This is a genomic window from Microcoleus sp. Pol7_A1 (assembly GCF_036701085.1).
Classification (GTDB): domain Bacteria; phylum Cyanobacteriota; class Cyanobacteriia; order Cyanobacteriales; family Microcoleaceae; genus Microcoleus; species Microcoleus asticus.
The window spans coordinates 1-57,671 of record NZ_JAUBQD010000040.1 but is presented as its reverse complement, the minus strand read 5'-3'; the positions used below and the strand labels follow the sequence as shown (position 1 = coordinate 57,671).

The window sequence follows — 57,671 nt, the reverse complement described above, 5'->3', positions numbered from 1 at the left end:
CACTTGTCCAAGCTAAACAAAGTGGCAGAATGTGGCGTAGTCTTGTGCCTTACTTCAGGTTAATGACTGCTCGATCTTTAGATACTTAATTAAGTTTACCTGATTTCTTCTGTCTCTGTTCTAGCTGTCAGACCCTAATTACCCTGTTGTTTTAAGTACCTCTAAAGAATTGTTTGTAGATTCTCCTGAAGGCGGAGGATAGCAGCAACCGAGGGAAATAACATCAAAGTCTACAGAGTTATTGGGGAATCTCAAGCCAGAATTAAAAGCACTCTATTTGCGCCTTATAGCACATACATTCGGCTTACGCACTTGCCAAAGTTGAACAAAGTTGCAGTAGGTCGCCTACTCTTGTGCCTTACTTCAGGTTAATGACCTATTGAGCTTTGATTATTAATTAGGTTTACCTAATTTTTTCTTTCTCTGCTCTATCTGTCACACCCTAATTACCATGTGGTAATACGCTTCTTTGTAGATGGCACAAAGGATACCCGAAATTTTCGCAGTTTGAGACATTTGTGTTGCTTGTAGGTCATTGGGTATACCCAGACTGACCAATTTTCATTTTACCTTATCAAACTTATTTAAGAAATCTCATGGTTAACTTACTCAGACCGCCCAGTGTTTCTTCAAGTTCTCGCTTCGGTACTGTAACCGGTTTGTGGAGAGAACAGTCTCCTTACGACAGGAGGGCGCTTAAGACTGGTATCGTCCATTTCGGGCCCGGTCGTTTTTTTAGGGGCCACCTCGCCTGCATAATACATAACTATCTTGCACAGAAGGATTCCCAAGAGCAGAGATGGGGGATTTGTGGGGTTAGCCTCAAGAGTCAACAGACAATTACTAGGTTGAAACCGCAGAGATTCCTTTACACTTTGACCAAACACTCTAGTTGCGCTCAAAATCGTGAGGAAGCGGAAGTTATAGGTTCTATCAGGGAAATCGTTAATGGTAGAGAGAAGTGCGAGTATGTGCTTGAAAAGATGGCGTCTCCCTCTGTGCATCTGGTGACTCTGACAATTACTCAAGGAGGCTACCATCTAGACAAGAATTTTAACCTCGACACAGCGAATGAAGACATCGCGCACGATCTGCGAAATCCTTCCACTCCAACAACTGCAATTGGCTTTATAGTAGAGGCGCTACGCCGACGACGCGATCGCTCAATGACCCCGTTCACCACTCTTTCTTGCGACAACCTCCCAAGAAACGGGGATATCCTGCAAAAAGCAGTGCTAGCTTACGCTCACTCGATCGATCCTCAGCTTGCAGAATACATTAGGGATAGCGCGGTGTTCCCTAATTCAGTGGTAGACAGGATTGTGCCTCAAGAACAGGAATCCGACTATAACTACCCCAACCGACTGTTGCAAGTTCGCGATCGCGCACCCATTGTAACCGAACCATTTTGGCAGTTTGTCGTGGAAGACAACTTCACAGGCGATCGCCCCAAGTGGGAAGATACGGGCGTGATTATGACTAGCGACATCACTCCCTTCCTGTATATGAAGTCGAGATTCTTGAATGCAGTACACTCCTTCATAGCCTGTTTAGCTGTTAGAGCAGGTATAGAGTATATGCACGAGGCGATCGCCCTACCGGAATTCCAGTTGTTTACTCGGCTTCTCATGGACGATATCGCGGCAGCAACACCAGTGCCTCGCGAGATGTGCGAACAATATATGGAGCAGGTGTTACTAAGGCTGAGTAACGAAGATCTTCCCGATACTACTGAGAGAATCTCTTCAGAAACCTGTAGGAAAATAGGCAAGTATATATTTCCGATACTTCAGGATGCTTATAGCCTAAAGGTCAGCATGAAGCGGATTATACTTCCCGTTGCGGCGTGGCTGCTTGCAGTCAGAGAAGAGGCGTGCGAGTCTGGTCAGCCCTATCATGCCAAGGATACCGAAAGCGCAATTACAGCGATTCAAGAAGGCGCAGTAATTAGCGCGATTCTGGGATTGGAGAATTGCGAACACACAGAGGTCGTAGATAATGAATGCCAACAAGCTTTGCGAGATATCCAGACCCACGGACTATTGACTACGCTTAAGAATTACAGTGAGGGAGGCCTTTTAAATGAAACCGCTTTATCAGCATCCTAAAATGGTGCTTTTCGATCATGACGGAACTGTCGTTGATAGTGAAACCATAGCACTTGAGAGCGCATGGAGGCTGACAAATGAAGTGGCTCGTGAGTTCCCTGGCGCTCAATACTATGAGCTTGAGGACTTTGTTAAAAGCTTCGCCGGGAAACCCTACAGGGAAATACTCAAAAAGCTCTACCCAGACTCATTAACCAGTCTTAATGAGCGCGATATTGACAGGCTAGTGGCTGAAGAAGAAAAGAGAGCTATTCAACGGCTGACTATAGAGGCAAAAGCGACAGAAGGAACGCCCGAAGTGCTGTCTTACCTGCGCGACGAAGGATTTGAATATGCGCTAGTAAGTAACAGCAGCTTACAGCGGCTGAGTGCTTGCCTTACTTCTGCAGCCCTGACCGACTATTTCCCCAGCGAGCATATATTTAGCGCTCACGACTCTCTTCCCGTTCCCCGGCCCAAGCCGCTTCCTGACATCTACCTCTATGCAGTCAAGTGTCTGGATGCCGAAATTTCCGATTGCGTGGTAGTTGAAGATTCTCTCAGTGGGATCAGGGCTGCCGTTGCTGCTGGAATTGGACAGATTATCGGTTATGTAGGGGGAACTCATATCAGCGAGGATGAACGAAAAAGCCGTGCAGATGGTCTTCAGTCGGCTGGTGCGCTGCAAGTTATCGATCGGATGCACGATCTTATCGACATATTATCAGCAACTCCACTGTAAGGACACGGGGCATCAGGCGATCGCTTGATGCCCTTAATTAGGATGGTGAAAAATGGCGTTGCTGAATATCAAGAATTCTCAGCCATCGAACGCTTCACCTTATGAATCCACCCTTGGCTCAGACTCAACACCTGCGAATAAGACAAGTCCGTATCTAACACCAAATCCAACACAAACGGCTTAACTAAACGCCGAAACCATCGATGAAATAGCCTTAGAATCGTCAACCGCAAAAAAAACTCAACCACCAACAACTCGGCAACCCCTGAAAAGTTAGACATTCTCAAGAATAGCTTGGGCGACAACTTCGTCGGTGATCAGTCCCGTAATTAACTTCCCATGCAGAGCCGCCAAAATTGACTCCACTTTTTTCACACCTCCTGCTACACCAATAATCAGCCGTTGAGCAGGTTGTTCGAGCGGTACACCGGCAACTCGGCTGTTAGTTACACATTGAATCAAGACTCCTTGACGATCGTATGCCCAACCTGCAATCTCCCCAACAGCCCCCAGTTCCATTAATTGGCTCACTTCATCGTCGTTGATAAAGCCGTCTTGATGTAACGGTGCATTCCAGTCAATTGGGCTAATCCCGACAAACGTTGCTTTTGCTTGCTCTGCAAGGGTTTTTACGGTGATAAACGATCGCTGAGTCTGCAAGAGTTCTCGTTCTTCAATACTCGTGGCTACAACCGGAGTAGGCACTGGATACGCCTGGGAACCAATGCGATCGGACAAGTGCATCACCACTTCATAACGACCCGCACGCCCATAGTGAGACATATTCCCAACAATTGAGACAATCTTATGCTGAGGTTGGTGCATGGATGGGATTTGTTCCACCATCGATCGCAAAGTACGACCCGTGGAAAAGGCCAGGATTGTTGGAGTTTTAGCAACAAGATACGTCTCTAAGTGATTGGCAGCACATACAGCAAGTCCGTTCAAGGTATCGCCGCTCCCTGCATCGCTTGGAACCACTTCACAAAGCGATAGTTCAAATTTGTCTCTGAGTGATTCAGCTAGAGCAATACACTCACGCAGGGGATAATCGAGCCGAAATTTGATCGGTTTTTCACTCACCGCTAGTGCGACCAAACGCTGTGCAGCCTGCCGGGACAGGTTCAGCTTTGCCGCAATCTCTTCCTGTGTGTTCCCAGCAATGTAGTAGAGCCAAGCAGCGTGAGCTGCCTGGTCTAACTTGCGAGTCCGAAGGGGCAAGCCAGCTTTGCTGGCATCGCGCCGCTCTAAGAAGGCTTCTTTCATATTCCACTTATAGGAAGGTTGCATCCCCCTAAGGAGTAGATCTCTATAATTGAGTATCTGCTCAAAGAGGGATTTTTTGCTCAACTCGCTTTCTATACATTATTACATAATACGTTAAGGAAAGTGGTCTTAAAAAACTCCAAGGCAGCAAAACATTGCAGCACCAATCCTGGGTGACAACATTGCTAACTTAGTAATAAGCTGGCACACATTTAAGAAAGCAATATGCACTCATGGGAAAAAGGTTAAAGGCGAAGGGGAAAAGGTTTTCTCTTTTACCTTTCACCCTGTTCATTTTCCCTTAAATCGATTAGTTCAATATGTAACTTAGATGCACAACAACTTACCATTTTTCCTAGAGTCCGCCAGTCATATCCAAGTTAAACCCCGTAATGTAGCTTGCCTCCTCGCTCATGAGAAATGCTACACCGTTAGCAACTTCTTCAAGGCTCCCCAAACGCCGCATCGGTACTGAATTAATCATTTGCTGCTCTACCACTTTAGGATCGGCATCAAAATACTGTGAGCCTACACCCGCCTGCAATTGTGTCTGCCGCGTCCACATCACGCCGGGACCAATCAGCGCAGGCGAGACGGCATTCACCCGAATGTGGTAGGGGGCCAAGTCTTTTGCTGCTGTCTGAGTTATCCCAATTACGGCAAACTTCGAGGCTGAGTAGGCGAGCATATTTGGAGGACCAACCACTCCTGCATGGCTTGCCATATTGACGATCGCTCCTCCACCAGATTTGCGTAGGTGTTGTGCCGCCGCTTTGAGGATGTGAAAAACTCCGACAACATTGATATCAATGACCTTTTTAAAATCCTCCTCAGGATACTCGTCGGTTTTGGCAAACACTCCTTGATAACCCGCATTGTTAAAAACATAATCGAGCCGCCCAAATTGCTCTACAGCACCAGAAAAGGCTTGAGCAACGTCATCAGAATTGGTGACATTGCAGCAAAAGGTAGCAACTGGAATTTTATAGGCTTCTAATTCGCGAGCAACCTCTGCCATCTTCGCTTCGTTTAAGTCTAGGATTACTACACCTGCACCATCTGCGGCAAAACGCTGTGCAGTAGCCCGACCAATATCACCAGCACCGCCCGTAATCAGAATCGTTTTACCAGCAAAGTCATAGCTTGCTCTACCTGTCATATCTTTAACCTCTTGTGAATATATGTTGCAAATACTCTTGAAGTGTTCAGTATTTAAGGTTACTTAGTATAATTCAATTATTGAGCAATCGCTCAATATTAGGCATAAACTCAACAATTTAATCATCGGATTTTTTTAATATCAAAGGAGTTATGCGATGCGTATCCCCCGCTTCGCTAAATTGCTGGTTGCATTCCTCGTTGGAGTCGTGCTTGTGCAACTGCTGTATGCCTGTGCGACAGGTTCGCAAGCAGCAGGGAAAACAAGACTGACGATCGCTACTGTCAATAATGGCGATATGGTCGTCATGCAAGGGCTTTCAAGCAAGTTTGAACAAGCCAACCCAGACATTCAACTGAGGTGGGTTGTCCTAGAAGAAAACGTGTTGCGCCAACGCACAACCACAGACGTTGCTAGCCAGGGCGGACAATTTGATGTCCTGACAATCGGGTCTTATGAAACGCCGATTTGGGCGAGACGAGATTGGTTAAGACCTTTAGATCTACCTGCAAGTTACGACGTAAATGACCTGATAAAACCCATCAGAGAAGGGCTTTCCAACAACGGCAAACTTTATGCTGTGCCGTTCTATGGGGAAAGTTCCATGCTGTATTACCGAAAAGACTTGTTTGAAAAAGCAGGGATTACGGTTCCCGAACAGCCAACCTATTCCCAACTCACAGAATGGGCGAGTAAGGTTCACGATCCGGCTAATGGAGTGTACGGTGTTTGTCTGCGTGGAAAACCCGGTTGGGGCGAAAACATGGGATTTTTGTCCACATTGGTCAACACGTTTGGCGGACAGTGGTTTGACATGAAGTGGCAACCCACTATAAATACTCCAGCCTGGAAAGAAGCGATCGCTTTCTATGTCGATTTGCTCAACAAATATGGCCCGCCGGGTGCCAGTTCCAATGGATTCAATGAGAATCTAGCGCTATTCTCGACGGGTAAGTGCGGGATGTGGGTAGATGCAACCGTTGCAGCAGGACTGTTATCCAATCCAAAAGAATCTCAAGTTTATGACAAAGTTAGCTTTGCCCGTGCACCAATTGAAAAATATCCAAACGGCTCGAATTGGATCTGGGCTTGGGCATTAGCGGTTCCAAAAACCTCAAAATCACCCGAAGCGGCTCAAAGGTTCATTGCCTGGGCAACCTCAAAAGAATACATCCAATTAGTGGCCGATCAAAATGGCTGGGTTGCTGTACCACCAGGTACGCGGACTTCCACCTATAACAATCCCAACTATAAAAAAGCCGCACCGTTTGCTTCGATCGTACTCAGGTCGATCGAATCTGCTGATATTACCCGTCCAGCCGCAAACCCAACCCCTTACAAGGGCATTCAATATGTGGATATTCCAGAATTTCAGGCGATCGGTTCTTCGGTTGGACAAACGATGGCAGCAGCGCTGACGAATCGCCTTTCAGTCGATCGGGCGTTGCAACAATCGCAGAATTCAACTGAACGGTTTATGAAACACACCGGATATATCGAGTAAAAAGAGGGGTTCGGGCGTGTTTTCAAACCTTTCGATCCCCCCCAGCCCCCCTTAAAAAGGGGGGAGAATGAGCGTCAAAGTCCCCCTTTTTAAGGGGGATTTAGGGGGATCTAAATTTGACGGGGAAGGCAAGAAAAAACGCAAATGCTCGCCCATAAAACTTTCACAATCTAAAATCCCAAATCAAAAATTCTATTAAGCTATGTCTTCTTCAGTAGCTGTAAAACATCACCGCGAAACGCCACCCGCCCAGCAACGAAGCAAGCGACAGGCATCAACATTACCCCTGGTTGCGCCTTCCGTCATTGCCTTGCTGCTGTGGATGATTGTGCCCCTAGTGATGACGGTTTGGTTTTCCTTTCAGCGGTATAACCTGCTCAATCCAGATGCGCGCAAATTCATCGGGATTGAAAATTTCACGTTCATCTTGAGCGATCCAGCTTTATGGACTTCGATCGGCATCACAATAATTCTGGTCGTGTCTGTTCTGGCGATCACGATCGGTCTAGGCACACTTCTGGCTATTCTGTTTGACCAAGACTTTTACGGTCAGGGAATTGCGCGGGTACTGGCAATTTCTCCCTTTTTCGTCATGCCCACAGTCAGCGCCTTAGTCTGGAAAAATATGCTGATGCATCCAGTGAATGGGCTGTTTGCTCAATTCACAAGAGGTTTGGGTTTGGGGGCGATCGATTGGTTTGCAGATTTTCCACTGCTTGCCATCATTATCATTGTTTCGTGGGAATGGCTTCCTTTTGCCCTGCTGATTTTGCTGACAGCAATTCAGTCGTTAGATCATGACCAGCTAGAAGCAGCCCGGATGGATGGAGCAAATGCTCTAGCCTTATTCCGTTTCGTCATGCTACCGCATCTGAGCCGCGCTATTGCCGTAGTCGCCATGATCGAGACGATTTTCTTTTTGACTATCTTTGCAGAAATCTTTGTTACCACAGGTGGCGGACCCGGAGTGGCAACCACTAACCTTGCCTATTACATCTTCCTGAGAGCATTGCTGGAATTTGATGTCGGCGGTGCCTCAGCGGGTGGATTAATCGCGGTAATTCTTGCCAACATCGCGGCAATTTTTCTGATGCGTAGTGTTGCTCGTAATTTGGATACCTAAAATGGCACAAAAAACTTCTCGCCGTTTGCTATTTACCTTGCTCGGCTGGTTTGTCGCTTGCAGCTTGTTTTTCCCAATTTTCTGGATGTTTCTCACCAGTTTCAAAACAGAGGTGGCGGCCGTTGCAACTCCCCCTCAGTTATTTTTCCAGCCGACATTAGAAAATTATGTAGCGATCCAAGATCGGGCAAACTATTTCAACTATGCGCTCAACAGTGTGGCGGTTTCGCTCGGATCGACCCTACTCGCGCTGCTGCTTGCCGTACCTGCCGCTTATGCCATGTCTTTTTTCCCAACCAAACGTACTAAGAGTACCTTGCTGTGGATGCTGTCCACTAGAATGCTGCCACCGGTTGGCGTTCTGGTGCCGATCTACATCTTGTGTCGCAACGCTGGTTTGTTGGATACCCGCATCGGTTTGATTATTATTTACACCCTGATCAATTTGCCAATTGTTGTCTGGATGATTTACAGCTTTTTCAAAGAGGTACCCAAAGATATCCTAGAAGCCGATCGCATGGATGGGGCAAACACACAGCAAGAACTTATTCATGTGTTGATGCCACTGGCATTACCTGGAATTGCTTCCACCGCATTGCTTTCGATCATTTTGTCCTGGAATGAAGCCTTTTGGAGCCTCAACCTAACAACGGCTAATGCCGCTCCTTTAACCGCATTTATTGCCTCATTTTCCAGTCCTCAAGGATTGTTTTGGGCAAAACTTTCGGCAGCATCAACTCTGGCGATCGCACCCATTTTAATCTTCGGTTGGTTGAGCCAACGGCAATTAGTACGCGGTCTCACGTTTGGTGCAGTGAAATAATCATTTGATTTTTAATGATTTAATAGGAGTTTTTCATGTCCACAGTTGCTTTAAGAGATATTCACAAAACATATGCCGATACAGAGATCATTAAAGGCGTCGATCTTGATGTTGGCGATCGCGAATTTGTTGTATTCGTTGGTCCATCCGGTTGCGGAAAATCAACCTTGTTACGCATGATTGCCGGACTAGAGGAAATTACCTCCGGCAAGTTGATGATTGATGGCGAGGTAGTGAATGATGTGCCTCCAGATAAACGCGGGTTGGCAATGGTATTTCAAACCTACGCCTTGTATCCTCACATGACCGTAGCGGAGAATATGGCGTTTAGCCTCCGCCTTGCAGGTGTTCCAAAAGCCCAGCGTTATGAAAGGGCGCGTGAAGTCGCTCATGTCCTCCAACTGGAACCGCTGTTAAACCGCAAGCCCAAAGAGTTATCCGGTGGACAGCGCCAACGAGTAGCAATTGGTCGTGCCCTGGTTCGCAATCCCAAAGTGTTTTTGTTTGACGAACCACTGTCAAACCTGGATGCCTCCTTGCGCGTGCAAATGCGGATCGAACTGGCCAGCTTGCATGACAGCCTGCAAGCCACCATGATTTACGTGACACACGATCAGGTTGAGGCAATGACGCTTGCCACCAAGATTGTGGTGTTGCAGGGCGGCATTGTAGAACAAGTGGGTTCGCCGTTGGATCTCTACCACCATCCCCGGAATCTATTCGTCGCCGGATTTATTGGTTCACCTAAAATGAACTTTATCTCGGTTACAGTAACAGCCGTCAATGATTCTGGTATAAGTGTCAAACTTCCTGGTGATGCCAGTGTGACTGTTCCAGTGAAGCCTGGAAAGCTGTCGGTTGGAGACAGTGCAACATTGGGAATTCGCCCCGAACACCTGCGACTCGATCGCAATAGCGCAACAGTAAACGGCGAAGTGTTAGTTGTAGAAAGACTGGGCGGACAAACCTATCTCTATGTCAAGATTGCAGGTGGAGACACCCTAATCGTGGAAACAGATGGAGATAATTCCAGCCAGTTGCGCGATCTTGTTCCTGTCCACATTAGCGGCGATCTTTGTCATCTGTTTGACTTACAGGGTGAAGCCGTTTCAAAAACTCATCGTCACCACCTAGCCGTTAGTAAATAAATGAACAGCAATACCAGCACCGGCTCAACAATGAAGCTCAATGAAGCATCTCTGTTTCGTTTACCTGGAAACGTGCGCGTACCGAATTACGATCGCCATCAAATTACTAATGGCATTGTGCATATTGGGGTTGGTGGATTTCATCGATCGCACCAAGCGCTTTATCTCGACGATTATTTCCATCAGAATCCTGGTAGTGATTGGGGAATCTGTGGTGTTGGATTGCTCGACTTTGACTATGACAGACGGATGCGGGATGCGCTTCAATCCCAAGATTGTTTGTATAGCTTAGTTGAGCGATCGCAAGAAGGCGATCGGGCTCGAATCATCGGTTCAATCACTCGATACCTGTTTGCACCAGACAATCGTCAAGCAGTTATTGAAGCATTAGCCGATCCCAAATGCCGAATTGTTACTCTAACGGTCACTGAAAGCGGCTACTACTACATTGAAGGAAGTGGCAATTTCGATGTAAACCACCCGACGATGCAGCACGATTTGCAACATCCCCACCAACCACTTGGGACATACGGTTTTTTGACAGCCGCACTCGAAAAGCGGCGTAAACAGGGGTTGGCACCCTTTACAGTCTTGTCCTGCGACAATATCCAGGGCAACGGCAACATGGTGCGGAAAATGCTAACGACATTTGCCGAAATGCGCGATCCAGAGTTAGGACGTTGGATTGCTGAACAGGTTGCGTTTCCCAACTGCATGGTCGATCGCATTACTCCGCTGACAACCCCAGCAGATATCAAAATGGTCGCGGAACAGTTTGGTATTGATGATGCATTTCCATGCGTCGCGGAGCCTTTCATTCAGTGGGTAATCGAAGATACATTTTGTGCAGGCAGACCCGATTGGGAATCCGTTGGCGTACAGATGACTAACGATGTTCATCCCTACGAGATGATGAAAATTCGGCTGCTCAATGCCAGTCATATGTTGATTGGCTATCTCGGCTCTCTGGCAGGTTATACCTACGTTTATGAAGTCATGGCCGATCCCTTGTTTGAGCAAGCAGTCGCTAACCTGATGGATGAGGTGACACCAACGCTCCAACCTGTTCCTGGGATTGATTTAGACGATTATAAAAAGACTCTAATTGAACGGTTTTCCAATCCCAAAATTCGCGATCAGCTTCCGCGCCTGTGCCTGAATGGATCGGCCAAAATTCCTAAGTTTGTTTTGGGATCGATCCGCGATAAATTACAACTTGGAGGTGCGATCGATTACCTAAGTTTGACGATCGCTGCTTGGTGTCAATACCTCAGTAGTCAGGATAAACAAGGGCAACCTATTCGCATTGATGACCCCTTAGCTGATATCCTCACTCAACAAGCCCGCTCAGGTAAAACAGATCCCAGACCCTTGCTCAGCCTGGTTGAGATTTTTGGAGATTTAGTACAGTCGCCACGTTTCGTCGAGACTGTTGCTGACAAGTTGAGCAGTTTGCATGAGTTTGGTGCTAAAGGAACGCTTGTCAGATCCTCGCAGGCACAGTAATGGCATTATCAACTTAAGCTGCGATTTTTAGCTTTATAGCTGTTGGCAGTTTCATTAGGACATAGACTATACAGTAGTAGTCTCCCCGCAACCTGTCATGGCAAAACCTTACAGTTATCACTTCCGCCAGAAAGCGATTCAAGCAATTGAAGTCGATAGTATCCAGAAAAGCCTGTGTCAGTAATTCAGGTCAACGGAATTGATTTGTACTACAACATTCAAGGTTCCAGCGAAAACGAGTCATTACTGCTGATAGCGGGGTTTGACAGTGACAGTTCAATTTGGGCTGCAATGATGCGATCGCTAGTTAAGCAGTATCAGGTGCTTCGCTTTGATAACCGAGGATCTGGGCAAAGTGAAGCGCCAGACAGTCCTTACAGCATCAAACAAATGGCGGCTGATGCAGCCGCGCTGTTGGATTACTTGAGCATTTCTCAAGTCCATGTGGTAGGTCATTCAATGGGTGGACAGATTGCTCAAGAACTGGCTTTGGCATATCCAGAAAAAATCCAAAGTTTGATACTTCTCTCATCTTTGGCAAAGGGAGATGAAAAATTTAATTCACTCATCAATTTGTTTGGCGACTTGACACAGAAATTAGAGGGAACGCTTTATCAGAGGGTTATCTTGCCTTGGCTGTTTACCGATGCGTTTTACTCGATTCCAGGGGTAATGGAACAACTCCTCATCTGGATTGAGAATCAACCATTTGGGCCGACACCTCATGGACTGTATCACCAAAGCCGAGCTATTCTTGGCAGTGATACCAGCGATCGGCTTGCAAACATTCATTGCCCTACGCTGGTTATGGTTGGCAAAGAAGACCTTCTTACTCCGGTCAGATTTTCGGAGCAACTAGCTCAAGGTATTCCCAATGCTGAACTAGCTATCATCGAGCAAGGCGGTCACGCCTTTGTAGTAGAGTTGGCGGATACTGTAGCGAAGGTCATGCTTGATTTTCTGGCGAAGCACAGACAACGCATCCTGTAATCCACACAGGAATAACTACTGCTCAGTTGCTTGAAGCGGATGGTGCCCAAATTGTCTATCTGCCCCCCAATTCGCCTGAGTTCAACCGCATTCAATGCTCGGCTTGGTTGAAAAGTCGAATTCGCAAACAGCTACGCCACTCCCATACTTTGCGCGATGCGATGGAAGCCGTTCTTAAGAGAGTGTCCTAATCTCTATGGCGACGGTTATATTTGGCAACAAATCTAATTTTGAATTCTTAACTTTTAAGTATTTGAGGATAACCTAATGTTGCTTGGCATAGATTTAGGAACAGGCTCTGCTAAGGCATTGCTCCTAGCGACAGACGGAACCACTATAGGTGAAGCATCAAGCTCTTATCCTGTTCGTGCACCCCACCCCGGATGGGCTGAGTCGGAACCAGAAGATTGGTGGTTAGCTGTTGCAAAGGCTGTTAGGAAGGCTGTAGGAAATCACGCCGATCGGGTACAGGCGATCGCACTTTCAGGGCAAATGCACGGTGTTGTCCTAGCTTCGGAGTCGGGTCAGCCACTGCGTCCTGCTATCCTCTGGGCAGATACTCGCTCTAGTGCCACGCTTAACACTTATCATTCGCTCGATACCGCTATTCTAGAGCGATTGGGCAACCCGATTACGGCTGGAATGGCGGGCCCGAGTTTGTTGTGGCTGCGAGAACACGAGGCTACTGTCTACAGCGAAGCGCGTTGGGCACTCCAGCCAAAAGATTGGCTGCGGTTACGGATGACTGGAGAAGTCGCAACCGAACCATCTGATGCTAGCGGTACTTTGCTTTACGATGTTGTGTCGGATAACTGGGCTGGGGAAGCAATCTCAGCGCTGAATCTACGCGGTGATTGGTTACCAAAAATTATCCCCTCTAGTGCGATCGCCGGCTACCTAACAACTATTGCTTCAGAGCATCTTGGCTTACCTGTTGGCTTACCAGTTATCGCTGGTGCTGCGGATACCGCAGCGGCGGCACTTGGTAACGGACTACTAGAGCCTGGATTAGTTCAACTGACCGTCGGCACAGGCGCTCAAATCATTACACCTCGATCGCAACCAATTATCGATCGTCATGGTCGTACACATCTCTATCGAACCGCCGTACCTAACCAGTGGTACGCCCTTGCAGCAATGCAAAATGCTGGGTTAGCGCTTGAATGGGTGCGAGGTATCCTCGGCTTGAGCTGGCAGGAAGTCTATACTAAAGCGTTTTCTGTTCCCCCAGGATGTGAAGGGTTGACATTTTTGCCCTACCTCACAGGTGAGCGAACTCCACACCTTGACCCCTATGTACGCGGGGCATGGGTGGGGCTGGGACTTCATCACACACAGGGGCACTTGATGCGGGCAGCTTTAGAGGGAGTTGCTTTTGCCTTGCGACAAGGTTTTGAGGCACTTGAGGCAACAGGTTTTAAAGCGACAGAACTGCGTTTAGCAGGCGGTGGAACGGCAGAAATGCCTTGGAAACAATTACTGACTGATGTATTGAGAATACCCCTCTATGCAACTACAGTTGCTGCTGCTTCCGCGCGTGGTGCAGCTCTACTGGCGGGTATAGGAATTGGCATATACGCAGATGCTAATGACACCATCAAACTGGCAGCCACACCAACGCTTGCTGCAACTCCGCAATCTGTTGATCCCACCCTAGAAGAGGCTTGGATGCGATATCAAGCGCTTTATCCACAACTTAAAAAAACTTGATAGGAGTTATGCCTCAAGGAGGACGTGCTAGAAGCTATATACAAATTATTCTTAAGCTAAGACTGCTTAATATCAGTCAAATAAAATAACTAATTTTACTACAATAAGAGGTAGATATTACATGAACATATTAGCTGGAATTAAGCTCCCAAAATCAGCCGAGAGTTCGGATGTATATATACGGTGTAATGAATCTGCATCTATAAACTACCAGGAAGATGACAAAAAAGTTGTTTTATCTCAGGGTGGTGTTGTCTCCTCAAATTCTTACTTTAATTCGTTTTACGAGAGATTTTATACTCAATATACAACTCTTAGCTCTATCTACTATGTGCTGAAACTTGAAGGCGATTTTAAAGTTTCTGTTTACCGAGAATTTGATGGACAAAAAAACAAAGAAATAATTTATGAAGAGAGCTTTGAGAAATGTCAATTCTCTGATCCTGTAAAAATCTCACCAATAAATCTCCTTCAAGGCAAAAAAGCGGGCAGAATATATTTTGAAATAACTTGTTCTAGTGAACAGGGCGAATTTAAAGGGGCATGGATAGCAACTGATGAAAGTAAAACTAGAGAAGTATCATTGGGGATTGTCATTTGCACCTTTAAAAAAGAGGACTTCATACAAAATACATTAACTGCAATTTTTCAAGATGAATTACTAGAAACCAAGGACTTTAAAGTATTCGTTGTTGATAATGGTAGAACTTTAGATGAAGCTGATTTCGGAAAGCCAAAACTGAGGCTAGTTCCTAATATAAATGCTGGTGGAAGCGGGGGCTTTACCAGAGGGTTGGTCGAAGCTTTAGAGGAAAAAAAATATTCTCACTTTTTGCTTATGGATGATGATATAGAGTTAGAAAGTGAATGTATTTATAAATTATTTCCTTTGTATGAATACGCCAATTCTGATTTTGCTGTAGCGGGTGGACTGCTAAATTTACAAAAAAAATATATGTTGTATGAAGCAGGAGCATCCTACAACGCCTATTCTAAAAATAGAGGATTTGGGCCTGGGGCATTAATTGCTTTAAATTATAATATCGATTTACGAGATTCTAATTCTCTCAACAGGTTGCTCAAGGAAGAAGATGTAGACTATGGCGGCTTTTGGTTTTTCTCTTTTTCTAAGGAACTTGTTGAACAAACTAAATTACCGCTGCCTTTATTTATCAAAATAGATGATGTAGAGTTTGGTTTAAGAATAAAAGAGTTGGGCAATAACATTGTAGCTTTTCCATCAATGGCGGTGTGGCATCAACCAGCGGCGGCCAAGAATGTAAATTGGGAAAATTATTATTATATCCGCAATGATTTAATAGCTTATTCCATCCATTATTCTCCAGAATATATGGATGCAGTTGAGCATTTGACAAAAGTAATACTTCAGGCTTTAGCCAAATTTGATTATAATCATGTAGAGATGGTTGTAAAATCTTTTGAAGACTATCTAAAAGGTCCAGATTTTATCAAAAACTCTGATCCAGAAACCTTTCACATGAGCATTGTAAAGCTTAGTAAAAGCTATAATAACCAAAATGAGGTAGATAAATTAGCTGGTACTAACCTTTTGACTAGGTGGTTTAAAGTTGCTGCTGAAGGTAGTAATGAATGGTCATCCGTAAGTGAAAAATGGAAAAGTGCTTCACAGGAGATGACATCTACTATATTTTGGCAGCAATACCTTGGGCTAAAGAACTAGAATTGAGAGCCTCCATTGGTTGATGGTTGACAGCTTAGACCGCCAGCAACTCAACGATTCACAACAAAAGCGCCTTGAGATTAATTGTGGTAGTTGACACTCCCCCGTCACAGGGTAGGGCGGTTTCATTCTCAGGAAAACCAAGCTTTTGTAAGGGCGATGCAAAGAAGGCCCGCCCCCACCCACAGATGATTTCATGGGCATTTCAGGCATCGGAGATCTTCATGAGGATTTGCCCCTACAAGAAAATGAAACAGCCCTGCCGCATTACGGCATTCCCACTTTCTGATATCCAATGAAAGCCAATTTACAGCAGATTGCAAGCTTATAGACGGCAATAGCAGCATTTAGAAAACCAGTTTTTTAGATGTTGAGGATTAATTAAATAAGCGTGCGAAGTGCGACCCTGATTTAGTATCAGATGGAAGCAACTTGAGTTAAATGATGACATAATCTTCGCCCACAACAGCTTGACTGACCTCTGGTTCCGGCTCTACTGGGTCGCTGTAATGAGTGTCAATGTGTCTGATGAAACTTTCTCGATAAGCTTTGAGATGCGAGTTAAGTGCTTCGATATCCTGCTGTCCGGTCGCGAAATTGCTATCTCTTCTAAATTGACCAGATTCCTTAACAAAAGCCATGTCCACTTGCCACAAAGCTCTATCAGTCGGGCGATATGACAAATCAACAATATCGTAAGCTGCGAAGCCTTGGGACTTCATAAAACTCATTACATCATACATCTGACCGAACAAAGTAACTTCTACAATTACATATTCAGTCTGCTGCAAAATTTCAGTTGCTCCCGCTAAAACATTTAATTCCTGTCCGTCTACATCAACTTTAATTAAATACGGGCCTGACAAGTTTCTTTCCCGGCATATTCCATCCAGGGTAATTGCTGGTATGTTTCTCAAATAAGAATTGCTGCTGTCAGTAACGCGATTTTCAGAAAGTGAAGAATGCACCATACCGGGACTGACGTTGAGGGTAAAAACTCCCGATTCTTTGGTTGCAGCAGCAATAATGTATTCTGCACTTTTGAGCTTGCGGCAAATTTTGGCGAGATAAGGTTCATTTTCCGCGATCGGCTCAATTAGCAAATGTCGCGAATTCGGGAAAGTTTCATAAAGGTTAAAAGTTCCCAATGCCGCACCGACATCAATCACAGTTTTTGGTTCAAAACCTAAGTTTTTAGCTAGCAGCAAGCTGCCTGACATCGAGTTTCTGAGAGTTCCTGTTTGTTGGTTCACAATTTTTCTCGTAATTTTTTGAAAGTATATAATAAACGTCCAATGTGTGGCATGGTGGGTTGATTCCTCAATAATCTCAAATATTCCACTATTCTCTACATTTTTTTACTAACAGGCTTTTGGGCCTGTTCCACAAGACAATTAATTTTTAATGGAACAGGCCCAAAAGCTTCTGGGATTGTTGCTAGATGTTAGCTAACCCAACCTGCTACTGTTTTGCCGACTTCTGCGCCTTGTTTTCCGGTTCGACAGATTGCAAAGCTTCGTCGAGAATTGCCCGCGCTTCTTCGGCTTTACTTCTAGCTTCTCGATAGCGGACGTTAGCTTGAGCAAAGTTTTTGAGAACCTTGAAACCATCTTTCAAACGACCAATTTCCTCGGCCGTCACAGCCTCATCTGTAAACAAAATGTCGATCGCTGCCCGGATTTTGAGTGCTTCTTCGCGGGATTCCATGACTTTCAATTTGAGACTTGCCAAATTGCTCAAAATCTGTACAGCTTCAGTAATCGCGTCCTCGCCGTCAGACGCAGCATCTTCGATATCCTTAACTTCAACAAACTGCTTGGGCCCAAATCCCTCCACGAGTTGTGTAGGCAGCTTGCCCTCATCCATGAGATCCATCAGCCGATCCATCGCTTCTTCGCGGGCTTTGGCTGAATCTTTCCCTTTGACAGTTAAAATAATTTCGGGGCTTTGAGGAAGTGTATAGCGAACCATATTTTGACAGCCTGTGCGCGAAAACAATTGAATGATATTTTATCTTTATTCGATCGCCAGTTGCAGCTATCAATCTGCTCCATTACCAACCGCTTGCCAAAACTTGACACATATACACTCAAAAGGAACCCTCGACAATGAAAGATAAATTTCTTAACTTTCTCAACTTGCTTTTAGTAGCTGATGTATTTTTCGTGTTTGCCATTTTTGGCTGGTTTGCGATCGCAGTAGCGGGTCGATCGACCGGGGTGAATCTCGGTTTTGATTTGTGGTACAGTCTCTGGCAGCCCGTATTTAATCCCGCCCTCGGAATTCTGATGGGCGGTGCTATTCTCAGCGGTATAATTAACCAAGTTTCTAAACGCCTCAATCCCAAGTAAAATTGATGTTTTGTTGGAAACGGTGATTGGCTGTGCTACTTAGTTGCCGATCGAACTTGTATGGTGCGCCAGAGATGAGGCACTAAATTAGGTCGATTAAGCTTGAAAATAAATAAGTAGTCAAAAGCGAGTGAAACGCTCCTCGAAGGAGCGATATCTTATGAAAGCCATCACAAAAGTTATGATAGCTTTACATTCTGTTACAGGGTAAAGTTTATTTTCGCCTACCTATTTACGTCGAAAATAAGAATTGGACGATCGGACTCTAAAAATATCAACTCATGTTCTGAGTAACAAAAGTCGGACATTAATTATGGGAGAACAAAAATGTATCGGTATCCTCACCAGCGGAGGTGACTGTGCAGGCTTAAACGCAGTTATTCGAGCCGTTGTCCACCGCGCAACGGGAACTTACAATTGGAAAGTGATGGGGATTCGTCAAGCCACCAACGGATTGATGAGTCGTCCCCCTCAAGCAATTCCCTTGGATATTGAGAAAGTAGACTCGTGGCTCACCATTGGCGGTACGATGCTAGGCACGACAAATAAGGGCAACCCTTTTGCTTTCCCGATGCCTGATGGGAGTCTACGCGATCGTTCTGACGACATTATCGAAGGCTATCATCAACTAGGTCTGGATGCCTTAATTGGTATTGGTGGCGACGGTAGTCTCGCCATTCTCAGGAAGATTGCTCAACACGGCAATTTGAATTTAGTTGCTATTCCTAAAACTATTGATAATGATGTCGGAATTACCGAGCGTTCCATCGGTTTTGATACTGCTGTCAATATTGCGACTGAAGCACTCGATCGCTTGCATTTTACTGCGGCCAGTCACAGTCGCGTCATGATTGTTGAAGTCATGGGACGCGACGCCGGACATATTGCGATCAGTGCCGGAATTTCTGGGGGAGCTGATATAATTCTGATTCCCGAAATCCCTTACACAATTTCCCAAATCTGCGCCCAAATCCAAGAACGCCAAGACCGGGGAAAAAACTACTGTTTAATTATAGTAGCGGAGGCAGTTCGCACTGAAGAAGGCGAATTAGTAATGCACACAAATCGCTTAGGTCAAAGTCGATTAGGCGGAATTGGTCAGTATTTAGCTGATACAATCTCTGAGTGCAGCGGTGCAGAAACTCGCGTCACTGTTTTGGGACATATTCAACGCGGAGGAACTCCTTCATCGCTAGAAAGATTAATTGCTTCTGCTTTTGGCGTCGCAGCAGTTGATTTAATTGCCGAAGAGAAATACGACTGCATGGTATCTTGGCAAAAGCGGGAAGTTGTGAGCGTTCCTCTGGAAGATGCGATCGCCAAATACAGACCTGTAGAATTCGATGGTACTCTGGTTAAAACGGCTCGCGGTTTGGGAATTTGTCTGGGAGACTAGACAATTACCCGTCCGATTTCTCAAAGATTAACAATTTGTAGTGAGGGCTAAAGTCCTTTCTTTCTCAACTCAACAGCAAAGACTAAAGTCCTTACTACAAACATTTTGCACTTGTGAAAAAGGTTTAGGGTGTAATCCGCCCAAAAGTCGCATCGCCCGCCTGCCAGTTTGGATGCCGCAGAGGTACGATGGAATATAGGGAAGGGAGGCCAAGCCCGGTAAGGTTAAGCTTGGCGAAAATACCCACAGGAAGGGAAAAATGACACTTAACTTGCGGCGACCGATTTTAATTGGGGGAATAGGACTTTCAGCAGCGCTGTGGCTGTTGGAAACTCTACAGCATTCGGGTTCAGAAATGGGCGAAACGGCACTCATCGGCTTGGCGGCTGCCGGTGCGGGGTATTGGTGGTGGAAACAACAATCCCCCAAACTCGAACTCGCACTCCCGCAACCCCTAGCGAACAGGGAAGCAGCCGAAAAAGCGATCGCGGCTTCGGAAGCAGCAATGAATTTGCTAGCCTCAGAAGCTCAAAACTCCGCAAATCCAGCTAATCTAACAGCAAAGCTCGATCGGCTCAGAGCCGAATTAGACAGACAAGATTTACGGATTACCGTAACTGGCGGCAAAGCTGTCGGCAAAACTGCCTTAATTCAAGTTTTAAATTCTAATTGGGCCTCTCAACACCCGCAAAAGCTTAGTTTACAAGAAACAGCACCGCTGTTTGCTAATACAAATGCCGATGCCAAAATCAACGGTGATTTAGTGCTGTTTGTGACAGCGGGCGACATCACGGATTCCGAATTTAAAACATTATCTCAGCTAGCTTCTGCCGGTCAGCGCGTGCTGTTAGTCTGGAACAAACAAGACCAATATTTGCCTGAACAGCAGTCGCAGGTTTTGAACTCTTTGCAGCAAAGAATGGAAGGCATATTGGGGACAGAAGATATAATTGCGATCGCAGCTTCTCCCAATTCTATTAAAGTGCGCCGACACCAAGCCGACGGCACATTTCAAGAACGCATCGAAAATCAAGTCTCTCAACTTGAGCCACTGACGGAAAGATTGACTAAAATCTTAACTGAAGAACGGCAACAGTTGGTCTGGGCTAGTGCAGTGCGCGAAGCTGCAAGTATCAAATTAGAGGCGAAAACCTTCTTAAATGCAGTCAGGCGCGATCGAGCACTTCCCATTATCGAACAATATCAGTACATCGCTGCCGCCGCCGTCTTTACTAACCCGGTTCCAGCTTTAGACTTGCTAGCAACAACCGCCATCAGCACCCAACTCGTAATTGACCTCGGCGCCATCTACCAGCAAAAGTTTTCCTTAGAGCAAGCTAAGACAGTAGCAGCAACTTTGGCTAATCAAATGTTCAAATTGGGATTAGTAGAACTGTCTACTCAAACTATTACTGGACTGCTGAAAAGCAATGCTGTCACCTATGTAGCAGGAGGCGCGGTGCAGGGAATTAGTGCAGCATATTTTACCAGAATAGCTGGACTGAGTTTAATTGAATATTTCCAAAGTCGAGAACTGGAAAATGCTGCCACAGGCATTTTAAATATCGACCAGTTGACTAAAACTTTGCAAGCAGTATTTACGCAAAATCAGCAAGTTTCCTTCTTGCAATCTTTCGTCAACCAAGTGGCGAGTCGCCTTTCATCTCAGGTATCTGGGCCCGAAACCGTTAAGTCGGCGGTCAATTAGAAGTAGTCCAGCGTCTGATGTTGTTAAATTCGGTCGATCGCCCATGATATCCGTAGGGACACGGCACTGCCGTGTCCTAGCCGCAGCCCATTAAGAAACCGTTAATTCACGGGTTAATTAAAATTAGTCCAGCATCTGATATTAAATCCGCTCAATCGCCCAGGATATCTGATATTAAATCCGGTCGGTTGCCCAGGATATCCCTAGGGACACGGCACTGCCGTGTCCCTACCTAATTCCCCAATAAAAAATTATAAATTTATAAAAAATTGTATTAAAATAAGAAATAGGATTTATAATTCGACGATCAATTATACCTGCTTAAAAAAGCCGATCGCCAATGGCTGACAATTCCCTTCAAGAAAATCGCTTATCCCTTGCCCGCGCCAGTTTGCGCGAAGCCCTGGCGCGCTATTCCCACCTGCGCCAAGGGAAAAAAAACTCGAATAATACAGAATTAGAAGCGGCGCTGCAATATCAGTTAGATATCTTAACTTCCACCTCAGAAAAACTAGACCACAACATAATCCGCATTGCTACTTTCGGCCTAGTCAGCCGCGGCAAGTCAGCCGTATTAAACGCGCTTTTAGGTCACAAAATTCTGCAAACAGGCCCTCTCAACGGCGTGACTCAGTGGCCGCGTTCCGTGCGCTGGAGTGTGCCTTTATCGTTCCTTGACAGCGGCGACGAATCCCCCCAATCCCCCCTTGGCAAGGAGGGGAAAGGAGGGGTGCAAGTTGAATTAATCGATACTCCCGGACTTGATGAAGTTGGCGGCGAAGTGCGCGGCGAAATGGCGAAACAAGTAACTCGCCAAGCTGACTTAATTCTGTTTGTCGTCGCAGGCGATATCACCCGCACTGAATATCAAGCACTGTGCGAATTGCAAACAGCTCAAAAACCGCTGATTTTAGTTTTTAATAAAATTGACCTTTATCCAGAATTAGACAGAAAAGCTATTTACCAAAGTTTGCAAGCGCTGGGAAATTCTGAAGAGTTAGCAGCCGCTGCGGTAACAGAGGAAACAGATAGCGAAAATTTGTCCGATCGCCCAAACAACTCCTCCGATAAATCTACTGCCAAACCACCCGCTAAAACTGCCAAATCTTTAGAAATAGTCATGGTAGCCGCCGAACCAGCACCGGTGCAAGTGCGGGTGGAATGGTCCGACGGAAGAGTCACTAACGAATGGGAGTCGCCGCCCGCGCAGATAGACGAACTCAAACATAAAATTCTCACAATTCTTAACAGAGAAGGTCGATCGCTCCTCGCTCTAAATGCTTTAGTTGAAGCTAGAGATGCCGAAGCAAACATTGCCCGTCACGTTCTCAAATTGCGACAAACAGAAGCCGAAGATTTAATCTGGCAATTTGCAAAATATAAAGCTTTGGCTGTCGGTTTAAATCCAGTGGCCTTCTTGGATGTAATGGGAGCAAGTGTCGCAGATTTAGCCTTAATTCGCTCTTTATCCAGACTTTACGGCTTACCCATGACTGGTTACGAAGCCGGGAAACTTTGGCAGACTATTTTCTCCAGTGCTGGCGGCGTACTTTTGGGAGAATTGGGCAGCAGTTTTCTGTTGGGATTTGGCAAAAGTGCGGCGGCTGCTGCCCCGCACATCGGCTTTTCTACTTTTGCCGGAGTAGCTGTCACTCAAGCTAGTTTAGCAGCTTACGGAACCTACGCTGTCGGTCGCGCCGCCCAAGTTTATTTAGAAAAAGGCTGCACCTGGGGCCCCCTGGGACAAGATACGGTAATTCAAGAAATTCTCGCCACCATCGAGCGCAATACAATTATCGATCGCTTGCAGCAAGAGTTTAAAATATGACACAAACAACAGCCATTACTGAAATCATCCAAACTTTAGCAGATGTTGAATCTCGATTTATTCAATATTACGCGAACTGAATCCGAGGGATTTTTCCCAGAATGGTATGCAGATTTACCCGAAATTACAGAAGTCGATAAAGCCGAGCTCAATTTAATCCGGCGGCGATATCTTTATCATTTAAATGATGGAAGCCTTACAGAAGGAACCGTTACGCTAATCATGGGTTCGCCTCTATTGGAACGAGCGGGTTTTTACGATCCACCTTTTAAAATGATGGCTGAAAAATCTGTACAAATTGTTTTAGATGACGAGGATGATGAAGTAGAAACTCTCAAGGGACGGATTGATGTTTTAGTGATGCAAAATCAGTTTTGGGTGACACTCTTAGAGTCGAAGCGCACTACCATTTCAGTAATGTCTGCACTTCCCCAAACACTAGCATACATGACCGCCAATCCCCGGAAGGATAGACCGAGTTTTGCTGCGATGACAAATGGTAGTGAAATTGTATTCGTCAAGCTAGACTTTCAGAATCCGCCTAAATATGACTTATCAAGAATATTTTCACCTGTTCCTCTAATGAACGAACTTTATACGGTTCTTCAAGTCTTGATAAAAATTGGTCAACTGATATCAATTCCGGTGGCACCGGAATGATATAAACGGAGGACACGGCAGTGCCGTTTCCCTACCGCGATTAATTGTAGGGACACGGCAATGCCGTGTCCTGATTGTGGGTAATATTAATTCCGATGCTACCTGATTTGATATGATTCCCAATTCTTTAATCGAAAATCGAAAATCGTATTACCGTCTCGCGATTCTCACACCTTCCCTAAAATGTGCGATCGTCGCAATTACCGCTATAGAAAAGTAAAAAATTCTAATCAGCCAAAAACAAACCCGCATTGACCAAGAAACAATAGTCGGAGCAATACCGGTTAGCTGTACAAATCTGGAATTAACTTTTTTTTCAAAGCTGTCAAGGTCTTTCATCTCCGATTGTTTAGTTGGGATAACCGGAAACTGACCAGTATATACGTAATAACCGATAAAACCCGACAATCCAACTTTTCTATTCAAAAATGAGTTAGTTAATGTTGCAGTTTGCGCGGGTAATAATTTATCCGACTCCTCTACTTTTTCCAGCCAAGAATTATATCTAATAGCTGGCGTAATCATGAACACTAAGGGAACTATAACTATCAACAAAGCTGCACTAATTTTGCGACCGTATTTAGGGTGTAGGAGATTTGTCGCCACACCCACTCCCATACCGATAAAAGCAAATATCAATATATTTAACAGTTCAATAATTTCGATGCCTCTCAACAAATCGCCGATAATCAAAATTGTATATAATAATTTGTCTGCCAGTAGCAGAGCTGCCCACTTGATGACAATTGAAACGCCTACAATAGTAGCTATAATCGCCACATACCCGATGGCACCTAGAACGTAGAGTAAAATCGAACCGACTTGTTTTAATGACTGCATGGAATTATTCACTAACTGAAAGTTTAGGAGTCGGATTGACCAAAAAATTTCAAATTTTAGAGCAATCTGGAGTTCCAAATTTGATTTTTAAAATTGATTAGCTTGACATCTTGAAATCAATCTAAAATCTACAATCGATCGACAAGTTCCCGCGCCGCCGCTTTGGTAACTTGTGCGATCCGTTCCTTCACAACACTCTCTTCGATCGCCCTCGGCTCTGATTCCTGTTCGCGATCGATCCCCAACCATAAAAGATACTCGATATTACCGGCCGGGCCAAGTAAAGGCGACCACGTTAAGCCGCGTTGCTGCCATCCTAAAGCTGTGGCTGCCTTCCACACTTGAAAAATCGCATCGGCTTGAGTTGCTGAGTCTCTCACTACGCCTTTTTTCCCGACTCTCTCGCGCCCTACCTCAAACTGCGGCTTTACCAGCAACACCGCTTCTCGCGGTGGTACCAACAATTCCCACAGCGCCGGTAAAATCTTATCCAGGGAAATAAACGACACATCTACTACCGCCAAATCTGCTCGCTCAGAGTCGCCGTAAAGCTCAGTAGCAGTCATGTACCGCAAATTGGTGCGTTCTTTCAAAATTACCCTCGGATCGTTGCGCAAGCCCCAATCTGCTTGACCGTAGCCAACATCTACGCCGTAGACTAGGGCTGCGCCGGCTTGCAGGAGACAGTCGGTAAAACCGCCTGTGGAAATGCCGCCGTCGAGACAAATTCTGCCTGCAACGGGAATAGCAAAAACTTCTAAAGCTTTGGCTAATTTGTCGCCGCCTCTAGAAACATAGCGCGATCGCTCTTTGATCTGAATTTTTGCTGCAATATCAACCTCAGTGCCCGGTTTGTCAACTACCTGTTGGTTGATGGAGACTTTTCCCGTCCGAATCAATGCCTGAGCTTGCTGTCTGGAGCTGCACAAATCTAGGCTGACCAATAAAGTGTCTAGTCGCTGTTTAGCCAAGGTTTTTAATCTGTACGGATAGGGTTAAGAACAGTACCAGATTAGCACTTACGCACAGGCCCGACTGCTGATTTTTGGCGAGCATTTTGGTTTTGCGCTCATTGAGGGGCGATCGCCCCCACCTAACATTATGTGACTGAGATCGCTCTGATTGTGTAGTTGGATCACAGATATACCTTCATAAAATCACATAAAAATTTGGGCTACTAGCGGATGATTTATATGCAGCTAAAAGCGCTCCAAATACCATCAGGGCGATCGATCATGAAAACAATTAACTTTCCTATCAGAAATGCGGGCAATTGTCAAGAAAATCCCCTGGCCTTCATCAGCGGTGATATCATTCACATTCTTTACCCCAACGGCGAAGTAGAAGCAAGAACCGCCGAACAAGTCGATCGGCATCAAACCAAAAATCCCCTGGACAAATGCCTCGTCTGGGGATGTATTGGCGATTTTTAACACCGCTTCAAAAAAATAATGCAATTATAGGGAAGCTCCAAACCCTTAATTCATCAGTCATTCCCAATTATTCAAATCTTTAATCTCAAATTTTTAATCTCAAATCTTTAATCTCAAATTTTTAATCTCAAATTGTCTAACCCATAAAAAAAGATCGCTTGGAGGCTGTGAGGCCAAAAAAAGCGATCGATCCAACTGCTACTAACTGCAAGCCACAAGCGCAATTTGCTGTTAAAAGAAGTAGCAAATTGACTTAAATATCTTGTTCGCTCAATTCGCGAATCAAGTAATCAAAAGGCTGCTCCAAAAAAGGCCCTACAGACAAGCCAGCAGATGCCACCTGAGCCTTAACCATCTCCTTCATAATGCCAATTCCCATCACCGTCGGGCCAATGGGAACGCTGAGAGAATTGTAAGTTTCGCGCAAACCTTGCAGCACGCGCTCGTCGAGTACGTCGGTACTTCCGGCCACCAAGGCGTAAGTAGCATAGCGCAAGTAGTAGTCCATATCCCGCAGACAAGCCGCATAGCGGCGAGTCGTGTAGGCATTTCCGCCCGGACGGATCAATTCAGGCTGTTCCGCAAATAGCTGAATACCAGCTTGCTTGACAATTGTCGCAGCATTGCTGTTAATCGCTGCCGCCGCCTGTACCCGTGCGGTACCCGTTGCAAAATAAGATTTCAACCGATCGATACCATCTCGGTCTAAATACCTACCAGCAACATCATAATTTTCAATCAGGCTCGTCACTGCATCGCGCATAAGTTTCTCTCCCAAAAATCTTTATCAATACTTTGCTATCTGAGACAGACCGCCTATTGTAGACTACTACAAATCGGCGTTTGATTAAGATTTGAGATAGGATTTTCACGAAGGGTAGTCTATCCCCGGCAAACGACCGCAAAATTCAGCCGTTTGCCTTGTATCTTCAGCCGAAAAATCGACAGGGCAAGAATCTCGAACTGCCCGACTGCACTGGGCCCCTATTTCTAAATTCTGTAGCCCTAGATACAAAATAGTGGGTACTGAAGGCCTACGATCGCCCAAACAGTATGAAATCGGCCGATCGCCAAGACACAACCAATATCAGGAGTAAGTCATGTTCCAGACGCCCCAAGAAGCCTTAAATTACATAAAAGAAAATAAAATCCAGATCGTTGACCTAAAGTTCATCGATATGCCGGGGATCTGGCAGCACCTTTCCCTGTACCACGACCAAATCGACGAAACCGCATTCACAGACGGCGTACCCTTCGACGGTTCCAGCATTAGGGGCTGGAAAGCCATCAACGAATCTGACATGACGATGGTCATCGATCCGACAACCGCTTGGATGGACCCGTTCATGGCAGAACCGACCATCAGCTTCATTTGCAGCATCAAAGAACCTCGCACCGGCGAACCGTACAGTCGCTGTCCCCGCACCATTGCCCAAAAAGCCATAGACTACTTGCTTTCGACCGGTCTCGGCGATACAGCATTCTTTGGCCCGGAAGCAGAATTCTTTATTTTTGACGACGTTCGCTTCGACCAAACCCAAAATTCCGGCTACTATTACGTAGATTCGATCGAAGGTCGCTGGAATTCCGGCAAAGAAGAAGCAGGCGGCAACCTCGGCTACAAACCGCGTTACAAAGAAGGTTATTTCCCAGTAGCACCAACCGATACCTCACAAGACATGAGAACGGAAATGCTGCTGACAATGGCAAAATGCGGCGTACCCATCGAAAAGCACCACCACGAAGTCGCCACCGGCGGTCAATGCGAACTCGGTTTCCGCTTTGCCACTTTAGTTCAAGCCGCTGACTACTTGCTGACTTACAAATACGTCATCAAAAACGTCGGCAAAAAATACGGCAAAACCATCACCTTCATGCCCAAACCGCTGTTTAACGACAACGGTTCCGGGATGCACGTTCACCAGTCGATTTGGAAAGACGGCCAACCTCTATTTGCAGGCGATCAATATGCAGGTTTCAGTCAAATGGGACTGCATTACATCGGCGGCATTCTCAAGCACGCACCGGCACTTTTGGCAATCACCAACCCCACGACCAATTCCTACAAGCGTTTAGTTCCCGGCTTTGAAGCGCCTGTAAACTTAGCTTACTCTCAAGGAAACCGATCGGCATCAGTGCGGATTCCGTTGTCGGGAACAAACCCCAAAGCCAAGCGGTTAGAATTCCGCTGTCCCGATGCCACTTCCAACCCCTATTTAGCATTTGCAGCCATGCTGTGCGCCGGCATAGACGGCATCAAGAATCAAATCGATCCGGGCGAACCTTTGGACGTGGATATCTACGACCTTTCCCCTGAAGAATTGAGCAAGATTCCTTCAACTCCCGGTTCCTTGGAAGGCGCTTTAGAAGCTTTAGAAAAAGACCACAGTTTCTTAACTGAAACCGGGGTATTTACCGAAGACTTCATCCAAACATGGATTTCCTACAAACTCGACAATGAAGTCAACCCGATGCGGCTGCGTCCTCACCCTTACGAGTTTGCTTTGTACTACGACTGTTAGATAGTTAATAATCCAACCTGAACAATTGAGAATTCTCATTGTTTGTCGTTGATGTCTATCGAAAAAAAGGTCGCCCTTGCAGGCGACCTTTTTTAATAATTTATGCGAACTCAAAATTTTATATCAAGTCCGGTGGCATCCTTCGTGTATTGATCTGTGAGCGTCCATAACCGTGCTGTACTTATTCAATTTGGTTAAGCCACACTAGCTTCTGAGCTAATCTTTGATAGACCTGCGCTCTAGGGTAGCTCTGTCTCCTCCAACAACAACTTTTCAGCGACTTGAGAACCATACACGTGGGTTAACAACGTTGGCAACCATTTATTTCGAGTGATATATGGGGGATTCACACCACAATCCAACAGAAGGTCTCGCAAACGCTTAAACAAACCATACACCTGCTTGTCTAAATCCGGGACATATCCTCGAATCTCTTCGATAAACTCTAGTGATCCACCCAGCAATCCAAAACGTTCATGTGATTTCATCAGCCCCCACTTACCTTGGGCTGAATAGATAACGCTGTCTGAAGTATAAGGATTTATACCCAACCTCGGTCCAATTAGCCTATCTTCTTCTGTTCCAGAGTACCCCTCAAGAAACTCTGATAATGGGATATAACAGTGAGCGGGTCTATCCTCTGGATATCCTGTAGGTAGTAGTGAGATATAGCAGCCTGTATCACCTAATTTTACTGCTGCGTTAATCAGTCCGTCAATCAGGAGAAGGTCATTTTCACCGTCACAAGGATAGATAATTGTACGTCCTATTACCTGTGATGAAAAAGGTTCCTTAAACGGATTGTCGTGAACAAAAACTTTCCGAAGAAAAGGCTCTGCTTCTAAATGAAATTCATCTTCAATGAGAGTGTGCATATAATTGAGTCTTGTTATTATTTCCATCAAGTCCATAATCTCAAATCTCAAATCTCAAATCGGATGACCGTCTATCCGCCTTGCTGGCGCGGTGTTGCTGTTGTGGTAAATTAGCAATTTGCAGCAATTAGCAACTAGCAGATAATGTCTGATATTTTTGTGATGGTACGCAATCAAAATAACATGGCAATGACTTCAGTTGATGGCATTGCCTTCATTACTTTACTAAATCGGGACGGACGGGTACTGGCCGAGGAGACAGTGGCTTTGATGGAGGCAGATGCGGGATTTGATGACTTGGCAGCAGGACAATATACTGTAATAGTTAGGCATGAACTGGTTGAACCGCGATCGGCTACCTGGGATGTCACAATCACCAATGAAGATCAAGTAATCATACTGACATTTGTCTATCTAGAACCCGAACGGGTACTGCTTCGCATCCTAGCTACAGTTGAAGAGAGACTATAATCATGACAGCTAAAGTTATTCCATCACAGTCAATTAAAATGTTTCGCTATCGAGTGCATTTCTTGGCAAAAGACCTTTGGAAAGAGAAAAACCCAGTTGGTCGGATGAATCTGGCTTTACAGTTAGCGGATGCGGCGACAACGCTGGCTAGACTGGAAGTGGAGGAGATGCACAAATTTCAACAAGAGCCTGCTAGCCTTGAGGCTTTAGACTCGACGGAACCTGAAAAGTTTTGAGTGCGTGAGATTGCTTTGGGAGCCTCGCGGAACGCTTGCGTAAATGACAAATCAAAACTATTTTAGTCGATCGATCTGCGAGTAAAAAAATTGTATGTATAAAATTCAATCTGCCTGCAACACAACAACTTTCAGCCTTGCGAGGTAATTTGTTGTCAAAAAAACTGCGTTACACTTATATAAGTATCTTTATAAAACAACATAAAAGCATGACTGTTGCCTATCCCCGCAAGCTGCGCAACGCAATGGGAGCGCGCGAGATTTTAGCTCGAGTAGTGCACGATCGCGAACTGCACCTGATCACCCTCAACCGCTACCGCTACAGCGAGCAGCGCAGTTGCAAAGACCTCACGGACGTGATCGAACGGCTCGACGGCGAACCGGCCGAACTCGTGCGCGACCTCTCCCGCCACATTTCCGACGAAGCGCGACACGCTATGTGGCTCACCGACTTGCTGGTAGACTTGGGCCAAAATGTGGGAACGCCGCCGGGAATCTCCTACATTGACGAATTTGACCGCCTGCTGGACAAAGAGCAATACGACCCGAAAAGCAACCTCGATGACAGTGTAATTGCAGGCTTAGTCGCGATTAATGTCACCGAAAAGCGGGGCTGCGAATACTTCTCAGCCCACATCCACGCCCTCAAACAGGCTCCCCAAACCGCAGAAAACGTCAAAATCCGCGAAACTATCGAAAAGATTTTTCCCGAAGAAGCTGGTCACGTCCGCTGGGGCAACCGCTGGCTCGCCCAAATAGCTGCCAAAAGCCCGGAACACCGCCAGAAGGTGGAACAGGCAAAGCGCAAGTATGTGGCGATCGAACAAGCAGCTTTTGAATCGGGAATGGATATCATGCTGGGGGCAGAACTCCGCCGCGTCACCCGCCTCGTGGATATTGCCAACACCATGCCGATGTGGGAACGCCCGCAATACCTGATGGAACGCTTGCCCATGACCTTGCTGGCCCCGGATCTGCAAATGACCAGAGTCGATGTTGCTCAGCGGGCCTGGAACCGCGACCCGCAGGCATTTGTGGAGAAACTTGTGCCGATGTTCCTCAACGGCTTGAATACCATTGAGAAGAAGCCGGCCCCGACCAAGCCCAAGGCTTAAACACTGGCGAGGGCTTGTGCGCAAAGCGACTAGAAACCCGCTTTCTTCCTGCCTGTCTCGTTGAGGGACACGATATTTCTGCAAGAAACCGGCTTTCTTTTCTAGAACTTACGCACGGGGTGTCATCACCTTGGTTTCTTCCCTGGGGAGCGAACTCAAAGCGTAAGTTTTTGTCAAGAAAGCCGGTTTATCAAGGTTTTTGTGTGTAAGTCCTATTTTTGTAAGTCCTAAATAGGAAGTAAACTGATTATTGGAATAGTTTTCCGTCTAAATATAATCATGACTAATAGCGAGCCGAACATACAAACAGCTTCCACAGAAAGCCTCTCAAGTGAAAGTGCGATCGCCTCCGAGCAGGTCGAAAAAGCCACAGCCGTCACCTATGCAGAAGAAATTGAAACTGTCATCGCCAGCATGGCTGTAGACCAAAAAGTGATGGTCGGTCAAAGTGAAGCTGGCGGACATCTTTGGAAGTTTAAGTACGGCAGTGTTGAAGTGTTCGTGCAACTCACCGGCGAAACCGAAGATGATACTTTGACTGTTTGGGCTTTTGTACTGCAGTTGCCAGCCAAGAATGAAGCTCAATTAATGCGGAAAATCCTAGAAATGAATTGGCTGTCTACTTTGGAATCTCATTTTGCCATTGTTGACAATCAAGTTGCGGTAGTATCGACTCGGACGATCGCCGAAATCTCTGCCGGGGAAATTTCTCGGGTTATTACTATTGTCGCCACTATCGCCGATGATAATGACGATATTCTGCAAGCAGAATTCGGTCAGTAGTCATTAGGGTGCGCGACTTTTGAGCGAGCCACACTCCGCTAAATTATTGACCGTCGCGCACCTGACATTTAAGTAGCGTGCGCGAGTTTTGGGTCTATTTATTTATTAAAAAGAAATGGTTTTACAGATGAAGCCATACGCTCTAATTCTCGTTTGTTGTGTTTGAGGAGATTATGTCCCCATAACTCATTTGTGTTGTCAGAACAATCTTTCGCAAGAGCTTCTCCAATCTCCTCAAAATTCTTGTTGATGTCTGTCCTTAGATTCTCTGGTTCAGATAGCACTCCCAGCACGAATACTCTTGCTTTTAGATCATCTGGAATATGACTTTCTACATAAGTCAACCGATTTTCCTGATCGTCGAAATCAATGAGTAAAACCATCATTCTTTGTGGTAATTGTCGCATTTCAGACGCATACTTCTTCGTGAATTCCTCCACAGTTTTTTTCCAACCACCAGGAAGTGGCAGGACTTTAACAGCACGGTTATTAAGGTTTGGCGCAAGAAGAAATCCGTTGGCAATCTGGCGATTAGCATCATCTTCGGCCAACACATGAATGTGCGGTTGATACTTATTACTCATAGCTCTATGTCGCCACCAATCAAGGCATTTATCAGGTCGCCTTTAACAGACATCTCACTCAGCGGTCTGACTAAAGTTGGCTCTAAGTGGCTTTTGCGATCTAATACAAAGGTATTTTCATTTGAAAACTTGCGGATTGCTTCAGGATTATGCGATGTCACTAAGATTTGACCGCTATTTTTAAATGAGCGTCGCAGAGACATTACAAAATGTCCCACCTCCGATAAGGATAGATAGTTATCTGGCTCGTCCCAAAAGCAAAAAAGTGGGCCATAAAATTTATTAGCAGCCAAGACAACAGCGCAAAGAAAAAAGCATTTCTCCCCGTCAGATAAGTCATTAAATTCAATACTCAGATTCGCATTATTTGCTTCAAACCGAACAATCATGCTTTTCGAGTCTTTGCCGATTAGTTCATTCAGAAAATCCTGAATGTCAGGCATGACTTCTCGCAGGTATTTATCAACCTGTGTGTAGGCGGCAGGATAGCGACTCAGTAAGCCCGAAACCCACTCCCCAAAGTTTGAGCCATCTCGCTTTGGCTCCAAAGTTTCACCGTTGGAGTCTCCAGTCATCAAGCTGGGAATCGGGGCTAAAATGATCGTGCGAGCCAGCCAAGTCTTGAAAATATGAAGCGGATCGGTCTCAGATTGCTCCTGAATTACGGGAAGGGCAACAAGATGCCAATCTACCCGAAACTGAGCTTCACGATTTGGGGAGCTGGTGTGAAGAGTGACTTGGGCTTCTTTTCGAGAGTAAATTGGATCTCCTGCAACTAGCAGTTGCTCTTCAAAAACTCGCAGCTCTCTAAATTTTTCTGGTAAATCTAAGGCAAGGACATATTTGTATAATTTATCTTCGAGTAATACTTCTATTTCAAACCGGATCGGAACATCAGACCTTCCACGAGCGAAATCTTTCGAGCTAATAAGGTTAAGTTTTTCAAGGTCGCGCATTCTATTGATGCCTCGACAAATCTTCTGAAGGACTTCTAATGCAGAGGCAGTAGTTGATTTACCTGCACCATTTTTTCCAATCAAGAGAGCAGATGGCATCCCCTTTATGGGCAGTTCAAAGTTTTCTAGGCATCTGAAGTTGTGTACATATAGTCTTTGGAGCATAGCAAAACAATTCCAAGGAGTGGGGAGTGAAAAAAATTTTTAAACTTTTTGAAGTGCTTAATTAGGGAATAGGCATTGCCATAAACTTCCAAAAAGTTCGGGTGCTTTTCTGAGCTAGAGACGGATGAGTTGCCGAACAATTAATCCCCGCCGCCAACTTTTACCTCCAACTCGTCAAAAAACACCACTGCCCCAAATTTACTCCGTACTTAAAACTTAATATGCAGGCCCTGCGATCCAAGCAATAGTGATTCCCAGCCCCAAACCTACAAGCACTTGAAAAGGAGTGTGTCCCAACAACTCTTTGAGGCGAGCCTCATTAAGGTTGTGATCTTCCTCAAAAAACTCGTCAATAATTTGGTTGAGGATGCGAGCTTGCTTGCCTGCGGCTTGGCGGACGCCTGCTGCGTCGTACATCACAATAATTGCAAAGATCGCAGCGATCGCAAAGTCCGGACTTTCCCATCCCATCGTTTGTCCGACTTCAGCAGCCAAAGCGCCCACAAAAGACGAGTGAGCGCTGGGCATTCCCCCCGTTGTTACCAAATACTGAAGATTAAACTTGCGATTTTTGACCAACTCGATCGGCAGCTTCATGATCTGAGCCGCCAGACAAGCGAGCAAAGCAACCACGAGTACATGATTGTTTAATATGCCGCTGCAAATTTCCTGCATAGTGTTTGGTATTTCTAGTTACTGCGGCTGGTAATAAAATCGGCTATCGCCAGCAGCGGTAGAGCTTTGCTCCCAAACACTGCCAATTGAGCCTTAGCATCAGCAACAAGCTGTGAAGCCTGGCGCCGAGACTCCTCAATTCCCCACAAACTGGGAAAAGTGACTTTTCCTGCTTTAACATCTTTGCCAGCAGTTTTGCCTAGTTGTTCTTGGGTAGCAGTAATATCCAGAATGTCGTCAACGATCTGGAAAGCCAGCCCAATATTTTGAGCGAAACGAGACAGCCGCTGCAAATCCGCAGCCGAGGCCCCAGCGAGAATTGCCCCACAAACTACGCAGGCCTCTAACAGCGCGCCTGTTTTGTGAGCGTGAATGTAATTCAAAGTTTCCAGAGAAACATCTGTCTTTCCTTCCGATTCCACGTCAACCACCTGACCGCCTATGAGTCCACCAGCCCCGGCAGCGCGAGCCAAATAGGCGATCGTCTGCAACACCTGCTGGGGGGGTACGTTCTCAGTTTTAGTGGCGATAAATTCAAAAGCATAGGTCAGCAAACCATCGCCAGCCAAAATGGCGATATCATCGCCATAAACCTTGTGGTTCGTCAGTTTGCCGCGCCGGTAGTCGTCATTGTCCATTGCCGGCAAATCGTCGTGGATCAGCGACATGGTGTGGATCATTTCCAAAGCGCAAGCTGTGGGCATTGCCATGTCGGCAGTGCCGCCGGCCAGTTCGCAGCTAGCCAGACACAGGATCGGACGCAGGCGCTTGCCCCCCGCTAGCAGCGAGTAGCGCATTGCTTCGTAAATTTTCTCTGGGTAGATGACCGGCAGTGCACTGTCGAGAGCTACCTCGATCGCCTCTTTTCGCTTGACTAGATAAGTAGATAAATCGAAAGAGGATTCCGGTTGGGACGAACCCATTTCTGTTGCCAATACCATCCCTTGCTCTCTTGTACTGAATAATTACGTGGGATATTGTGAGCCGTTCGGGTCGATCGTGCCGACTTTTACGGCGGTAGTTGCTCGAACTCCGAGCATCAATTAATCATTCTACGGGTGTTGTTGCACAGAAAATCTTTGAGTTTTAATAACTTTGTCAAATTACCAGTCAATCTAAAATCTACAATCTCAAATCTCAAATACGCTGATTTGTCTGGCGACTTCCAAAAACCGCTGCACCGCCGCCGTTGGATCGCTGCGCCAAATCAAAGCGATCGCCACAATGCAGGTTGATTCTGGCAGCGCTTTGTAAACAACCCCGCTGCGCTGGAAATTTTGCATCGACGCCGGGACGATCGCCACTCCCATCTCGGCGGCTACCAGACTCACAATGGTTTGCATTTGAATTGCTTCTTGAGCCGCGATCGGGCTAAAACCCGCTTGCTGACAAAGACTGACGATCGCATCGTACAACCCTGGAGCCAGAGAACGCGGAAACAAAATGAACGGTTCGGCAGAGAGTTCCCGCAATTCCACATTCGGGCGATCGGCCGCCGGATGCGTTTCTGGCAGTGCGACGATCAGCGGTTCTCGAAAAACGATTTCAGAATTTATCCCATCTTCCTCAACCGGAGGGCGCACGAAGCCGATATCAATTTGCCCGAACCGCAGCCGCTGCAACTGTTCGTTGGTCGTCAGTTCGTGCAGTTCGAGCTTGACGGCGGGACACCGAGTGCGAAACGCCTGCAAAATCGCTGGAACCACGTTGTGTGCTGCGGAACTCACAAAGCCGATCGTCAGTTGGCCGAGTTCGCCTCGACTGGTTTGTCGGCCGAGTTCAATTGCTCGATCGACTTGCAGCAGAATTTTCCCGGCCTCCTCGAAAAAAACCTGTCCCGCTGCCGTTAAATGCACCGTCCGCTTGGTGCGGCGAAACAATTGAAACCCCAATTCTGCCTCCAAATGCTGGATTTGTTGGCTCAGCGGAGGTTGGGCAATATGCAGTTTTTCGGCTGCGCGAGTGAAATTCAGTTCCTCTGCAACTGCAATGAAATAACGCAAATGCCGAAGTTCCATAAGTCCCCATGATTGATATTTTAAAAGTATAAGTGGTTAGTTAAACATATATTGGACATTGATGATGATATTTCATACAGTGATTAATAGGCGAAGTTGAAAATTAAACAATGGCTAATTTGGATATCAAAATTAGAGAAACAGAGCTTGCCGATTTGGAATTACTCGTGGATTTTATTTCGCAAAAAAGCGATTTCGATGGATGTAAAAACCTGTTAGCAGCAACAGCAGATAAATTGCAGCAAACGTTGTTTTGCCAGCCTCCGCTAGTGCGGGTTTTGTTGGCGGAAGTTGCGGGAAAAGCCGTAGGATTTACTATGTTTTATTCCTCCTATTCAAGTTTATTGACGCAGCCGTGCCTTTGGCTTGATGATTTATTTGTGCAAGCTCCTATGCGCGGTATGGGAGTCGGTACAGCGCTGTTAAAGTATTTGGCACAAATTGCTGAGTCCACAAATTGCGGGCGGATGGAATGGACTGTTAATACTGGCAATGCACCGGGAATTGCTTTTTATGAAAAGCAGGGAGCGCGCATTTTGGAAAATATTAGAGTTTGCCGTATTGATGGGGATGCAATTGGTCTGCTTGCTGGCCAATAATTTAATAACTAACCGCTTTCGTCGCGTTAGCGGGCGCGTTAGCCTAGGAAACGAAGAGAAGGAAAGAGAAGAGGAAACAAGAGATGTCACAAACTTATTGGAATACAAGTCTTTACGAACAAAAGCACGCTTTTGTTTGGCAATACGGTGAATCGCTGTTGAAATTAGTTGCTCCTCAAGCTGGAGAACGTATTCTAGATTTGGGCTGCGGTACGGGACAATTAACTGAAAAAATTGCTCAAAGCGGTGCTTCTGTGCAAGGTATTGATTCATCTTTGTCGATGATTTCCACGGCTAAAGTAAACTATCCTCACATCAACTTCGCAGCAGCGGATGCGAGGGATTTTAAAGTAGAATATCTGTTAGATGCCGTGTTTTCTAATGCAGTTTTGCACTGGATTAAACCGCCGGATGCTGTGATTAATTGTGTGGAAAAAGCGCTGAAGCCGGGAGGGCGTTTTGTGGCTGAGTTTGGCGGTAAGGGGAACGTGGGGGCGATCGTCCGCGCACTTTTGAGTGTTTTGTCAGAAATTGGCTGCCAGGAGCCTGAAGCGCTTAATCCTTGGTATTTTCCGACTATTGGCGAGTATGCTGGGCTTTTGGAAAAGCAGGGATTTGATGTGGGTTATGCGGTTTTGTTCGATCGCCCGACTCCCCTAGAAGGCGGCAGCGCGGGTATGGTAAATTGGATTGAAATGTTTGCTAGCGGGTTTTTCTCGGGGTTGTCTGATGATGTGCGATCGCAAGTAATTAACGCAGTTGAAGAACGTTTGCGATCGGCGCTTTACCGCGATGGTAATTGGATTGCAGATTACCGCCGAATTCGCGTTGTTGCTATCAAAAAATCCTCACGGTAAATCATAGTGATTAGTGATTTCGATCGGATATTGAAAGCTCTACTATACCAACTTTCGTCCACTCCAAGCAGACTCAAAGAGTAAAGAATTTTACAGGACTTACGCTGCACAGTCAATTTTTACACTACCGATAGTAGTAAGGTGCGTATTTCGCACCCTACTACTAGCGTTTCTGCGTAACTTCTGTAAATATCAGGAGTTAATTTGTGGCTAACAAAATCATAAGTTTGTCAGCTCACCACTGATTGTCCTGAACTTAGAAACCCTGGACGGAAACAATCCTGCTTTGTAGCTCATTAGGCGTTACATCGTCTACAAAACCTAAAATCGCGTTAGAATTCCTGACTCTGATTAGAGTTCCTGAAGCAGAGCCGCTAAATTCCCTGGCTAGATCTGGAGGAATGAATTGTTGTAAAGCTGGCGCTCCCTCGAACCTATATGTTAATGTCACATTCTGTACCGGCTCCAACACTATATCATTCACAGTTAACCCACTCGCTAATCCAATGCGATCCACCTCAGGATCGAACAATTCGATCGCATCACTAGAATTGATATCTGTAGTGGCAGGATCTATTCCCAGAACGCATAAATTATTGCCAAACTGACAACTTAATACGTCTCTGCCCAAGCCGCCAACCAGAGTGTTATTCCCCTCTAGGCCGTCTAAAACATCATTGCCTCTACCCCCAAATAAAATATCATCGCCAGCTTGTCCAATAAGGAAATCAGCATCTAGACCACCACTGAGGCAGTCATTTCCCTCAGCTCCAGACAGGAAATCTATTCCTTTTCCCCCAAATACAGAATCGTTGCCTGCAAAACCTGCGAGAAAATCTTCCCCTTCATTTCCCAGGATTAACTCGCTAGCCCCTGACCCGATTACTGTATCGTCGCCATCGAGTGCCCAAGCTCCTAAAGGAAAGTTTGTTGCATCTCCAGAAAAAAGTTGAATTCCTTCCGAGGTGTTGTCGCCAATTAAGCGCAATGTCCCTGACGCATCCGGTTTTAAAGCCATAGCTAAAATCTTTGTGTGTTGGTAGATTACTAACTCTACTAATTGAGCCAATAGGAGATCACAAGTTGGTCATAATTCAATTAGAACCGTATTCAATATAACTCGAAACGGTATTTTCCAAAAGCATAGCAACAGTCATCGGCCCGATTCCTCCCGGCACCGGCGTGATAAATTCGGCTACTGTTTTAACAGCATTAAAATCAACATCTCCGACCAAACGACTCGTACCGTCTGGATTGACGACGCGGTTAATACCGACATCAATTACTACCGATCCAGGTTTGACCATATTAGCTGCAATCATTTCTGTGCGGCCGACTGCGGCTATTAGAATATCGGCTTGGCTGGTAATCGATTCTAGGTTTTGCGTCCGCGAATGAGCTACAGTAACAGTACAATCTGCTTCTAACAGCATCAGCGCCATCGGTTTACCTACCAAAATACTGCGGCCCAAAACTACAGCGTTTTTTCCTTTCAAATCAATCTGGTATTCCTGCAATAACCGCATCACTCCGGCGGGAGTACAACTCCGCAAACCTTCCTCCCCGCGCACGAGACGGCCTAAATTTACAGGGTGAAGTCCGTCAGCATCTTTATCGGGGGCAATTTGGTACAGCAGGGAAATTGCATCTAAGTGTTCTGGTAGCGGTAATTGAACTAAAATGCCATCTACTCGATCGTCCTGGTTGAGTGCATGAATTGCAAGTTCTAGTTCGGCTTGAGTAGCGTTTGCGGGGTAATGCTGGCCGAAGGAAGCAATGCCAACTTTAGCGCAGGCTCGCTCTTTATTGCGAACATAGGCGGCGCTGGCCGGGTTGTCCCCTACCATCAGCACCGCAAGTCCCGGAGGACGCCCCTTTTGGGGTTGTAGGGCGCGGACTCGATCGCTCAGCTCGCTTTGAATCTTTTGGGCTAAAGCTTTACCATCTAATATGCGAGCAGTTTTGGCTTCCATTGTAGACTGTGGGTTAGGGGTAAGAAACGGCTGACGATTTTAGATTTTAGCTTAACCGCTCACCTAGATTGTGCAGCAGTCTGTTCTGAGTTGCGATCGATTTTTCCAATTCTGTTACAGTAAGTCGTATCTCCAATCTTCAATCATTTGACTAAATGACTACTGTAATTAAGCAAGTTTGGGTTAAAAAAAGCTGCATCGGCTCTTTATCGCTCATATTCGCCAGCGCTTTGTTCAGTTGTGGCAATTTACCTCTGTCTCAACTTAATCTTGGCTTTAATGTGGCTAGCATTGGCGACGTTCAACAAAAGCGGCAAGTCGATGCTGAAGTTTATCTCCGGGGAAAGGTGGAAAATCGCGCTCCGTTTGTCGGGAATGCGGCTTATCAACTTGAGGATGGTACTGGCAGTATTTGGATTTTAACCAAGCAAGATTTGCCACAACTTGGTGATGAAGTGTTGCTTAAAGGCGAAGTCCGGTATAAAAGTATTACGCTGAAGGAATTGGCTGGTAAGGATTTAGGTGAGGTTTATGTTGACGAAATAGAACAGTTAAAGCGTACTCCCAGTTCAGAAAAGGGGAAATAGGCAGAAGGTAATTGGTTGTTTGTTATTTGTTATTTATTAATTGCTCCTTTTTCTGCTTTCTTCCTCACTTATCCTTCTTCGTTCTTCCTTCTTCCCTTATTCCTTCCTCCCTTATTCCTTATTCCTTCCTTCTAATTGATGAATAAAATTCACGTTGCGATCGCGATTTTGTACCGAGACGGCAAGTTCCTCTGTCAGTTGCGGGACGATGTTCCTAACATCAGGTATCCCGGACATTGGGCGTTGTTTGGCGGACACTTGGAACCTGGAGAAACGCCGGAAGTAGCCGTTTTGCGGGAATTGAAAGAAGAAATTAGTTATGCTCCTCCAAGTGTTTCTTTTTTCTGTTGCGATGTGGAAAAAGATGTTATTCGCCACGTTTTTTATGCACAACTTAGTGCGGATGTCAAGGATTTAGTTTTGCTTGAGGGTTGGGATATGAAGTTGTTGGCGCCGTCTGATATTCGGGCCGGCAAATGCTTTTCTGAGCAGTCAGGAGATGTGCGACCTCTTGGGATTGCTCACCAACATATTTTGTTAAGTTTTATTGACTCGATCGCTACCGTCGAAATGAAATAGCGTACTGTACATTACAGTCCGCACACCAACCACATATCAAACCTCGATAGGGTGGCGAGAATGCTCGTCAACCCCCACACCTTAGTTGTTGGTAGGCAAAAAATAGCAATAAGAGTCAACAGAAGGTGATGCGCAGATAATGCAACCCTTTAAACTGCCCGAATTTTATATGCCTTGGCCGGCGCGGCTGAACCCAAACCTGGAAACGGCGCGAGTGCATTCCAAGGCGTGGGCCTATGAGATGGGAATACTTGGCTCAAAAGAGGAAGCGCAAGGGCAGCCTATTTGGGACGAACGCAAATTCGATGCCCATGACTACGCTTTACTTTGCTCTTACACCCATCCAGACGCACCAGCAACGGAGTTAGACCTAGTAACCGACTGGTATGTGTGGGTATTCTTTTTTGACGATCACTTTCTGGAAATCTATAAGCGCAGTCAAGATTTGGTTGGGGCGAAGGAATACCTCGATCGACTACCCGCATTTATGCCGATTTTCCCTGACGAAACCCCTCCCGTTCCCACCAACCCAGTAGAGGGCGGTTTGTTAAACCTTTGGTCTCGCACTGCGTTTACGAAGTCTGTGGAATGGCGGCGACGATTCTTTGAGAGTACCAAACACCTCTTAGATGAGTCGATGTGGGAACTCGCCAATATCAATCAAAATCGGATTGCTAACCCGATCGAATATATCGAGATGCGGCGCAAAGTCGGTGGCGCACCCTGGTCAGCCCATCTCGTCGAACACGCTGCGTTTGTAGAAGTTCCAGCTAAAATTGCCGCCACTCGACCGATGCGAGTCCTCAAAGACACATTTGCCGATGGAGTGCATCTGCGCAACGACCTGTTCTCCTACCAGAGAGAAGTCGAAGATGAAGGTGAAAATTCCAATTGTGTGTTGGTTTTGGAGCGCTTCTTGAATATTAGTACCCAAGAGGCGGCTAATCTCACCAACGAGCTGCTGAACTCGCGGTTATATCAGTTTGACAACACTGCTGTTACCGAGTTGCCCTCCCTCTTTGAGGAGCACGGAGTAGACCCCGTAGAGCGTGTGAACGTTCTCCTCTATATCAAAGGACTTCAGGATTGGCAGTCTGGCGGTCACGAGTGGCACATGAGATCGAGCCGCTACATGAACGAGGAAGCGGGTAATTCTGCGACACCGACGCTGAATCTAGGCCCCACAGGATTAGGCACCTCGGGGTTGCGGTTGGAATCGTTATACGCCACCTTGGGTTTAGGAAGGTTCAATAGCTTTACTCACGTTCCCTACCAGGCTGTAGGGCCCGTGAAATTGCCTAAGTTTTATATGCCCTTCTCTACCACTTTGAATCCCAATCTGGATGAGGCACGGAAGCATTCCAAGGAATGGGCGCGCCAGATGGGGATGCTGGACGAGCTACCGGGCGTTCCTGATGGCTTCATCTGGAATGACCACAAGTTTGATGTTGCCGATGTCGCCCTATGCGGTGCGTGGATTCATCCCAAAGGGTCTGAGGATGAGCTAAATCTGACAGCGTGCTGGCTGGTGTGGGGAACCTATGCTGACGATTACTTCCCAGCAATCTACGGAAACAACCGGGACATAGTTGGTGCGAAAGTGTTCAACGCCCGAATGTCGGTCTTCATGCCCCTCGACAACTCCACCCCTCCAGCCGTACCAACTAATCCGGTAGAACGGGGTTTAGCGGATATTTGGTATCGCACGGCTGGCCCCATGTCCCTCACCGCGCGGACTGAATTCCGCCGTGCGATTCAGGACATGACTGACAGTTGGGTGTGGGAACTCGCCAACCAGATCCAAAATCGGATTCCAGACCCGATCGATTACATTGAAATGCGCCGTAAGACGTTCGGCTCGGATTTGACGATGAGCCTGTCCCGACTAGCCCAGGGCGGCGAGATCCCGATGGAGATTTACTACAGCCGGCCAATACGATCGCTGGAGAATTCTGCTGCCGACTTTTCCTGTTTCACTAACGATATCTTCTCTTACCAGAAAGAAATCGAATTTGAGGGCGAAATCCATAACCTCGTGCTGGTTGTTCAGAATTTTCTCAACTGCAATATACCCCAGGCTGTCGATATTGTGAACAATCTGATGACCGATCGGGCAAAACAGTTTCAACACATTGTTGCCACTGAATTGCCTGCCCTATTTGATGATTTCAATCTGGATGAAAGTACCCGCAAGAAACTGCTCGGATACGTCGAGAAATTAGAAAATTGGATGTGCGGCGTACTTAGGTGGCATATCAAAGTAGACCGCTATAAGGAGTTTGAATTGCGTAATAGTGCTTCCCCGATAGCGCGAGTGCTCGGCGGCCCCACAGGACTTGGCACCTCGGCTGCACGTATCACCTCGTTGATCGGCGCGGGGTTCAATTGTGTCAGTAATGAGTCTAGCAATTTAGATTATTCTGTAAGAAAATAAGTCTTGCTGCTGCAAGGTCTTTTGTCAGCATTCGGTCATGTAAACCAGCATTGTTTTTGGACTAACTAGATATTGGAGGATTAATTTGTGACATATTCTAATGATGATCTCAGAGCAGATGTTGAACGTCATCAGCGCCATTTAAGTTTGGGGACAGCCGCCGCCCGTAATTTGGCAACGACCACCAAATCTGCACCGCAGATGCAGGAGATTACCTCCCGGTGGTTGTTGAAGTTATTGCCGTGGGTGCAGACGAAGGGTGGGGTGTTTCGAGTCAACCGTAGGTTGAGTTATACCGTCGGTGATGGGCGCGTCACTTTCACCAACACCGGAGCGACGGTGCAGGTGATTCCCCACGAACTTACTGAGTTGCCATTGCTGCGAGGGTTTGACAACAGTGGGGTGTTGACTGCGTTGGCAAACCAGTTTGTGCAGCGGGAGTACGTCGCTGGCGATACGATCGTCGAGATTGGTCAGCCGGCCGATCGGGTGATCCTGATTGCTCATGGCAAGGTGAACAAGATTGGTGTCGGCAAGTATGACGAGCAAATCGTATTGGATGTGCTCGCCGACGGCGACTATTTCGGCGATAAAACTGTGGTGGAGTCCGAGGACACTTGGCAGTACACGCTCAAGGCTATTACCAGATGCACGGTTTTGTCGCTGCCCCAACAGGCGTTTGAGCAGTTGATCGAGCAGTCCGAGGAGTTGCGAACTCATGTCGAGGCTTTCCGCGAGCGCCTGAGACAGCCACAAACAGCCCAAGGTGAAGCAGCCATTGAGGTGGCAACGGGTCATCTTGAAGAGACTCCATTGGCAGGAACCTTCGTTGATTACGACCTTGCACCCCGGGAATATGAATTGAGCCTCGCCCAAACCGTGTTGCGGATCAGTACCCGGGTAGCCGATCTCTACAATGAACCGATGAATCAGACCGAGCAACAATTGCGGCTGACCGTCGAGGCTTTACGGGAACGTCAAGAACACGAAATGATCAACAACCCCGATTTTGGGTTGTTGTACAACGCTGACCTCAGACAGCGCATCTACTCCCGCGGTGGCACACCCACCCCCGACGACCTAGACGAACTGCTGGCTACGGTATGGAAGGAGCCATCGTTCTTCCTAGCTCACCCCCGGACGATCGCAGCCTTCGGTCGGGAGGCAAACCGCCTGGGCATCTATCCACAAAGCGTAGATGTGAACGGCGTTCAGGTTACAGCTTGGCGCGGCGTACCCATATTTCCCTGCAGCAAGATCCCCATCACCAATGCCCGCACCAGTTCTATCCTCTTGCTCCGCACAGGTATGGAAAAACAAGGGGTGATCGGCTTACATCAAACGGGTATCCCCGACGAATACCAACCCAGCCTCTCTGTCCGCTTCATGGGTATCAGCGAACAAGCCATCATCTCCTACCTCGTCACTGCTTACTACTCGGCAGCCGTCCTAGTACCTGACGCACTCGGCATCCTCGAAGATGTCGAAATCGGGCGCTAAATATTTGTGAGAAATTAAGGGAAATAACTTATGTCAATAAGTAATTGGCAAAAGCGTTATCGCCTTAACTTCTTATCAATTGGATTAGGCACTCAGGACTTACGCAAATGTCATCCTACTAGATAGCGGTTAATGGCAGAATTTGCGTAAGTCCTTGCACTTTTGTTAGTAACTAAAGGATGAGGTAATGACGTATTCTAATGATTCGGATTTGGATGTTGAGAGCAGACAAACTCAACTGAGTTTGGGTACAGCAGCAGCCAGGAAGTTGGCGACGACGACCAAATCTGCACCGCAGATGCAGGAGATTACATCGCGGTGGTTGTTGAAGATGTTGCCGTGGGTGCAGACGAAGGGTGGCACTTATCGGGTTAACCGTCGATTGACATATACCGTGACTGATGGGCGGTTGAGTTTCACCAACACCGGATCTGTGGTGGAGGTAATTCCCCAAGAACTTTGTCAGTTGCCATTGCTGCGAGGGTTTAACGACACTGGGGTGTTGAGCGCGTTGGCAAGTAGGTTTGTGCAACAGGAGTTCTTGCCTGGTGACATCATAGTGCAGTCAGGTCAGGCAGCCGATCGGCTTTTCTCGATCGCTCATGGCAAGGTCAACAAGGTGGCTGTTGGCAAGTATGGCGAGGAGCCTTTGCTGGATATGCTGGCAGATGGCGACCATTTCGGCGATCAGGTGTTGGTGGAGTCAGAAAGCACTTGGAAGTTTACAATCAAGGCTGTCACCCGATGCACGGTATTGGCGCTACCACAACAGGCGTTTCGGGAACTGCTCAACCAGTCGGGCGCGTTGCAGGCTCAGGTTGAACAGTTTAGGACTCGTGCCCAACAACCGCAAAACAAACAGGGCGAAGCTTCGATCGCATTGTCTGCCGGTCATCTTGCGGAAACCCCGTTGCCAGGGACTTTCGTTGATTACGAACTCTCACCCCGCGAATATCAATTGAGCGTTGCCCAAACTGTGTTGCGGGTGAATACTCGCGTCGCGGATCTGTACAACGAACCGATGAATCAGACGGAACAACAATTGCGGCTGACCGTGGAGGCATTGCGGGAACGTCAAGAACACGATTTGATCAACAACCGGGAATTCGGGTTGCTGCACAATGCTGACCTGAAACAGCGTATCTACACCCGCAGCGGTCCTCCCACCCCCGACGATCTTGATGAATTGATTACTCGTCGGAGGAAGTCCAAGTTCTTCCTGGCTCATCCCCGCACTATTGCCGCCTTCAGTCGGGAGTGCAACCGCCGAGGCATCTACCCAGACAGCATTGACATGGATGGGAGCAAGGTAATCACTTGGCGCAATACACCCATTCTTCCCTGTAACAAGATCCCAATTACCAAGAACCAGACCAGTTCTATCTTGGTGTTGCGGACTGGTGAGGAAGACCAGGGCGTGATTGGCCTGCACCAAACTGGTATCCCCGACGAGTACCAACCTAGCCTGTCGGTCCGATTCATGGGCATCGAGGAAAAGGCTATTATTTCTTACCTGGTCAGCGCCTACTACTCCGTTGCCGTTCTGGTTCCCGACGCCCTCGGTATCCTTGAAGATGTTGAAATCGGGCGTTAGGAGGGTACAGCTATTGAGCAGGTTGTGTGGCAAAAATTGTCCGATCCGACACCCCCGCGGCTTCCCCTAAATCCAGATCGGTAGCCAAGAAAACCTTCGCTCAGCAACGCCAGAACTCCCACACTCCTCTAGCCATTATCATTACTTTAGGACTTACGGAAGTCTCACAAGTAGTAAGGTGCTCTACTATTTCAAACTCTCGATCGTCGCCCTATAACGAAAGTAGTAGAACACCCTACAAGTCAATAGAAATGAGTCACTTGCGTAATTCTTATACTTGTTAGGCACTACTAACTTTCAAAATTAAAGTAGGCGGACATCAATACAAACAAAATTAAGAAACCCGGTTTTTGTAGGCAATTCCCCCGTGGTTGCCCTCGGGTTTCTTTGCAGTCTTTACCGAGCAGCAATCATTCCCGTTTGGCGCGCGTAGTCAAACAACCCTCCGGCATCTATTACCGGGCCTACTTCTCCTAAAGGTTTGAGTGAGAAAGTTCGATCGAGAGTGTGGTTGACAATTACCTCTGCTGTAAAATCGATCGTCACTTCTTGCCCCGTTACAAACAAGTCGCACAGCCGCTCGACTGATTCGATCGGGTACAATTCGCCAGTAGCCGAGCAATTGCGAAAGAAAATGCGCGCGTAAGACAAAGCCACCACTGCTGTAACGCCGGCGGCCCCCAGAGCGATCGGAGCGTGTTCCCGCGAAGAACCGCAGCCAAAATTTTCCCCGGCAATTATAATCGAATACCGGGTTTTCTGTTCGCCGGATTCGATAAACTTACCGTAGCGATCGGGCAACCCAATCATCGCATAACTGCCTAGTTTCTCGTACTCGTCCGGCTTCGAGGGAACCAGGGTCAGGTATTCGGCAGGGATAATTTGATCTGTATCGATGTTGTCGTCTACAACAAAAATTTGACCGCTAATTACTTTACCCATAGTTTATTTCCTGTTAGCCTCGCTCGATGCTGTGGTGATAATTTTAAGTGGATCGGTATGCAAAATTTGCATCTGTTCATTTTAACCTGGCAGTGTCAGTGATAACCTGTATGAGTAAAAATTAGATCCGAGACTTTGGGTTAACAATTAACGGCTTGCTAAGCGTCAAGATAGTTTTATGGCGAATCCAATAGATGACATTGCTCGACAAGCTCGCGAGGGCTCGGTTGCAGCGATTATTCAAATCCTTAACGACAAACTGGCACAGGTAAGTGTCAGGGCCAGAGCCGTGTTTGCAGAGGGTGTGCTGCAACTGCTGTGCGAAGCTGCAACACCTCAACTGCTCGAACAGTCTAGCTTGGTCGATCGCGTCCAAGAAATTTTGGAGGGCATTTCGCCCCACAATATTCGCCGAGTCAACATCAACAGCCGGCTTGTCCGAGAACACCAATTGCTGTGGCTCGAAGAAATTAGCCGCGATCCCGAGAATCAACTGTTGTGGTCTCAAGAAATTAAACTCAGAAAGCCCAATTTGTTTAAGCGTTTGGCCGCCGCCCATCACGAACGCCAAGCTCTTGCAAGCAAGCGGGCTTTGCCGAGAATGGCTGTACCTCGATCGATGCAGGAACCGCGGCAATTTCAGCGCGGTATCGTCGGCGGCATCAGCTTGACCGTGCTGTTGCTCGGGGCCGCGGCCGCCATCTACAAAGGACTCAATTCCCAAGCGCTCAACAGCACACAAGCCAACAGCCAAGCAGTTGTCACTGCTGGTCCCTCGGAGGCAAAAGCTGTTTTGAAAATTTCTAAGGAGACTGCTAATTCTGCTGTTGACTCTTTTGCACAAGCAGTGCGAGTCGCCTCGCAAGCAGCCACCGACAGCAAAACCGCTCAATCTCGCGAGGATTGGTTAGTCGTAGCTGCTAAGTGGCAGCAAGCTTCGGATTTGATGGCCGCCGTGCCCTCTAAGCATCCCCGCCACACAACGGCTCTGAACCGGACGGCACTTTACCGCCAAAATAGCGATAAAGCCCAACAGGAAGCACAAAATAAGTAAGCAGCTAAGTCGGATAAATCTAACAACAGAGTTTGCCCTGCTGCTCTAGAAGTTGTGAAAAATGAGTTTTTGAGCAAACACTCGCAAACTCTCAGCTATGTTATGAGTGATAATTTGGGGATTTTCAATTTTTGCGCTCAGCGTGACTCGATCGGCGGATTGGTATCAAAATAAAAATTTGTTAGGATCACAAACTTAAATAGGAAACATCACAGGGTGAGGAGAGGGGCGTCACTAAGCGGTCTCTAGAAAAGCTTCATACTATCAATAACGATCCAAATTAGCGGGAACGGGATTTATTATCATCCGGTCAAGGAGGGTAAAGTTCATCCCGTACAGATCGAAGGGTAGAAAATAGGAAAATAAAACTCAGTCAAATCTGCGTATATTTTCAGATATCTAGTGACCCGCCGACAGGCTGCGCAAATACAGAAAGCAGACTCATAACAGTCAAGGCGACAGTTATGGATAGGTTCTATATTTGCAGCGCGAGCCGGCTCAAACATCTTAGAATAAAGGCTTGGTTGCCATGATCGATCGCCAGGGAAATCAAGAGTTTACGTCGATCGACCGATCGCCGTCAGAGTCTTGCACTTTGCATTTACCGCAAATCCCAGAACCAGTATCAATCCAAAAATTTCTGGATCGTCTTATGCAGTACCAGGTCGATCCTGCCCTCCTCGGGCGACAAATTTGCCAAATTCTCGCGACCAGCTTTGATCGACAAATCCTGCTGCAAATAGCAAATACTTTGGGGGTTGCATGGGGGGCAGATTTCTGTTTGGTTGCTGCTGTAGTTGACCAGAAAGTAGTAAATCCGAATGCTTGCTGGGAAAATAGCAGCGATCGCCCAAATGCTGCCGATGCTGCCGCGGAAGCTCAAACACCGGAACACTCCCAAACCACCAAATTAAAATCGCCTAGCATATTACTCGAACATCCCATCTGGGCAAACCTGCTAGCAAACGGCGAGAGAGTGGCGATATCCGACTATCAAGATAATCTGGCAGCTTCATCGCCGAATTTCCCTGTGACACCGCTGCCTTTTCGGGCAATTTTGGCAGGGCCTGCGCGATTTGGAGGGGCTGTAAATGGCATGATGATTCTTGGTAAGTCGCACCCTCACGAGTGGTCGGCAGCGGACCTGCAGCGCCTAGAAGCAGCATCGGACGGGATCGGCATCGCGATTTCTCACATTCAAAAAACTCAAGAAATTGCCAGCTTAAACGAACAGTTACAGCGACAAGCTAAATACAAAAATCTACTCATGTCAGTTGCTGCATCGATCGACACAAATTCAGAAGTCGATCGAATATTGCAGCAAGTTATTGAAAACACCGTCGATACCCTGGAAGTAGATAAAGGTCAAATCCTGCTATTGAAATATACAGATCCTCCCTTTAAAACTCGCTCCCCCAATCAAACGCCCAAAGCCAAAGTCGAATTAGTTTGCGAAGCCGCTCTGAAAAAAGATGCAAATAAACAGGCAATAGCACAAAGCGATCCGGCAAAAAAAAGCTCGACATCCAAAACAAAAAACAAGGAGAAAACTGCTAATTCCAAATCCAAAATTCCCAACTCAAAACCAAATAACTCTCCCCCTTTGTTGCTGTCGGAATCTAATTTGTGCCGCAAAGCATTCCACAGCGCACCCAAGCCCCTCGCCCTCGCTGACGCAGGCGAATTAATCGGCAACGAACAAGAGGGCGCCACAGAAATCTTGAAACTCCAAGGCATTCGCGGCTTGCTGCTGGTTCCCCTCACGGGCGATCGCAACCAGGAAACAGTCTTGGGGTTCTTGGTTTTGCAGAACTCCGAGCCCCGCGCTTGGAGCCCTGAAGAATTAGAAGTTCTCGAATCAGTCAGCGCTCAAGCGAGCAGGGTGATTATCCAAACTCAGACGCTCAAGGAAGCGCAAACCCTAGTCGAAGACAGAACCGCTCAGTTGCAGCAAAGTCTCGACGTGCAGGGGAAACTGTACGAACAATCTGCCATTCAACTAGAGCAACTACGCAAATTGAAGCTGATTAAAGACGAGTTTCTCAGCACTATGAGTCACGAGTTGCGCACCCCTTTAACAATCATGAAGCTGGCGATTCTGATGCTCAAACAAGCTGAACAGCCGTCAGCGAGTCGGGCTAAGTATCTAGACATTCTAGAGCAGCAGTGTACTAAGCAAACATCTCTGATTAACGATTTGCTGACCATCAAGCAGTTTGAGCCTCACCAAGCCCCGATTTCTCTAATCAAAATCGATCTCAACCGTTTAGTTCAAGATTTAGCTGGGGATTTTGAGAAATTGTGGGCGGATAAGCAATTGACTTTGAAGGTGGATTTGCCCAAGTTGACCCCTTGCTGGGAAACCGATCCGGATATTCTCAATCGGGTGCTGCTGGAACTGCTGACTAATGCTGGAAAATACTCGGCTTCTGGAACGGCGGTAGTTTTAGAGGCGTCTGAGGTTGCCGGCTATATTGTCCTGAGCGTTTCTAATTTCGGGTCGGGCATTTCTGCTGCTGATTTGCCCTACATCTTTGACCAGTTCCGCCGCGGCACTGGCATTACTGACCAAGCTATCGCCGGTACGGGTTTGGGTCTGGCGCTGGTAAAGTGTTTAGTACAGCACTTGAATGGTACTATTGATGTGTCTAGCTGTCCGGCAGAAAGTTTTGAAGCTGACGAGTTGTGGCGCACATCTTTTACTCTGACTCTGCCACAATTTCCAGCGGAACTCTGTAATCTAGAATAATAGTTTGGTGGAAAAGCGGTTGTGAATTATTGGCAGCGAACAGGCGAAGACTTGCTTTTAAAGGGAGATTTGGATCTGGCAAACGCTACTACCAAATCCTCCTTTTTGATTTGTTTGTCTGGTTTCGCTTCTAAATTGCCGATTCTTCATTGCTGATTCTCCCCAAGACTTATATGATGTTTGGTTATTTACCCGTAATTAGCGCGTATTTGTAGTGAGTACGATCGTCCTCTCTTAATGAATTAATCGGGACTAAATCCCTTGCTTAAAACTGAATTATGATTGTATAACCGGAGATGATATTATGGAGTATAAACCAAAGAAACTGAGTCTTTTAACTGTTTCAAAAGCCTACGAAGTATTTTCGTAAAAGCCGATTTAAGCGTCTTTGACTATCCTCTAAAAATTGTCGCGGTGCATGGAACTCGATAGCCAATATTATGCTCATAAAAGCTGCACCTAAAACCCTCCGTTGGCAACGTTCTAAATATTCGCCGCTGGCGCGACAAATAGACATTTTTGCAGCGGCGGGAAAGTTTATGTTTTTTTTGTGGTGGGATGGACTGCTGCAAAATAATTCTCCTCATACTAGAAGAATTCGCGCTCATTGGTTGGTCAATACTTTGCTTAATTTAGGCCCAACCTTTATTAAAATTGGGCAGTCTCTCTCGACTCGGGCGGATTTGCTGCCGCTTGAGTATGTGAAGGAACTCGAACAGTTGCAGGATCGGGTTCCTCAGTTTAGTTCCGAAGAGGCGATCGCTCTTGTAGAATCAGAGTTAGGCAAGGATATTTATGCTTTGTACCGCGATTTTGACCCGTTGCCGATCGCTGCTGCGAGTCTGGGACAGGTCCACAAAGCGAGGCTGCACACCGGGGAAGATGTGATTGTAAAGGTGCAGCGTCCGGGTTTGGAAAGTTTATTTAATTTGGATGTGAAGGCAGTGCGCCAAGTGATGCGTTTTTGCGATCGCTATTTGCCTGGGACTCGCAAGTACGGCCTGGAATCTATTTATCACGAGTTTTTTAAGATTTTATATCAAGAAATTGACTACGTGCAAGAAGGTAAAAATTCCGATCGCTTTAGCCATAATTTTCGAGAATATCCTCAGGTTGTTGTCCCGAAAGTCTACTGGCAATACACGACTAAAAAAGTGCTGACTCTAGAATACGCACCAGGCATTAAGGTTGACGATCGCATTAGTTTAGAAGCGATTGGAGTAGATATTGTGAAGCTCAACCAACTAGGAATTTGCTGTTATTTGAAACAGTTGTTAATTGACGGTTTTTTTCAAGCTGACCCGCATCCGGGAAATTTGGCGGTGACAGAAGATGGCAGCTTGATTTTTTACGATTTTGGGATGATGGCTGAGGTTAAGTCTCTGGCTAAAGACCAAATGGTCAAGACTTTTTTTGGTGTGCTGAGAAAGGATACTGACGAGGTACTCAATACTTTAATTACTATGGGCTTAGTTGAGCCGATGCCGGATATGATGCCGGTGCGCAGGCTGATTGCTTTTCTGTTGGATAAGTTTATTGATAAGCCGATAGACTTTCAAGCTTTTAATGAAATTAAGAACGAACTTTATATCATGTTCGAGCAGCAACCGTTTCGGTTGCCAGCAGAAATGATGTTTATTGTCAAATCGGTGACCACTCTCGACGGCATTGCTAGAACTCTCGACCCAAACTACAATTTCATAGCATCCGCTCAGCCTTTTGTCAAGAGTATTGCGGTGAGCAAGGGGCGGGGAAATGCGATCGGAGAATTGGCAAGACAAGCGCGAAGTTTTATTACATATAAGTTACGGCAGCCGAGCAAATCGCAAGTTTTTATCAAGCGTTTGGAGCAGCGAATTGAAGAGGGCGAACTGCAAATTAGAGTGCGAAATATCGAGAGCGAAAGAGCCTTGAAACGGATTAATTTAGCTTTGAAAACTCTAATTTTTGCTTGTCTGGCGGGTTTTGCGGTGCTGTCGGGTGCTGTGCTGCTGGTGGGCGGATATCAAACGGGGGCGATCGTCGCTTTTGCGGTTTCGGGATTCGGCGGCTTGTTTTTGCTGCGCTCGCTTTTACATTTGTTGGTTAGGGAAAAGCTCGATCGAATGGTTGAAAAATAAATATACTTGGGAATTGGGAATTGTGTTCGTAGTCAGGCTTTAGTCCTGATTAAAAGCACTAAAGTCCTGACTACAAACTGCCGGAAATTTTATCGGCTAAGTCGAGCGCGAAAACAGCTTTGGAAAGTGCCTGGATGCTCTACAATCGGGAAAGGTTCAGAGAGCCTGCACAAATGTTAGAACCCACATTCCGCCCTTTGACTGTCACATTCAGATATTTTTGAGGAAGCCATGAGGTTTGGATCAATTTTGACTAAATCCCAAGTCAACAGTCGCTAGTTTTTGAGAATTGGTTGAAGAGGAGATGGTTTTTCCTATGAAGGCCTGAAACTTTCTCACAGCAGGAGGTTCAGACTCGTCAAAGGCGAAAATTATCACGGTGTGACAGTCCAAGAGCGGAATGTGGGTTCTAACCCAAGACCCAATTTCTCGATCGCCCCAAAAACAAAAATGATAACTAGCGTGTGGAGCGGGCTTGTTGCCTTTACCAGTTGCTAGATATCAATTTGATATCTGAGTTAAATTTTCAATACCCCCAGGGGAATTCGAATCCCCGTCGCATCCGTGAAAGGGATGTGTCCTAGGCCTCTAGACGATGGGGGCGCGTTGCGTTTGCTTGTGTTCCGCACCTTTATTACCTTAACTAATCTTTCCCAATCTGTCAACTACTTTGCGAAAGTTTTTTTTCTACTCGTCCCAAAGCTCGTCACAGTAGGCTTTGAGGATGGCGGCGCAATTGTCTATCGCCCCGAGATGAGCAATTTCAAAGCCGTGGGTGTTCTGGGTGGGGAAAGCCAAACAAGCGGCGCGGGCTACGTGGCCGAACTTCATGGCGATCGAAGCATCGCTCCCAAAACCGCTAATTACCGCCAACTGCACCTCTACATGAGCTGCTGCGGCTGCTGCGCGCAATTGGGCGTTCAATCCTTCATCGTACACTCCGTAGCCGTCCTGAACCAGCAAAACCGGGTTTTCGCCGTCATGAATCGGGTATTCCGGTGCCAGAGGGCAAATTTCCAAAGCGATCAGCGCGTCCAACGGCTGGCGCTGCGTGAAATACAAAGCTCCGAGCGCCCCAACCTCCTCCTTCGCCGACGCTACCAAATAAACATTCACCGCAGGCTCTTTCAAACATTCCGCCAGAGCCAGCAAAATCGCCACTGAAGCCTTGTTGTCCAGAGTGTAGCTCGCGATCCAGTCCTTCAACCGCAGCGGGCGCTTGCGGTGCTTTCCCACCACCATCCGCGTGCCCGGTCGAATTCCGACCTCGGCTAATTCCTCGGCGGTACACTTAGTTTCGATCCAGGCATTTTCCCACTTTAAACAAACATCTTCCTGCTGAGCTTTCTGAGGAGATTCGTGAGAAACATGGCGGGAACCAAAGCTGAGAATGCCGCTAATTGTTTGCTTGTCTCCGAGCAAATCCACCACGCCTTCGCCGTAAACCCAAGGAAACGAGCCGCCCAATCTGCGGACTTCCACGCGGCCACTCTCGCCTATTGTTTTAACTAGGGCGCCAATTTCGTCTTTGTGGGCGGTAATGGCGATCGACTTTTCGGGATTGCGACCCTTAATTAGGGCGATCGCATTGTCCGCGCGATCGACCCAAGCATTCACTCCCAGGGCGGCGAATTTTTCCATCAACCGCTGGTTAATTTCCGATTCCGCACCGCTGGGTGAGTGCAGCATTACTAATTCTTCGATTGTTTGGAACAGGCGATCGAATTCTAACATTTTAGATTTTCGTTTTTAGGAGCGAATTTGGACATATATTAAAGCACATTTACCCACTATTTCCCGGCGGTACACTTAGTTTTAATTCAGGCATTTTCCCACTTGAAAGAAACATCTTCCTGCTGAGCTTTTTGAGGAGCGTAGGAATGAAGCAATTGGAGGCAGCAAAGGGCGATTGAGTAACAAGATTCATGCGAGCGCGTGGATGCGTTGGGCAATCCGTTGGGGTTTCACCTCACCCCCGGACAAGCTGGTGACGCCAGAAGGAGCCGACCAACTACCGCCGTTACTGGTAGCAGGTACACTGCTTGCTGACAAAGGGCTATGATGCAAATCAGGCTGTGATTAACCGCCTCAATGCCGAGGGGAAGAGCGCCGTGATTCCACCTCGCCACCACCGCAAGACCCAGCGAACTTACGATACGCAATTGTACAAAGCCCGTCATTTGATTGAGAACTTTTTCGCCAAGCTCAAGCAGTATCAAGCAATCGCGACGCGCTATGACCCTAGGGCGGTGAACTTTCGGGTCTGCAATTCATCTCGCTGCTGGGGTCATCTGGTGGAATTGATAAACGCCCTAATTAACTTGACAGTCCCGTAAACTAATATGCCTGACCTCTTCAGCACATTTTTTTCGACTAATTTCATTCCTCACGGGCATTGCTACCTCTGGAAACCTGGGTTAGTATGGCTGCACTTAACGTCAGATCTACTGACTGTCCTCGGGTATTACTCGGTGGCGGTTGCCATTGTTTACTTTAGGTATGAGCGTCAGGATCTGCCTCCCAAGACGGTGATGCTGCTGGTGGGTTTATTTTTTATCTTTGCCTTATGTGGCACCACCCACCTGATGGGAGTAGTGACACTTTGGTATCCCATGTACTGGGTTTCAGGACTGATCAAAGCGGTCAATGGTGCTTGGTCTTTCTATACGTTCACCTTTTTAGTGATTCCCTTAATTCCAGTGGCTATCGATGCGCCAAGTCCCGCCCAACTCGCCCTTACAAACCAGGAACTAGAGGAAAGTCGCCGCCGTATCCAGGCGATTAATGTCGAGCTAGAGCAACGGGTGCAGGAACGCACCGCGGAACTGGAAGCGTCTAATCGCACCAAAGACGAATTATTGATACGCGAACAAGTGATTCGCGCAGATGCAGAGGCTGCCAACCGTGCCAAGGATGAGTTTCTCTCGATTCTTTCTCATGAACTCAGAACTCCTCTCAACGCCATCTTAGGATGGTCAACGATGTTACTGCGGCAGAAAAACCTCAGTGGGGATAAGGTTGTGCGGGCTTTGGAGACGATCGAGCGAAACGCAAAGTCTCAAGCCCAGCTCATCGAAGATATTCTCGATGTTTCTCGCATCATCACAGGTAAACTGCGCCTCCAAGTCCGTAGAGTCAACCTCGTATCGGTGATTGAATCGGCGATTGACTCTGTACGCTTGGCGGCTGAGGCAAAATCAATTCGCCTGCAAAGCGTGCTCGATTCTGAATCTGGCCCGCTCTTGGGTGATGCAGATCGGTTGCAGCAAGTTGTATGGAATCTACTTTCTAACGCCATCAAATTTACGCCTAAAAACGGGCGAGTCCAGATTCGTTTGGAGCGGGTTAATTCTCATGTTGAAATTACTGTCAGCGACACTGGACCAGGCATCAGCTCGGACTTTCTACCCTTTGTCTTCGATCGCTTCCGCCAGCACGACAGCACGACCACTCGCAGTTATGGGGGGTTGGGTTTAGGGTTAGCCATTGTGCGTCAATTAGTTGAATTGCATGGCGGGACTGTAACGGTAGTGAGTCCAGGAATAGGACAGGGGACGAGCTTTACAGTCAAACTGCCCGTGATGATTATCCATCCACCAGCCAGCGACTCAGAGCGATTAAACTCGATCGTCGAGGCGGATGCGAGGGTTGAGGCGTCACCCACCCTTGAAGGCTTACAAATTTTAGTGGTAGACGACGAGGCTGACGCGCTAGAGTTGCTGAGTACAATTCTGCAAAAGTATGGTGCGGATGTCATCGCTGTGGATTCGGTCAAGGAGGCGTTGACTGTTATTGAAACCGCAACCCGCAGCCCCGATGTTTTAGTGAGCGATATTGGGATGCCGGATGAGGATGGCTACTCCCTGATCCGCAAGTTGCGGCAACTGGAAGCGCAGCGGGGCGGTCGGCTACCGGCGATCGCGCTGACGGCTTATGCCCGGAATGACGATCGTCGGCAGGCCCTATTAGCAGGTTTTCAGATGCATTTGACCAAACCTGTAGATGCTGCCGATTTAGTGGCGGTGGTTGCCAGCCTGACCGGACTTACGGGCAGGTGCTAAAACCCAGGTGTATTCAGCTCGTCCTTTTACTGATTCTGTTGCAAAAACTTGTTCAATAACAAATGTCGCGTTTGAGGATAATTGGCTTCTTGTCAGCTTTGGGTAAAGGCTAGAGCGCCAGTCCAGTAAAAGAAGTTAACAAAAAGCATCAAGTATGGGTTGCACAAACAACTTAGGAATGAAAATTTAATAACATTAGCGTCTGCTAAATAGTCGGAACTGCACGATAATTCCATTTTGGTAGAT

Annotated in this window: 52 protein-coding genes and 1 tRNA gene; 33 read left to right on the top strand and 20 right to left on the bottom strand. The window is 46.8% G+C overall.

Annotated features, from left to right (window positions below):
• Positions 1 to 596 precede the first annotated feature (596 nt).
• Positions 597 to 2,108: a mannitol dehydrogenase family protein gene (locus QUA20_RS21030; RefSeq protein WP_333190974.1), complete on the top strand. Its 1,512-nt coding sequence runs from the start codon at positions 597 to 599 to the stop codon at positions 2,106 to 2,108.
• The gene (locus QUA20_RS21025; protein ID WP_333190973.1) at positions 2,083 to 2,829 is read left to right on the top strand and encodes an HAD family phosphatase; all 747 of its coding nucleotides are present in this window, start codon (positions 2,083 to 2,085) and stop codon (positions 2,827 to 2,829) included. The genes QUA20_RS21030 and QUA20_RS21025 overlap by 26 nt, the downstream gene beginning before the upstream one ends.
• 68 nt (positions 2,830 to 2,897) lie before the next feature.
• Here the strand turns inward: QUA20_RS21025 and QUA20_RS21020 are convergent, their stop codons facing one another.
• The 3 genes from QUA20_RS21020 to QUA20_RS21010 all read right to left on the bottom strand — a co-directional run bounded on the left by QUA20_RS21020 (position 2,898) and on the right by QUA20_RS21010 (position 5,254).
• Positions 2,898 to 3,110: a hypothetical protein gene (locus QUA20_RS21020; RefSeq protein ID WP_333190972.1), complete on the bottom strand. Its 213-nt coding sequence runs from the start codon at positions 3,108 to 3,110 to the stop codon at positions 2,898 to 2,900.
• Positions 3,103 to 4,095 (bottom strand): sugar-binding transcriptional regulator, encoded by a 993-nt coding sequence (locus tag QUA20_RS21015; protein WP_333190971.1) that lies wholly within the window; start codon positions 4,093 to 4,095, stop codon positions 3,103 to 3,105. The genes QUA20_RS21020 and QUA20_RS21015 overlap by 8 nt, the downstream gene beginning before the upstream one ends.
• A gap of 355 nt (positions 4,096 to 4,450) precedes the next feature.
• Positions 4,451 to 5,254, bottom strand: coding sequence for an SDR family NAD(P)-dependent oxidoreductase (locus QUA20_RS21010; RefSeq protein WP_333190970.1), 804 nt, complete (start codon positions 5,252 to 5,254; stop codon positions 4,451 to 4,453).
• A 157-nt stretch (positions 5,255 to 5,411) separates the two neighbouring features.
• On the opposite strand from QUA20_RS21010, the gene QUA20_RS21005 reads away from it, so the two are divergent.
• The 8 genes from QUA20_RS21005 to QUA20_RS20970 all read left to right on the top strand — a co-directional run bounded on the left by QUA20_RS21005 (position 5,412) and on the right by QUA20_RS20970 (position 15,760).
• Positions 5,412 to 6,758 (top strand): sugar ABC transporter substrate-binding protein, encoded by a 1,347-nt coding sequence (locus tag QUA20_RS21005; RefSeq protein WP_333190969.1) that lies wholly within the window; start codon positions 5,412 to 5,414, stop codon positions 6,756 to 6,758.
• A gap of 202 nt (positions 6,759 to 6,960) precedes the next feature.
• Complete coding sequence (locus QUA20_RS21000) at positions 6,961 to 7,881, top strand: carbohydrate ABC transporter permease (protein ID WP_172187262.1); 921 nt, start codon at positions 6,961 to 6,963, stop codon at positions 7,879 to 7,881.
• A gap of 1 nt (position 7,882) precedes the next feature.
• Complete coding sequence (locus QUA20_RS20995) at positions 7,883 to 8,704, top strand: carbohydrate ABC transporter permease (protein WP_333190968.1); 822 nt, start codon at positions 7,883 to 7,885, stop codon at positions 8,702 to 8,704.
• 35 nt (positions 8,705 to 8,739) lie between these two features.
• Positions 8,740 to 9,852 carry a sn-glycerol-3-phosphate ABC transporter ATP-binding protein UgpC gene (locus QUA20_RS20990; protein ID WP_333190967.1) on the top strand — a complete coding sequence of 371 codons (1,113 nt, stop codon included), beginning with the start codon at positions 8,740 to 8,742 and terminating at the stop codon, positions 9,850 to 9,852.
• Positions 9,853 to 11,358: a mannitol dehydrogenase family protein gene (locus tag QUA20_RS20985; protein ID WP_333190966.1), complete on the top strand. Its 1,506-nt coding sequence runs from the start codon at positions 9,853 to 9,855 to the stop codon at positions 11,356 to 11,358.
• Positions 11,359 to 11,532: 174 nt separating this feature from the next.
• Positions 11,533 to 12,348 (top strand): alpha/beta hydrolase, encoded by an 816-nt coding sequence (locus tag QUA20_RS20980; RefSeq protein WP_333190965.1) that lies wholly within the window; start codon positions 11,533 to 11,535, stop codon positions 12,346 to 12,348.
• Positions 12,349 to 12,615: 267 nt separating this feature from the next.
• Complete coding sequence (xylB, locus tag QUA20_RS20975) at positions 12,616 to 14,058, top strand: xylulokinase (protein ID WP_333190964.1); 1,443 nt, start codon at positions 12,616 to 12,618, stop codon at positions 14,056 to 14,058.
• A 121-nt stretch (positions 14,059 to 14,179) separates the two neighbouring features.
• Complete coding sequence (locus QUA20_RS20970) at positions 14,180 to 15,760, top strand: glycosyltransferase (protein ID WP_333190963.1); 1,581 nt, start codon at positions 14,180 to 14,182, stop codon at positions 15,758 to 15,760.
• 437 nt (positions 15,761 to 16,197) lie between these two features.
• On the opposite strand, the gene QUA20_RS20965 is transcribed toward QUA20_RS20970, so the two are convergent.
• Positions 16,198 to 17,013, bottom strand: a complete 816-nt coding sequence (locus QUA20_RS20965; RefSeq protein WP_333190962.1) for an FkbM family methyltransferase — start codon at positions 17,011 to 17,013, stop codon at positions 16,198 to 16,200.
• Between the two features lie 208 nt (positions 17,014 to 17,221).
• A complete protein-coding gene (locus QUA20_RS20960; RefSeq protein WP_172187248.1) occupies positions 17,222 to 17,731 on the bottom strand; it encodes a hypothetical protein in 510 nt (169 codons plus the stop codon).
• 137 nt (positions 17,732 to 17,868) lie between these two features.
• Here QUA20_RS20960 and QUA20_RS20955 point away from each other — a divergent pair, with 137 nt between their 5' ends.
• The 5 genes from QUA20_RS20955 to QUA20_RS20935 all read left to right on the top strand — a co-directional run bounded on the left by QUA20_RS20955 (position 17,869) and on the right by QUA20_RS20935 (position 23,703).
• Positions 17,869 to 18,111 (top strand): hypothetical protein, encoded by a 243-nt coding sequence (locus QUA20_RS20955; RefSeq protein WP_172187246.1) that lies wholly within the window; start codon positions 17,869 to 17,871, stop codon positions 18,109 to 18,111.
• A 313-nt stretch (positions 18,112 to 18,424) separates the two neighbouring features.
• Positions 18,425 to 19,507, top strand: coding sequence for an ATP-dependent 6-phosphofructokinase (locus QUA20_RS20950; RefSeq protein WP_333190961.1), 1,083 nt, complete (start codon positions 18,425 to 18,427; stop codon positions 19,505 to 19,507).
• Between the two features lie 259 nt (positions 19,508 to 19,766).
• Positions 19,767 to 21,215, top strand: a complete 1,449-nt coding sequence (locus QUA20_RS20945; RefSeq protein ID WP_333190960.1) for a slr1306 family protein — start codon at positions 19,767 to 19,769, stop codon at positions 21,213 to 21,215.
• A gap of 340 nt (positions 21,216 to 21,555) precedes the next feature.
• A complete protein-coding gene (locus QUA20_RS20940; protein ID WP_333190959.1) occupies positions 21,556 to 23,043 on the top strand; it encodes a DUF697 domain-containing protein in 1,488 nt (495 codons plus the stop codon).
• A gap of 42 nt (positions 23,044 to 23,085) precedes the next feature.
• Positions 23,086 to 23,703 (top strand): type I restriction endonuclease subunit R, encoded by a 618-nt coding sequence (locus QUA20_RS20935; RefSeq protein WP_333190958.1) that lies wholly within the window; start codon positions 23,086 to 23,088, stop codon positions 23,701 to 23,703.
• A gap of 150 nt (positions 23,704 to 23,853) precedes the next feature.
• On the opposite strand, the gene QUA20_RS20930 is transcribed toward QUA20_RS20935, so the two are convergent.
• Both QUA20_RS20930 and QUA20_RS20925 read right to left on the bottom strand, forming a co-directional pair.
• Entirely contained in the window at positions 23,854 to 24,543 is a 690-nt protein-coding gene (locus QUA20_RS20930; protein ID WP_333190957.1) for a hypothetical protein, read from the bottom strand.
• A gap of 128 nt (positions 24,544 to 24,671) precedes the next feature.
• Positions 24,672 to 25,514: a TlyA family RNA methyltransferase gene (locus QUA20_RS20925; RefSeq protein ID WP_333190956.1), complete on the bottom strand. Its 843-nt coding sequence runs from the start codon at positions 25,512 to 25,514 to the stop codon at positions 24,672 to 24,674.
• A gap of 264 nt (positions 25,515 to 25,778) precedes the next feature.
• Here QUA20_RS20925 and QUA20_RS20920 point away from each other — a divergent pair, with 264 nt between their 5' ends.
• Positions 25,779 to 25,976 carry a hypothetical protein gene (locus tag QUA20_RS20920; protein ID WP_172187272.1) on the top strand — a complete coding sequence of 66 codons (198 nt, stop codon included), beginning with the start codon at positions 25,779 to 25,781 and terminating at the stop codon, positions 25,974 to 25,976.
• A gap of 253 nt (positions 25,977 to 26,229) precedes the next feature.
• Here QUA20_RS20920 and apcB read toward each other — a convergent pair whose 3' ends face one another.
• On the bottom strand, positions 26,230 to 26,739 hold the full coding sequence (gene apcB, locus QUA20_RS20915; protein WP_172187234.1) for an allophycocyanin subunit beta: 510 nt from the start codon (positions 26,737 to 26,739) through the stop codon (positions 26,230 to 26,232).
• Positions 26,740 to 27,076: 337 nt separating this feature from the next.
• On the opposite strand from apcB, the gene glnA reads away from it, so the two are divergent.
• The gene (gene glnA / locus QUA20_RS20910; protein WP_333190955.1) at positions 27,077 to 28,498 is read left to right on the top strand and encodes a type I glutamate--ammonia ligase; all 1,422 of its coding nucleotides are present in this window, start codon (positions 27,077 to 27,079) and stop codon (positions 28,496 to 28,498) included.
• Positions 28,499 to 28,737: 239 nt separating this feature from the next.
• On the opposite strand, the gene QUA20_RS20905 is transcribed toward glnA, so the two are convergent.
• Positions 28,738 to 29,409 carry a hypothetical protein gene (locus QUA20_RS20905; protein ID WP_333190954.1) on the bottom strand — a complete coding sequence of 224 codons (672 nt, stop codon included), beginning with the start codon at positions 29,407 to 29,409 and terminating at the stop codon, positions 28,738 to 28,740.
• Between the two features lie 108 nt (positions 29,410 to 29,517).
• Between QUA20_RS20905 and QUA20_RS20900 the strand changes: the two genes are divergently transcribed.
• The 4 genes from QUA20_RS20900 (at position 29,518) to QUA20_RS20885 (ending at position 31,978) form a co-directional block, all read left to right on the top strand.
• The gene (locus tag QUA20_RS20900; protein WP_333190953.1) at positions 29,518 to 29,844 is read left to right on the top strand and encodes a hypothetical protein; all 327 of its coding nucleotides are present in this window, start codon (positions 29,518 to 29,520) and stop codon (positions 29,842 to 29,844) included.
• 2 nt (positions 29,845 to 29,846) lie between these two features.
• On the top strand, positions 29,847 to 30,080 hold the full coding sequence (locus QUA20_RS20895) for a hypothetical protein (protein ID WP_333190952.1): 234 nt from the start codon (positions 29,847 to 29,849) through the stop codon (positions 30,078 to 30,080).
• Positions 30,081 to 30,289: 209 nt separating this feature from the next.
• On the top strand, positions 30,290 to 31,195 hold the full coding sequence (locus QUA20_RS20890; RefSeq protein WP_333190951.1) for a ferritin-like domain-containing protein: 906 nt from the start codon (positions 30,290 to 30,292) through the stop codon (positions 31,193 to 31,195).
• A 279-nt stretch (positions 31,196 to 31,474) separates the two neighbouring features.
• A complete protein-coding gene (locus tag QUA20_RS20885; RefSeq protein ID WP_333190950.1) occupies positions 31,475 to 31,978 on the top strand; it encodes a YbjN domain-containing protein in 504 nt (167 codons plus the stop codon).
• A gap of 98 nt (positions 31,979 to 32,076) precedes the next feature.
• Here QUA20_RS20885 and QUA20_RS20880 read toward each other — a convergent pair whose 3' ends face one another.
• The 5 genes from QUA20_RS20880 to QUA20_RS20860 all read right to left on the bottom strand — a co-directional run bounded on the left by QUA20_RS20880 (position 32,077) and on the right by QUA20_RS20860 (position 36,376).
• Entirely contained in the window at positions 32,077 to 32,562 is a 486-nt protein-coding gene (locus tag QUA20_RS20880) for a hypothetical protein (RefSeq protein WP_333190949.1), read from the bottom strand.
• Positions 32,559 to 33,683, bottom strand: a complete 1,125-nt coding sequence (locus QUA20_RS20875) for an AAA family ATPase (RefSeq protein ID WP_333077873.1) — start codon at positions 33,681 to 33,683, stop codon at positions 32,559 to 32,561. The genes QUA20_RS20880 and QUA20_RS20875 overlap by 4 nt, the downstream gene beginning before the upstream one ends.
• Positions 33,684 to 33,899: 216 nt before the next feature.
• On the bottom strand, positions 33,900 to 34,358 hold the full coding sequence (locus QUA20_RS20870) for a divergent PAP2 family protein (protein WP_172187220.1): 459 nt from the start codon (positions 34,356 to 34,358) through the stop codon (positions 33,900 to 33,902).
• 14 nt (positions 34,359 to 34,372) lie between these two features.
• Positions 34,373 to 35,299 (bottom strand): geranylgeranyl diphosphate synthase CrtE, encoded by a 927-nt coding sequence (gene crtE / locus QUA20_RS20865; RefSeq protein ID WP_333190948.1) that lies wholly within the window; start codon positions 35,297 to 35,299, stop codon positions 34,373 to 34,375.
• A gap of 189 nt (positions 35,300 to 35,488) precedes the next feature.
• Positions 35,489 to 36,376, bottom strand: coding sequence for a LysR family transcriptional regulator (locus QUA20_RS20860; protein WP_333190947.1), 888 nt, complete (start codon positions 36,374 to 36,376; stop codon positions 35,489 to 35,491).
• 110 nt (positions 36,377 to 36,486) lie between these two features.
• Here QUA20_RS20860 and QUA20_RS20855 point away from each other — a divergent pair, with 110 nt between their 5' ends.
• Both QUA20_RS20855 and QUA20_RS20850 read left to right on the top strand, forming a co-directional pair.
• Positions 36,487 to 36,975: a GNAT family N-acetyltransferase gene (locus tag QUA20_RS20855; protein WP_333190946.1), complete on the top strand. Its 489-nt coding sequence runs from the start codon at positions 36,487 to 36,489 to the stop codon at positions 36,973 to 36,975.
• 83 nt (positions 36,976 to 37,058) lie between these two features.
• Entirely contained in the window at positions 37,059 to 37,832 is a 774-nt protein-coding gene (locus tag QUA20_RS20850) for a methyltransferase domain-containing protein (protein WP_333190945.1), read from the top strand.
• A 256-nt stretch (positions 37,833 to 38,088) separates the two neighbouring features.
• Here the strand turns inward: QUA20_RS20850 and QUA20_RS20845 are convergent, their stop codons facing one another.
• Positions 38,089 to 38,850, bottom strand: a complete 762-nt coding sequence (locus tag QUA20_RS20845; protein WP_333190944.1) for a calcium-binding protein — start codon at positions 38,848 to 38,850, stop codon at positions 38,089 to 38,091.
• 76 nt (positions 38,851 to 38,926) lie between these two features.
• On the bottom strand, positions 38,927 to 39,805 hold the full coding sequence (gene folD / locus QUA20_RS20840; protein WP_333190943.1) for a bifunctional methylenetetrahydrofolate dehydrogenase/methenyltetrahydrofolate cyclohydrolase FolD: 879 nt from the start codon (positions 39,803 to 39,805) through the stop codon (positions 38,927 to 38,929).
• 155 nt (positions 39,806 to 39,960) lie between these two features.
• On the opposite strand from folD, the gene QUA20_RS20835 reads away from it, so the two are divergent.
• From QUA20_RS20835 to QUA20_RS20815, 5 genes are all read left to right on the top strand, one after another.
• Positions 39,961 to 40,392, top strand: a complete 432-nt coding sequence (locus QUA20_RS20835) for a DNA-binding protein (RefSeq protein WP_333190942.1) — start codon at positions 39,961 to 39,963, stop codon at positions 40,390 to 40,392.
• A 138-nt stretch (positions 40,393 to 40,530) separates the two neighbouring features.
• Entirely contained in the window at positions 40,531 to 40,971 is a 441-nt protein-coding gene (locus QUA20_RS20830; protein ID WP_333190941.1) for an NUDIX hydrolase, read from the top strand.
• Between the two features lie 139 nt (positions 40,972 to 41,110).
• Positions 41,111 to 43,405 (top strand): family 2 encapsulin nanocompartment cargo protein terpene cyclase, encoded by a 2,295-nt coding sequence (locus tag QUA20_RS20825; protein WP_333190940.1) that lies wholly within the window; start codon positions 41,111 to 41,113, stop codon positions 43,403 to 43,405.
• A gap of 87 nt (positions 43,406 to 43,492) precedes the next feature.
• Positions 43,493 to 44,905 carry a family 2B encapsulin nanocompartment shell protein gene (locus tag QUA20_RS20820; protein ID WP_333190939.1) on the top strand — a complete coding sequence of 471 codons (1,413 nt, stop codon included), beginning with the start codon at positions 43,493 to 43,495 and terminating at the stop codon, positions 44,903 to 44,905.
• Between the two features lie 187 nt (positions 44,906 to 45,092).
• Positions 45,093 to 46,499, top strand: coding sequence for a family 2B encapsulin nanocompartment shell protein (locus tag QUA20_RS20815; RefSeq protein WP_333190938.1), 1,407 nt, complete (start codon positions 45,093 to 45,095; stop codon positions 46,497 to 46,499).
• Between the two features lie 396 nt (positions 46,500 to 46,895).
• Here QUA20_RS20815 and QUA20_RS20810 read toward each other — a convergent pair whose 3' ends face one another.
• Complete coding sequence (locus tag QUA20_RS20810) at positions 46,896 to 47,441, bottom strand: LeuD/DmdB family oxidoreductase small subunit (RefSeq protein WP_333190937.1); 546 nt, start codon at positions 47,439 to 47,441, stop codon at positions 46,896 to 46,898.
• Positions 47,442 to 47,619: 178 nt separating this feature from the next.
• Here QUA20_RS20810 and QUA20_RS20805 point away from each other — a divergent pair, with 178 nt between their 5' ends.
• The 3 genes from QUA20_RS20805 to QUA20_RS20795 all read left to right on the top strand — a co-directional run bounded on the left by QUA20_RS20805 (position 47,620) and on the right by QUA20_RS20795 (position 53,364).
• A complete protein-coding gene (locus QUA20_RS20805; RefSeq protein ID WP_333190936.1) occupies positions 47,620 to 48,495 on the top strand; it encodes a hypothetical protein in 876 nt (291 codons plus the stop codon).
• A 529-nt stretch (positions 48,496 to 49,024) separates the two neighbouring features.
• Complete coding sequence (locus QUA20_RS20800; RefSeq protein WP_333190935.1) at positions 49,025 to 51,244, top strand: ATP-binding protein; 2,220 nt, start codon at positions 49,025 to 49,027, stop codon at positions 51,242 to 51,244.
• A gap of 440 nt (positions 51,245 to 51,684) precedes the next feature.
• Entirely contained in the window at positions 51,685 to 53,364 is a 1,680-nt protein-coding gene (locus tag QUA20_RS20795) for an AarF/ABC1/UbiB kinase family protein (protein ID WP_333190934.1), read from the top strand.
• A 530-nt stretch (positions 53,365 to 53,894) separates the two neighbouring features.
• Here the strand turns inward: QUA20_RS20795 and QUA20_RS20790 are convergent.
• The 3 genes from QUA20_RS20790 to QUA20_RS20780 form a co-directional block, all read right to left on the bottom strand.
• Positions 53,895 to 53,967: transfer RNA gene (locus tag QUA20_RS20790), tRNA-Glu, on the bottom strand.
• Positions 53,968 to 54,051: 84 nt separating this feature from the next.
• A complete protein-coding gene (locus QUA20_RS20785; RefSeq protein ID WP_333190933.1) occupies positions 54,052 to 55,098 on the bottom strand; it encodes a M20/M25/M40 family metallo-hydrolase in 1,047 nt (348 codons plus the stop codon).
• Positions 55,099 to 55,287: 189 nt separating this feature from the next.
• Positions 55,288 to 55,416, bottom strand: a complete 129-nt coding sequence (locus QUA20_RS20780; RefSeq protein ID WP_333190932.1) for a hypothetical protein — start codon at positions 55,414 to 55,416, stop codon at positions 55,288 to 55,290.
• Between QUA20_RS20780 and QUA20_RS20775 the strand changes: the two genes are divergently transcribed.
• Together QUA20_RS20775 and QUA20_RS20770 are read left to right on the top strand one after the other, a co-directional pair.
• The gene (locus QUA20_RS20775) at positions 55,407 to 55,700 is read left to right on the top strand and encodes a transposase (RefSeq protein WP_333190931.1); all 294 of its coding nucleotides are present in this window, start codon (positions 55,407 to 55,409) and stop codon (positions 55,698 to 55,700) included. The genes QUA20_RS20780 and QUA20_RS20775 overlap by 10 nt on opposite strands.
• 6 nt (positions 55,701 to 55,706) lie before the next feature.
• Positions 55,707 to 57,425, top strand: coding sequence for an ATP-binding protein (locus tag QUA20_RS20770; RefSeq protein ID WP_333190930.1), 1,719 nt, complete (start codon positions 55,707 to 55,709; stop codon positions 57,423 to 57,425).
• Positions 57,426 to 57,671 lie beyond the last annotated feature (246 nt).

Excerpts from the sequence above, each read along its gene's own strand:
- QUA20_RS21020 (WP_333190972.1), bottom strand. The coding sequence starts at position 3,110 with ATGTCTAACTTTTCAGGGGTTGCCGAGTTGTTGGTGGTTGAGTTTTTT.
- QUA20_RS20880 (WP_333190949.1), bottom strand. The coding sequence starts at position 32,562 with ATGAGTAATAAGTATCAACCGCACATTCATGTGTTGGCCGAAGATGAT.
- QUA20_RS20935 (WP_333190958.1), top strand. The coding sequence starts at position 23,086 with ATGTTGAATCTCGATTTATTCAATATTACGCGAACTGAATCCGAGGGA.
- QUA20_RS20805 (WP_333190936.1), top strand. The coding sequence starts at position 47,620 with ATGGCGAATCCAATAGATGACATTGCTCGACAAGCTCGCGAGGGCTCG.
- QUA20_RS20950 (WP_333190961.1), top strand. The coding sequence starts at position 18,425 with ATGGGAGAACAAAAATGTATCGGTATCCTCACCAGCGGAGGTGACTGT.
- QUA20_RS20770 (WP_333190930.1), top strand. The coding sequence starts at position 55,707 with ATGCCTGACCTCTTCAGCACATTTTTTTCGACTAATTTCATTCCTCAC.
- QUA20_RS20845 (WP_333190944.1), bottom strand. The coding sequence starts at position 38,850 with ATGGCTTTAAAACCGGATGCGTCAGGGACATTGCGCTTAATTGGCGAC.
- QUA20_RS20995 (WP_333190968.1), top strand. The coding sequence starts at position 7,883 with ATGGCACAAAAAACTTCTCGCCGTTTGCTATTTACCTTGCTCGGCTGG.
- QUA20_RS20940 (WP_333190959.1), top strand. The coding sequence starts at position 21,556 with ATGGCTGACAATTCCCTTCAAGAAAATCGCTTATCCCTTGCCCGCGCC.
- QUA20_RS20945 (WP_333190960.1), top strand. The coding sequence starts at position 19,767 with ATGACACTTAACTTGCGGCGACCGATTTTAATTGGGGGAATAGGACTT.
- crtE (WP_333190948.1), bottom strand. The coding sequence starts at position 35,299 with ATGGTATTGGCAACAGAAATGGGTTCGTCCCAACCGGAATCCTCTTTC.
- QUA20_RS20785 (WP_333190933.1), bottom strand. The coding sequence starts at position 55,098 with ATGTTAGAATTCGATCGCCTGTTCCAAACAATCGAAGAATTAGTAATG.
- QUA20_RS20875 (WP_333077873.1), bottom strand. The coding sequence starts at position 33,683 with ATGCTCCAAAGACTATATGTACACAACTTCAGATGCCTAGAAAACTTT.
- QUA20_RS20990 (WP_333190967.1), top strand. The coding sequence starts at position 8,740 with ATGTCCACAGTTGCTTTAAGAGATATTCACAAAACATATGCCGATACA.
- QUA20_RS20960 (WP_172187248.1), bottom strand. The coding sequence starts at position 17,731 with ATGGTTCGCTATACACTTCCTCAAAGCCCCGAAATTATTTTAACTGTC.
- apcB (WP_172187234.1), bottom strand. The coding sequence starts at position 26,739 with ATGCGCGATGCAGTGACGAGCCTGATTGAAAATTATGATGTTGCTGGT.
- QUA20_RS20815 (WP_333190938.1), top strand. The coding sequence starts at position 45,093 with ATGACGTATTCTAATGATTCGGATTTGGATGTTGAGAGCAGACAAACT.
- QUA20_RS20860 (WP_333190947.1), bottom strand. The coding sequence starts at position 36,376 with ATGGAACTTCGGCATTTGCGTTATTTCATTGCAGTTGCAGAGGAACTG.
- QUA20_RS21015 (WP_333190971.1), bottom strand. The coding sequence starts at position 4,095 with ATGAAAGAAGCCTTCTTAGAGCGGCGCGATGCCAGCAAAGCTGGCTTG.
- glnA (WP_333190955.1), top strand. The coding sequence starts at position 27,077 with ATGTTCCAGACGCCCCAAGAAGCCTTAAATTACATAAAAGAAAATAAA.
- QUA20_RS21030 (WP_333190974.1), top strand. The coding sequence starts at position 597 with ATGGTTAACTTACTCAGACCGCCCAGTGTTTCTTCAAGTTCTCGCTTC.
- QUA20_RS20795 (WP_333190934.1), top strand. The coding sequence starts at position 51,685 with ATGCTCATAAAAGCTGCACCTAAAACCCTCCGTTGGCAACGTTCTAAA.
- QUA20_RS20930 (WP_333190957.1), bottom strand. The coding sequence starts at position 24,543 with ATGCAGTCATTAAAACAAGTCGGTTCGATTTTACTCTACGTTCTAGGT.
- QUA20_RS20810 (WP_333190937.1), bottom strand. The coding sequence starts at position 47,441 with ATGGGTAAAGTAATTAGCGGTCAAATTTTTGTTGTAGACGACAACATC.
- QUA20_RS20825 (WP_333190940.1), top strand. The coding sequence starts at position 41,111 with ATGCAACCCTTTAAACTGCCCGAATTTTATATGCCTTGGCCGGCGCGG.
- xylB (WP_333190964.1), top strand. The coding sequence starts at position 12,616 with ATGTTGCTTGGCATAGATTTAGGAACAGGCTCTGCTAAGGCATTGCTC.
- QUA20_RS20970 (WP_333190963.1), top strand. The coding sequence starts at position 14,180 with ATGAACATATTAGCTGGAATTAAGCTCCCAAAATCAGCCGAGAGTTCG.
- QUA20_RS20905 (WP_333190954.1), bottom strand. The coding sequence starts at position 29,409 with ATGGACTTGATGGAAATAATAACAAGACTCAATTATATGCACACTCTC.
- QUA20_RS20955 (WP_172187246.1), top strand. The coding sequence starts at position 17,869 with ATGAAAGATAAATTTCTTAACTTTCTCAACTTGCTTTTAGTAGCTGAT.
- QUA20_RS20830 (WP_333190941.1), top strand. The coding sequence starts at position 40,531 with ATGAATAAAATTCACGTTGCGATCGCGATTTTGTACCGAGACGGCAAG.
- QUA20_RS20885 (WP_333190950.1), top strand. The coding sequence starts at position 31,475 with ATGACTAATAGCGAGCCGAACATACAAACAGCTTCCACAGAAAGCCTC.
- QUA20_RS21025 (WP_333190973.1), top strand. The coding sequence starts at position 2,083 with ATGAAACCGCTTTATCAGCATCCTAAAATGGTGCTTTTCGATCATGAC.
- QUA20_RS20855 (WP_333190946.1), top strand. The coding sequence starts at position 36,487 with ATGGCTAATTTGGATATCAAAATTAGAGAAACAGAGCTTGCCGATTTG.
- QUA20_RS20895 (WP_333190952.1), top strand. The coding sequence starts at position 29,847 with ATGACAGCTAAAGTTATTCCATCACAGTCAATTAAAATGTTTCGCTAT.
- QUA20_RS21005 (WP_333190969.1), top strand. The coding sequence starts at position 5,412 with ATGCGTATCCCCCGCTTCGCTAAATTGCTGGTTGCATTCCTCGTTGGA.
- QUA20_RS20800 (WP_333190935.1), top strand. The coding sequence starts at position 49,025 with ATGATCGATCGCCAGGGAAATCAAGAGTTTACGTCGATCGACCGATCG.
- QUA20_RS20890 (WP_333190951.1), top strand. The coding sequence starts at position 30,290 with ATGACTGTTGCCTATCCCCGCAAGCTGCGCAACGCAATGGGAGCGCGC.
- QUA20_RS20920 (WP_172187272.1), top strand. The coding sequence starts at position 25,779 with ATGAAAACAATTAACTTTCCTATCAGAAATGCGGGCAATTGTCAAGAA.
- QUA20_RS21010 (WP_333190970.1), bottom strand. The coding sequence starts at position 5,254 with ATGACAGGTAGAGCAAGCTATGACTTTGCTGGTAAAACGATTCTGATT.
- QUA20_RS20870 (WP_172187220.1), bottom strand. The coding sequence starts at position 34,358 with ATGCAGGAAATTTGCAGCGGCATATTAAACAATCATGTACTCGTGGTT.
- QUA20_RS20835 (WP_333190942.1), top strand. The coding sequence starts at position 39,961 with ATGACTACTGTAATTAAGCAAGTTTGGGTTAAAAAAAGCTGCATCGGC.
- QUA20_RS20985 (WP_333190966.1), top strand. The coding sequence starts at position 9,853 with ATGAACAGCAATACCAGCACCGGCTCAACAATGAAGCTCAATGAAGCA.
- folD (WP_333190943.1), bottom strand. The coding sequence starts at position 39,805 with ATGGAAGCCAAAACTGCTCGCATATTAGATGGTAAAGCTTTAGCCCAA.
- QUA20_RS20900 (WP_333190953.1), top strand. The coding sequence starts at position 29,518 with ATGTCTGATATTTTTGTGATGGTACGCAATCAAAATAACATGGCAATG.
- QUA20_RS20850 (WP_333190945.1), top strand. The coding sequence starts at position 37,059 with ATGTCACAAACTTATTGGAATACAAGTCTTTACGAACAAAAGCACGCT.
- QUA20_RS21000 (WP_172187262.1), top strand. The coding sequence starts at position 6,961 with ATGTCTTCTTCAGTAGCTGTAAAACATCACCGCGAAACGCCACCCGCC.